Source organism: Pseudomonas sp. NPDC088368, assembly GCF_044753445.1.
GTDB classification, from domain to species: Bacteria; Pseudomonadota; Gammaproteobacteria; order Pseudomonadales; family Pseudomonadaceae; genus Aquipseudomonas; species Aquipseudomonas bambusae.
This window is the reverse complement of sequence record NZ_JBIVNG010000008.1, coordinates 86,679-143,596: the sequence shown is the minus strand read 5'-3', so window position 1 is coordinate 143,596 and position 56,918 is coordinate 86,679. Positions and strand designations below refer to the sequence as shown.

Below are 56,918 nucleotides of genomic sequence, written 5' to 3'. Positions count from 1 at the left end.
AGATCGCCTGCGCGGATCAGTACCACAGGCATGCCGAAGTCGATGCACGTGACCTCAATGCCGTCAATCACATCCCGCACCTGGCCAGTGGGCAACAAGGCGCCGCAACTTGACCCGGTGATGTCCTTGAACTCGATGGCCAGCGCCGCCCCTGTTCCCGGCACACCGTCAATGCGTTGATCGCCCGCGTAATCGACCTCGCCATTGGCCGTAGGGACGTGGATCACCGCCACCTGCCCGGTATTGACCAGGAACACCCGCACCGGCGTCACACCCGGAGAGGCTGCGATCAAACCCCGCTCAAGGGCGAACGGTCCGACACCGGCCAGGACGTTGCCGCAATTCTGGCCGTAATCCACACGAGGCTCGTCCACCAACACCTGGGCGAACAGGTAATCCACGTCGGCATCTTCCCGTTCGGAAGGGCTGATGATCGCCACCTTGCTGGTCAGTGAATCCCCGCCGCCCAGGCCATTGATCTGCCGTGTGTCCGGCGACCCCATTACGGCCAGCAACACCCGATCACGCACCTCCCCCGGCGCAGGCAAATCGCTCGCGAGAAAATACGCGCCCTTGGAGGTGCCGCCACGCATGAACAGACAGGGAATGCGGGTTTGACTCATCGTCAGTGTTCGATCTCTTCCAGTCGGTCGACATACGTCAGGCCTTTCTCCGCGAGACGGCCGCGCATGTCGTAGATGTCGAGGCCCAGTTCGCCATTGGCCAGCCTCACGCGTTTCTGCTCCTCAAGGTCTGCCCGCTTGCGCGTCGCGTCAAGCACCGGCGCCAGTTCAGCGTGTCGGACCACGACCACGCCGTCGTCGTCGGCGACGATGACATCCCCGGCATTGATCAACTGTCCCGCACAGATGATGGGCAAATTGACCGAGCCCAGCACCTCTTTCACCGTGCCTTGCGCGTGCACCGCGCTGGACCACACGGCAAATCCCATCTCGCGCAGGGTCTGTGTGTCGCGAACACCCGCATCGATCACCAACGCGCGTACACCCCGTGCCTTGAGCGACGTGGCCAACAGATCGCCGAAATAGCCATCCGTGCACGGCGACGTCGGCGCGACGACCAGAAAGTCGCCTTGCTGGCATTGCTCCACCGCCACGTGAAACATCCAGTTGTCACCCGGCGCCACCGACACGGTGACGGCAGTGCCGCTGACGCACACGCCCTGCTGGATAGGCCTTAACCGGCTGCTGAGCAAACCCTTGCGGCCTTGGGCCTCGTGCACGGTGGCGACGCCGAAACGGCTCAGATCATCTATGGACGACTGGTCGGCACGCGGAATCTGACGCACCACGAAACCTGATTTTCCAATCAAGTGACTCATGCCAGATTCTCCGTCACGCGAGGGAAGATGCTTTGATACCCCTCGCCATAGACGATGTCCCGCGCCGAGGTGATGCCCACGTTGCGCTTGGCCTGAACGCCTCGTTGCAGCGCGACCCGTGTGTAGTACTCCCACAGGTGTTCCTGACCGGCCATGCACTGGATGGCCGCGTATTTACGGTCCCACACGCTGGTGATGTCCAGCAGCACATCGGGCCGCCATTCGCATTGTTCGGGCTGGTGCGGCTCGAAGCTGTAGACCGGTGGCGCGCCGACGATTTTCTCCCCCGGACGATACCCTTCTGCCTGGGCAATGATGCGAGCCTCTTGCGTCAGGTTCATGGCCAGCGGGTGATCGTAGTTGTAGGGGTCTTTCAGCGAATGGCTGAGCACAAAGGACGGCTGCACGCGGCGAAACACGTCTGCCAGACGAAACAAGGTCTCCCGGTCGGCGCGCATCGGGTAATCGCCGATGTCGAAAAACTCGATGCTGGCGCCCAGAATCTCGGCGGCGGCCAGCGCTTCGGTGCGACGGGCGTCTTTGACCTTGTCCTCAGTCATCTCGCCCTTGCGCCACAGCTTGGCCGACTCGCCCCGTTCTCCAAATGACAGACAGACGATGTGCACGGCGTAGCCCTGACTCACGTGCAGCGCGATTGAACCGCCTGCGCGCCAGACGAAATCGGCGGAATGAGCGCTGACGACCAGTGCGGTTTTCTGTGGGGTGACCATGTGGGATGAACCTCCTGCTTTTTTCCAGAGCATGTCACCCGTCAGGGTCGACGAATAATGCGTTCAACCCATGCTGATATACGTTTTACTTATTGCGCGGCACGCTGATGCACCGCATATTCCCGTCATTCGTGCCTTTCGGAGCGCCCCGCCCTCTATGTTCAGTGATGATCTCGTCAACCTCATGCAGGTCCGCGCATTCGTCCGCGTTGCGCAGTTGGGCAGCGTGTCCAAGGCGTCGGAAGTCCTGTATCGGGCGCAGTCGGTGGTCACGCGGGCGATCTCCGAGCTGGAAATCGCACTGGATGTGTCGCTGTTCGAACGCCACGTCAACGGCATGCGCCTCAGTGAATCCGGCGAACGGATTCTGCCCCGGGCATTGCGCGTCCTCGACGAGTTGCAGACCGTGCCCCTCCTGCTCAACGCGGCGACCCCACTCGTTGAACCCCTGTACCTGTTTCAAGCGAGACGCCTGGAACTGTTCGTCAAACTCTGTGAAACCCGGCACATGCAGACGGTGGCCCGGCATTTCGGCCTGAGCCAGCCAGCGGTCAGTTCGGCACTCAAGGTCATGGAAGGCGGCTGCGGCCAATCATTGTTCGAGCGCACGCCCAAAGGGTTGCAGCCCACCCGCGTCAGCCTCGAAATCCTGTTCCCCATCCGCCGCGCCCTCAATGAGCTGCGGCATATGCGTTCGGACATCACCGCCATGCGCGGCGCGCTGGAAGGCGTCGTGCACATCGGCGCCCTGCCCTTGGGCCGTACGCGAATCCTGCCCGAAGCCATCGTCCGCCTGACTGCCGAGCACCCCGGCATCCGGGTCATCACCAACGAAAGCCCCTTTGATTTCCTGGCCACGGAACTGCGTGTGGGAGACATCGATTTTATTTTTGGGGCCTTGCGCTCGGCGGACTATGCCTCGGACATGACCGGAGAAGCCTTGCTCGTCGAGGAAATGGTGGTTCTGGCGCGCCATGATCACCCGCTGAGTACGGGGCCGGTCGCCGTGCACGCGTTGGCCAATGCCCGGTGGGTATTGCCCCGCGCCGGTTCGCCCGCTCGCCGTCTGCTGGAAGCCTGCTTCACTGAGGCGGGCGTGCAGGCGCCGTGGCCAGTGGTCGAAACCGCTGACATGGCGATTATTCGCGGTTTGTTGCTGCGCTCGGACATGCTAGCGGCGGTGTCCCGCCATCAATTGGAGCAGGAGATGGCCTCCGGTGAGCTCTGTCAGATCGACGTGCAACTGACCGGCACGGCGCGCCCCATCGGCCTGATCTACCGCAACGCCAGCCTGCATTCGGCGGCCGCCAATGCGGCGATGGGGGCGATCCGTCACGTCGTGAAAGAAATGGCCGATCACTGATCAGCACGATTCGCTGCTGACTACAGCGCTATCGCTTTTCTTTATTCGACAATTCACCGACACCTGGTAAGCCCCCGCAATCATTGGCGCAAAGGGTCCATAACCATAATCGCAGGCTCCATCAGCATTTCGCAGAGGCCGGCCTGCCCGTTCCGATTTAGCCTGCTGACGTCCTCCTATAAAAATAAAGGAACGCACCATGCGACTGGGTTGGTATTCGGACTTGAACAAACAGGAGAAGCGGACCTATTGGGCCTGCTTCGGTGGCTTCACCCTCGACTCGATGGATTCGACGATCTACGCGTTGATGATGCCCGTGCTCATGACCGTGCTGGCGTTGAGTAAATCCGACGCCGGTCTGCTCGGCTCGGTCTCGTTGATCGGCAGCGCCATCGGCGGTTGGGGCGCCGGCATGCTGGCCGACCGTTACGGCCGCATCAAAGTCATGCAGGCCACGGTCCTGTGGGTCGCGACCTTCACCTGCATGGCGGGGTTCTGCAACGGCTTCTGGTCGTTTCTGCCCGTACGCTTCCTGCAAGGCATTGGCTACGGAGGCGAAGCCGTCGTGGGCGCGGTGCTGATCAGCGAAGCCATCAAACCCGCCTTGCGCGGTCGGGTGGCCGCCTCGGTGCAAAGCGGCTACGCCGTGGGTTACGCCATCTCCCTGACCGTGATGCCCGTGGTCTTCGCGTTTCTACCGGAAGACATCGCCTGGCGCGCCTTTTTCGCCATCGGCTTGCTGCCTGCGCTGTTGATCTGGTTCATCCGTCGCCTGGTGCCGGAATCCGAGGCGTTCCAGCAGGTGAGCAAACAGTCGCGCAAGATCGACCTGCGGGTGATCTTCGGTGGCGAACACCGTCGCATCACGCTGATCAGCACAATCCTGGCCAGCGGAATCTTCGGCGCAGCGTACATCATGATCACCTGGCTGCCGACCTACATGCGCACGGTGCTTAACCTGCCCATTGCGTCTACGTCCGGCTACCTCGCGGTGAACATCATCGGCTCGCTGATCGGCCCGTTCGTTTATGGCCTGATCAGTGACTACATCAGCCGTGGCCGGGCCTTCATGCTGTTTCTGGTCTGTCAAACGCTGGTGGTCTCGGTCTACATGTTCGCGCCGGTCAACATGACCGTGGTGTTGGCGTTGGGCTTATTGCTCGGCGCGTTCCAGGGTGGCCTCGCGTCCGGTTTGCCACTGGCGTTTTCCGAGCTCTACCCCACCCAGATTCGCGCCAATGGCGCCGGTTTCTGCACCAGCTTCGGGCGCGGCTTCGGCTCGATCATGCCCGCCGCCGTGGGCTTCGCGTCGACAGAAATGAGCCTGCCCGTGGCCATGGGAATCTTCGCGGTAAGCTCGTACCTCATCGCCTTCATTGCTGCGATGTGCCTGCCGAACGCCACGGGCGTGGACCTCAGCGATCATCCGGCGAGTGTCGTGAATGAGCCGTCCCCCACGGAAGCCGCGCTCAAGAAAACCCCAGCCGTTTTTCGGTGACCGCAGGGTTATCAGCGCTTAAAGCTAAATCCTAGCTATATGGATAGCGCTCCAAAGTCTATGGGGTCTTGGATCGGGGCAGGTAGAGTGGATTTCTATCGATCTCTGAGAGTGGATTCCATGTCCTCGTCCATTGCGAAAGAAGTGGTCTGGATCACGGGTGTTGGCGCCGTCGAAGGCTTGGGCGCCGCCCTTGCCAGGCGTTTTGCCCAAGGTGGCTATAAGGTTGCCGTAAGTGGCCGCAGTCCTGAAAAACTCAACGCCGTGGTGCGCAGCATCGAAGCCGTCGGTGGCCGGGGCCTCGCCTTGCCGGGTGACGCGGGCAGTGAGGCGGACACGCTTGCCGCTGTCGAGCGCATCCGTGAATGGGGGTCGCTCAAGGTCGCGATCTTCAACGTCGGCAACTCCGTGGTCGCGCCGACGCTGGAGCTGAGCACCGAACTGTTTGAGCAGACCTGGCGCGCGTCCACCCTCGGCGGGTTTATCTTTGCCCGGGAAACGACCCGGCTGCTGCTGGAAAACGGCGGCGGCACGTTGCTGTTCACCGGTGCGACCTCCGCGTTGCGCGGCAAACCGCCCTTCGCCGCCTTTGCCGCCGCCAAGGCCGGGTTACGCTCGCTGAGTCAATCGTTCGCCCGGGAATTCGGCCCGCAAAACGTGCACGTCGCGCATGTGGTGATCGACGGTGCGATCAATGGCGAACGCATCCGCAGCCATGCTCCGCAGCGTTTTGAACAACTGGGCGACGACGGCACGCTGGCGCTGGACGACATCGCCGACGCCTATTGGTACCTGCATTCACAACCGCGCAGCGCCTGGACTCAGGAGCTCGATCTGCGGCCCTACAAAGAATCTTTCTGAAGCGCTTCGTCTCCACTGGAGGAACGTTCACATGGGCATTCATCAGCCAAACCTCGGCCCGGCGTCTGTCGTCGGCGAACTCAATTACCTGCTGGACGACGGCGTGCGGCCGGTCAATTACACCTGGCCGCAGCCCGACGGCCAGCCGCAACGCACCGGCACCCTGCAACCGACGCGCGTGGATATTCGCAACGCGCGCTTGCTCAAGACCGCGCCTTTGCTGGACGCCCAAGGGTTTCAGCGGGTCGAACAGGCCAGTGCCGTGGCTGATCTGGAAGACGAGGCGCAGGTCGTGCAGCAGTATTACGCCGAAGCGGATGCGCTATTGCGGGCACAGACCGGCGCGGTCAAAACGGTAATTTTTGACCACACGATTCGCGTCGATCAGCCAGGTCGTGAAGCGGCGGGCCTGCGCGAACCGGTGCGTTACGTGCACAACGACCAGACCGAGCGCTCGGCCATCCGCCGCGTGCGTGATCATCTGCCTGCCGAGGAAGCCGAACAGCGTCTGCAAAAACGTTTCGCGATCGTCAACCTGTGGCGCCCGATTGGCGGCCCGATCTTCACCACTCCGCTGGCTTTGTGCGACGCCAGCACGATGGACGCCGAGGACTTCATCCCCAGCGACCTGGTGTACCGCGACAAAGTGGGCGAGACATTTTCCATTCGGGCCAATCCAAACCACCGCTGGTATTACTACCCGCAACTGCGCCCCGAGGAAGCATTGCTGTTGAAGATCTACGATTCCAGAACCGACCTCATCGCCCGGGCCGGCGCCCACACCGCCTTCGACGACCCCACCACCCCACCCAACGCACCGCCGCGCCGCAGCATTGAGTTGCGGGCGTTGGTGTTTTTTGAGGAGTGAATCGCACACCCCATAGCCGAACGGCTTGCCGGCGATGGCGTCTGTGAAATTGATCCCCCAGTTTGATTCGGATCAGCCCTGAAATTCGGAGGCGACACTGGACTTCTGTGGGAGCGAATCCTTCGCAAAAGATGGGCCAGCCGATAGGGATGTACGGACTGTACCGCCGCCTTCGCGAATAAATTCGCTCCCACCGCTGCGCCGGAGCCAGACCCCGAGACTCGCGGCGACACAGACTTCTGTGGGAGCGAATTCATTCGCGAAAGATGGGCCAGGCGATAGAGATGTACGGGCTGTACCACCGCTTTCGCGAATGAATTCGCTCCCACCGTTGCGCCGGAGCCAGACCCCGAGACTCGCAGCGACACAGCCCCCTGTGGGAGCGAGCCTGTGACCTCAATGCACCCACCGCCGATGCAATCCACGGGCCAGGGCGTCGAGCATGAAGCCCAGCACGCCGATCAGCAGCACCATGGCCATCAATTCCGAGTACGCGAGGCGGTCGCGGGTGTCGAGGATGAAGTAGCCCAGGCCCGCGCTGACGCCAAGCATTTCGCACGGCACCAATACGATCCAGAGGATGCCGATCGACAACCGCACACCGGTCAACACATGCCCCAGCACGCCGGGCACGATGACCTTGGTCAGTGTTTCCCAGCGACTGGCGCTCAAGCTGCGGCTCAATTGCAGCCAGCGCGGGTCGAGCTGTTTCACCCCCGCCACGGTGTTCAACAGGATCGGCCACACCGCCGCGAAGGTCAGCAGAAAGTAGATCGGCTGGTCGCCCACGCCCATCAGCATCACCACCACCGGCATCCACGACAGCGGCGAGATCATGCGCAGGAACTGAAACGCCGGGGTGGTCGCCGCCTCCAGATTCCGCGAGCTGCCGATCAACAGGCCCAGCGGCACGCCGATCAGCAAGGCCAGCAGCAGCCCCACCAGAATCCGTTTCAGGCTCACCCACACGTGGCCGTACAGCTCGGCACTGCCCAGCAGCGTCCAGAGACTGGCGAGGGTTGCCTGCGGGGAAAACCGGGCCGACAGCCCCTTCGGATCGCCGAACAGGTGAATGCCCAGCCACCAGACGATCAGCAGGCACAGCAGCCCGCCGATCCCCAGCAGCCAAGGCCCGAGCGACGAGTGCTTGCGTGGCGTCAAGCGCTGTACTCCTCGTTCCGTTGAAAGCTCTCGGCGAGGCCGAAGGTTTTCAACCCGCCCACTGCCGCAATGCTGTTGCGCACGAAGCGGTCATCAACCAGATCCCCGGCGACGGTTTTCGGATCGAGGCTGGCGAGGAAACCCTTGTCACCTTCGATCAGCGTGTCTTTCAAGCGGCGCACCAGCTCCTCGGTGTAGCTCGGGAACGGGTAAGGCTGGAAATCGATGCGGTGCTCGTCCCATTGCGCGTGCTGAATGGCGCCGCTGGCGAGGTAGCCCTGGCGCTCACTGGCGGCTGGCGACAACACCCGATCGAGCACGGTCTGGGCGTGGGGCGTGTAACGGTTGGCGCCGTCCTTGGACAGCAGCTTCGCGGCCTCGGCGCGGTTGTCACGGGTCCAGACCTGCGCCTTGACGATGGCGTTGACCACCTTCTGCGACCACTCCGGCCGGTTGTTCAAATCGTGCTCGTGCATGAACACCACGCAGCACGCATGGTTGCGCCAGACGTCACCGGTGAAGCGCTGCACGCGACCGACTTTCAGGTCCTCCGCCAAGGCGTTGAACGGCTCGGCGACGATGTAACCGGCAATACGCTTGCTGGCCAGCGCGGGCGGCATGTCCGACGGCGGCAGCACCACCAGGTTCACCTCGTTGGCCGCCAGTGGCGTGCCGGCCGGTTTGCTCACCGGGGTCAGGCCGTTGTCACGCAGCAGCTGTTGCACCACGACGTTGTGCACCGAATACCAGAAGGGAATGGCGATGGACTGCCCGCCCAATTGCTTGACGTCGGTGATGTCCGGGCCGACGGTCAAACCCGAGCCGCCAACGTGGTTCCAGGCCACGACCTTCGCCGGGACTTTGCTGCCGTAGCGCGCCCAGACGGTCATCGGCGACAGCAGGTGAATCACGTTGACCTGCCCGGAAATGAACGCCTCGATGACCTGCGCCCAACTGCGCAACAGCACCGGACGCTCGGCCTGAATGCCTTCGGCTTCGAACAGGCCATTGTTATGGGCCACCAGCAACGGCGTGGCGTCAGTGATCGGCAAGTAGCCGATGCGCACCGGGGCATCCGGTTCGGCGGCGGCCCGGGCTTGCAGGCTGTTGAGCAGCGGCATCGCGCCTGCGGCGGTGAGCATCGCGCTCAGTTTCAAAAAGTCACGACGGGTGTGAGTGAAGTCGTCCAGGCACATGGCCAATCTCCGGCGATTCGAGCGATTCGGTTCGAGGGTGTGGGTTGCGGCTCGCCCGCCGAAGGGTTTTCAGAATGTCGACACGCAACGCGCCCATTTCCTCGACCAGCTCGGCCCGAGGCCGTGGCAGATCGATGTGCCACTCGCCCACCGTCCGCGCCGGGGTGTCGCCCAGTAGCAGGATGCGGTTGGAGAGCAGCAAGGCTTCGTCGATGTCGTGGGTGATCAGGATCGCGGCGGTGTCATGCCGCGCCGTCACGTCCAGCAGCAGCTGTTGCATGTCGGCGCGGGTCACCTCGTCCAGCGCCCCGAAGGGTTCGTCCAGCAGCAACACCAGCGGCTGACGCGCCAGACAACGGGCCAGCGCCGTACGCTGCGCCATGCCGCCCGACAACTGCGCCGGGTGATAGCCGCGCGCATGGCTCAGGCCGACTTCCGCGATGGCCTGATCGACTCGGTCTTGCCGTTCAGCCGCGCTCAAGGACGGCTGACTGGCGAAATCCAGCCCGAAGGCCACGTTCTTTTCCAGGGTCAACCATGGCAATAGGCTCGGGTCCTGAAACGCCACGGCTACCCGAGGATGCGGCCCGGTCAGCGGCTCACCCGCCACGTGGACGTCACCGGTGTGCGCAGTTTGCAGGCCCGCCAATACGCGCAAAAGGCTCGACTTGCCGACGCCGCTGGGACCGAGAATCGAGACCACCTCCCCGGCGCGTACGTCCAGGTCGAACTGCGCCAACACGTGCTGCCAGCCTTGCTCGCGGGCGTACCCCAGGCTGATGTTCCGGGCGCTCAACACGGGATTCGCGGACCCGTTCATGCCGCCGACTCTCGGGCCTGACGCTGCAACTCGCCTTGAAGTTGCACCAGGCTCGGCGTGACGATGGGGATGAACGCCGACTCGCGCCAGCGTCGGGCAAACGCGCTGCCGTGCTCATCGAGAAACGCCTTGCCGCCACTGGCTTGCAGCTCCAGTTGCACGGCGCTCGACACGGACTGGGCCAGGGCGATGCGCAAGCGGAACAGCGCGGCGGCCTGGGTCAGAAAACGGCCATCGAGCAACCCGGCCTTGAGTCCGCTGATCACGGACTCCAGACGCTCGACCTGTTCATGATGTTCGGCGCTCAGCACAGAACGCGTGCCGTCGAGGTGACGTTTGACTTCGTCCAGTGAACGCCGCGCCAGGCCGATCGACAAGCCGCATTGCAGGCCGAGAAAGCCGGGGCGAACCGCTGGCAGAAACTGCTTCGCATCGGGGTGCAACAGCCAGTCGCGGGACAGCTCGATGTCGCTGAACTCCAGCGCCGCCGTGTTGCTCGACTGCAAGCCCATGAGCTGCAAATCTTCTGAGCGACGCAGGCCGCTGGCGGTCGAAGGGATGGCCATGACGAAGGGCTTTTTCCCCGCCTCGCCCTCAATGGCCGCCGCGACCACGAAACTCTGCTTGCGCAGGTTGGTCACCCAGTGCAGGCGGCCTTCCAGTGACCAGCCGTCTGGGTTTTCAATGCCGCGCACTTGCAGGGTTTCGATGCCGGATAAAAACTTCATCGCGTTGGAGAGCCCTGTGGCCCCCGCCAGCGAACCGTCGAGCAACGCGGGCAGCAGGGTTTCCCTCAATCGCGCATTGGGGCTGTGCAGCAGGTATTCGATGAACGCCCGCTGGCCCCAGAATACGAAAGCAGCCGTCACTGAATGGGTCGCGATGGCCGCCACGGTCTCCACCGCGTCGGCCAGCGTGCCGCCCGAGCCGCCGTGCTCCTGGCCGATTCCGACTCGCATCACTCCGGCGTCGGCCAGTTGCGGCAGCACGGACTCCGGATCGCACTGGCCGAGATCCAGTGCCTGGGCGTGCGCATCCAGCCAGTGGCCAAGTACCGAATCCACCATGGGACCTCTCCTTATGTGTGGTTCATTCATGCATCGACGCCCGCACTCACTGCGCGGGACGTTGCCATTGGTATTTCTCAAGCTCCGGGTTGAGCTCGGTCTGGGCGAATACGTTGGCGAAGTTGCACAGGGTCGCCAGGCTGACGCCGAGGATCACTTCCAGCGCATTGCCTTCGCTGTAACCTGCCCCTTTGAAAGCGGCATAGGTGGTGTCGGACACGTTGCCACGGGTGGCAATCACTTCACGGGCGAAAGCGGCCAATGTTTCGAGCTTCGCCTCGGGCAGGGCGGAACCTGTACGCAGGGCTTCGACGACCTCCGGGGCCAGACGTGCCTTGTTCAACCCCACGGCGGTGTGGCCCGCGACACAGAACGAGCAGCCATGACGGGTCGCTGCGATCAGTTGCACCACTTCCCTTTCGGCCAGACTTAGCTCAGCCTTGCCATTGATCGCCGAGACGGTCAGGTAGGTTTCCAGCGCGGCCGGTGCATTAGCCAGTACGCCGAGCAGATTGGGCAAATAACCGTTGGCCTTGAGCGCGTTTTCCAGAAAGGGTTTGGCGGCTTCAGGCGCGCTTTGCAGGGTTTGCACGGTGACGCGGGACATGTTGGACTCCTGTGGTAGAGGGTCCGACCAGTGTGTTGGTTATAAAAATTTCACTCCATATTCTAAAGTAGCGATTACTTGCTCCTGAGTGTTTCCATTAGATGAATTTCGCCACCCCGCTGATCGATTGGTTATTAGAGAGTCTTGAGCTGGACGCCAGCATCTTCCACGTGGGCCGCTATTGCGGCGGCTGGCACGCCAGCACTCAGGGGCTGGCGCGCTCGAGCTTTCATGTGTTGGTGCAGGGGCAGTGCTGGCTGCACGTTGAGGGCCATGAGTATCCTCAGCACCTCGACACGGGGGATGCGGTGTTTCTGCTGCGGGATTTGCCGTATCGGCTGTCGAATGAGGCCGACGCTCAGGCCGCCCAGGGTCAACCGCGCATGGAAATGCTCGCCCTGGACGGTGCCGCTGCCGATGGCGTAGGGCTGGTGTGCGGCTTCTTTCATTTTCACGCCGGTTTGTCGTCGCTGATCGTGGAAGCGTTGCCCGATTTCATCATTCTCCGAGCGGGTGACCCGTCGTCTACGGCGGCGCGCAGTGTGTTCGAGTTGATCCTGCAGGAGTGTCAACGCGCATCGGGCCCTTCATCGACGCTCCTGGAGCGGTTGAGCCATTTGCTGTTTTTGTACGTGCTGCGCCAACACGTCGGCGGCAATCCGGCGCTGGGCGGGCTGGTGGCACTCGCCCGCCAGCCGCTGTTCGCCGCGCTGCTGCAACAGATGATCGAACGCCCCGAGCATGCCTGGACGCTGGAGGCCATGGCCGCGTGCACCGGCTTGTCGCGTTCGGCCTTCTTCAAACGCTTCAACGAAATCGCCGGGCAATCGCCGGGCAACGTCCTGCTCGCCCTGCGCATGCGCCACGCCGCCCACTTGCTCAAAGCCAACCAGACCGTCGAACACGTCGCCAGCGCCGTGGGCTACCAATCGGTGTCCGCCTTCACCCGCGCGTTCACCAAGGCCGAGGGTGTGCAGCCGGGGGCGTATCGCAAGCAGCATGATCGGCGGTGATCCGATGCCCCGGCTGATGCGCTGCCTGTACCGGCCTCTTCGCGAATGAATTCGCTCCCACAGGTTTAAAACCGCGCGCGGCTCATACTCGTGTGACTGGGTTTCATGTCCACGCGGCGTGTGGACACCCTCTGAAGCGCGCGCCGATCGTGATCACAACACCAGACCTGTGGGAGACGCCGGAGGTTACGACGGCAGCGAACGCGGCAGGTCAGCCACAGGGGGATTGGCTGACCTCACCCTTCACCCAAAAAACCGGTTCATCGGCCTTGGCAATCCCAGGTTCTCGCGCAACGTGGTGCCTTCGTATTCCTGGCGAAATATCCCGCGTGCCTGCAACTCGGGAATGACCTTTGCGACGAAGTCATCCAGCCCGCCCGGCAGCCACGGGAACATGATGTTGAAGCCGTCGCTGCCGTGGGTTTCCAGCCAGGTCTGCATTTCATCGGCGATGGTCTGCGCGGTGCCGACGAAGGACAGTCCGGCGTAACCGCCTAATCGCTGCGCCAGTTGCCGGACGGTGAGCTGTTCGCGATCGGCCAACGCCAGCACCCGCTCCTGCGTGCTGCGGCTGGCGTTGGTGGGCGGGATCGGGGGCAAAAAGCCGTCGAGGTCGAAACGGCTGGCGTCCACGCCGAGCGCCACTGACAGCGACGCAATCGCGCTCTGCTCGTGCACCAGACTGTCTAGGTGCGCCCGAATGCGTCGGGCCTCCTCCACCGTATCGCCGACCACGACAAACGCGCCCGGCAGGATTTTCAGGTGATCAGGATCACGCCCAATGCGCGCCATCCGGCCTTTCACGTCGGCGTAGAACTCGCGGCCTTCATCGAGCGTCCCCGGCGCCACAAAGATAACCTCGGCCGTTTCCGCCGCTAACTGGCGACCCGGCTCCGAGGCCCCTGCCTGCACAATCACTGGCCAGCCTTGGGGTGGACGCGCAATGTGCAATGGGCCGCGCACCGACAGGTATTCACCCTTGTGATCGAGGGTGTGCAGTTTCTCCGGATCAAAGTACACACCGCTGTCGGCATCACGGACAAACGCGTCGTCCGCCCAGCTGTCCCACAAGCCGGTCACCACGTCGTAAAACTCACGTGCACGGGCGTAGCGCTGGTCGTGGTCCAGGTGCTCTTCGAGGCCGAAGTTCAAGGCGGCGTCGGGGTTGGAGGTGGTGACAACGTTCCAGCCCGCCCGGCCGTTGCTCAGGTGATCGAGGGACGCGAAACGGCGGGCGATGTGAAAGGGTTCGTCAAAGGTCGTTGACGCCGTGGCCACCAGGCCGATGTGTTCCGTGGCCTGACTCAGCGCCGACAACAGTGTGAACGGCTCGAACGACGTGGCGGTGTGGCTGCGTTTCAACGCCTCGATGGGCATGTTGAGCATGGCCAGGTGATCGGCCATGAAGAAAGCATCGAAGCGGGCTTTTTCCAGGTTCTGGATCAGCCGTTTCAGGTGCGCGAAATTGAAATTCGCATCACGCCAGGCATTGGGGTAACGCCATGCGCCGGTGTGAATGCTGACCGGGCGCATGAACGCGCCGAGTTTGAGTTGGCGGGGTGTGGTCATGGAGGGTCCGACAGTCGATAAAACGCCAGCATCGAGTCTGGAGGGGCTGCGGTCCAATAACCTGATGGACTGGCTTATGCGATTTGATGCTGCTAGAGGGTGCGGTAACGCCGTGACGCATCAGGCATGACGCGATCTCTGCTGTAGGAGCGAATTTATTCGCGAGACGGTAGTACAGCCGACACTGATTCGCTGGATGTACCGGCCCCTCGCGAATGAATTCGCTCCCACAGAAAAACCGCGCCAGACTCAGCATTTGGTAACGCCCCCTACTCCCACTCTAAAACCGCGGCAGACTCAGCAGTTGGCAACGCCGCCGACTCCCTGTGGGAGCGAATTTATTCGCGAAAAGAAGTGCAGGCGCCGCCCATGGCAGCGCTGTCAAATGGGGTTTAGCCCAACACAATGTCATCCTTTAATGCCCAGGCCTTTTCCAGCGGCGCGGGGTCGATCCAGCTGTCGAAGTCGAAGTCCTTGTCGATGAAACCTTCGGCCAGCAGGAAATCCTTCTGCCGACGCAAACCTTCGATGTAGACCTCAGACAGTTTCGGCTCGAACGACAGGTGCAGCTCGGGGCCGAACGCGTAGCGCACGCTCTCGGCATCGGTCGCGGTTTCGGCGGCGATGGTGTCCACCACTTCCTGCGGATGGTCCTTGGCCCACTCGTAGGTCTTCAACAGCACGGCGAGGTAACGGGTGACGATCTCGGGGGAATCTTGCAGCGTCTGGCGATCCACGGTGATGGGACGCGGCGAACCGGCGCTCAACCGCAACAGCGGGTCTTCCTGCTCGTTGATGTTGAGGATCGGCCGCAGCCCCTGAGCCAGCGCACGGGCACTGCCCGCGCCCTTGATGAAGATCGCGTCCACGGTGCCGTTGAGCAACGCCAGTGTCGGAATCGCATGATGGTCTTCGCGGGTTTTCGAGACTTCCTTGAGGTCCCACTCCGGTGTCGCGATGTCAACGATTTCCACGCTGTCCCGTGGCACGCCGCCCAGCTGCAAGGCGGTCAACAGCCCGCGCAACCCCTCGGCCCGCCCCACGTCCACCAGATCGCTGGCGGCCTTGCGCACCACGCCGAGTTTACGGCCACGCAGGTCGGCGACGGTCTTGATGTCGCTGTCGCCTCGCACGAACACCAACTGTTCTTCGTCGACCCAGGTAATCCCTACCACCACGGTGTCCTGCCCCTGCGCCTTGGCCCAGATCGGCGGCACGTTGCCGCCTTCACGGAAGCTGCCCGCCAGGCTGTGGCGGAAGTGCGATTCACGCACCGCACGGTCTTGGGAAGCTCGGATCGAATCCAGCGTGATGCCGTGACGGGCGAATTCGTGTTGCAGCCAGTGTTTGTGCTGGGCGATGCCAGACGTGGTGGGCACCGGGCAGCGGGTGTACCAGATTGTGGTCGGTGCGGCGCTCTTGGCGGCTTGCGGTTCTTTTAGCAGTGCTTCGGACATGATCAGACTCCTGAATAAGTTCGCTTAACGCGGGACGCTTGACGTTGGATAAAGGCAATCCCGACAGGCAGTCAGGTGGTTGTTGAGGTCTTTCGATTCATGGCATGACGTCGGCGGCCACTTGCACCGCCTTGATCCGCTGGGGCTTCTCCCGCACCAGACTCAGCTCGACCACGGTGTCGTGCAGCGCCAGTTTCGGCTTGGCCGGTTCGATGCGAATCCCGTCGTGCAAAGGCACGGTGCACGCCAGCTTGACCTCGCCGTCGATGCGCATCGCGCAGAGCTTGCACAGCCCACGACGGCAGGACAGCGAATAACCGAGGTTGGGTTCGAACACACGTTGTGCGTATTGCAGCGCGGTACTGACCGACGCGCCCTCCCAGCGATCAATGCCCAACCCCAGACCGGCAGGTGGCGGCAGTTGAATGTCCAGCTGGCGAAGCTCGCCGTCACGAAACAGCGTCAGGTGCATGAGCATGCAAGGCTCCCGATAACGAAAAGGTTCATGGCCGCGCCAGAAACGGAAAGACCACGGGGCTGGTGTCACGCACGAGTGACTGACCGTCGTAACGGATGAGCGAGTGGCTCAGCGGCCCGGCATAAGCGCCTTTGTGGTCGTGACGCTGGTGTGCGCCGATGGAGTGGGTACGTCCGGCGGCACCGAGCAACGCGGCGTCCAGCACTGAAAACGCCGCCTGACATTCCAGCGCGTCGCTCCAGTCGCGGTTCCACATCGAATCCCGGGTGCGGCAGGCCAACTGCGGCAGGGCGTTGTCCTTCAGGTCTGCCAACGTGGCCTGGGCCTTGGCAATCGACTCGGCAGTGCGCACCGGCCCGAGCGCCGTTTCGGCCAGTTGCGACAATTGCTCCTTGAGTTCGAACGGCGTGACACCGCTGTCCCGTTCGAATGGCGCGAGCGTCGTGGCGTAAGCGCTGCCCACGTTTTCCGCGTGGCGGTCTCGGGCACGGCGATCCCGTGCATCACGGGCCGCCGCGACCCCGGCCACCCTGCCCTGCACCAACACTTGCGCGCCCGCGTTGCCAGACAGCCGATTGGCACCGTGCATCGCGCCGGTGGCTTCACCGCAGGCGAACAGCCCCGGCACGCCGGTGTTGGCGCCTTTGTCGACGCGCACGCCGCCGAGGGAAAAGTGCGCGGCGGGGGCGACTTCGATGGCGTAGCCCTGCTTGATCCGTTCCACCAACGGCGTCATGTCGAAGCCTTCCCACTGCCAATCGGCGCTGATGTTGCGGGCGTTCAACGGGAAGTTGTCGATGATGTCGTTGGGCAGGTGTTTCCATGACAAGTACACGCCACCGTTGGGACTGCCGCGCCCTTCGTAGACTTCCGTGGCGCAGGCGGCCGACACCATGTCGCGGGTCGCCAGCTCCATCCGGGCCGGGTCCCACCGGGCCATGAAGCGTTCGCCGAAGCGGTTCATCAACCAGGCATGGACGCCGCTTTGCGGGCCGAGAATCCACGGAAACTGCAAACCGCGCCAGATCGCCGGGGCGGCCAGGCAGCAGGGCAAGAACTGGGTCATTTCCATGTCGATCAGGGTCGCGCCCGCTTCCACCGCCATGCGCTGTCCTTCTCCGGACAGCTCTTCTGGCGCGGTGCGCAAGCTCCAGTTCGAAGTGGCGCCACCCGTGGCGATCACCGTGGCGTGGCCGAAAATGCTGTCCACCGAACCGGTGCGACGGTCCAGGCCCAGCACGCCGACCACCTCGCCCTGGCGTTGCAGCAGTTGCGTCGATTGAAAGTCCTCGCGAAAACTCACCCCCGCTTGAACCGCGATGCGCGTCAACGCGCGCTGCATGTCCACGCCGCTGATGTGAATCCCGCGCCCGCTGCTGTGACCGGGCGCACGCCGGTTGATGGTGAACTTGATGCCCCAATCCACCAGCCGGCCGACCTCCTCGCCCACGCCGGTGACCATACTTTCCACCAGCTGCTGGTCGTTGAGCCAGGACCCCGCCGTGATGGTGTCGTGCAGAAAGCGCTCTTCGGTGTCGCTGGCATCGGCGTCGAGGCCCAAGGCACGCAAGCTCTCCCCCGCAATGGACACGCCGCCGCCCGAGGTGATCGTCGCCCCGCTGCGACCGACCAGCCCCTTGTTCACCACCAGCACCGACGCCCCGGCCTGACGCGCATGAAACGCCGCGACCAGACCGGCTGCCCCGCCGCCCAACACGATGACGTCCCAGACAGAGGGCGACTCAGACATGCAGCCAGTCCTCAACCGAGAAGTCCTGTTCGATGAAGCCTTCGCGCAACAGGAAATGCTTGAACGACTGAATCGCTTCCACACCCGACGGGTCGAGGTGGGTGGTGAATTTAAGGTGCAGGTCCGGGCCAAATGCGCCTTGCACCGCTTCCTCGGACACGCCGATTTCCTGGGCCACGAAGCGCTGGGTCAGGTCGGGGTTCTGCGCTGCCCATTCACCCGCACGGTGCACAGATTGCAATAACGCTTCAACCAGATCCGGGCGCTCTTGAGCCAAGGTGCCGTCAACGGTCAGCAGCCGGGGCGTACCGTTATTGATGCGAATCGCCGCGTCGCGGTGGCTGCCGGTTTCACTGAGGATCACTGCGCCGAACTGATGGGCCACGCTCAGGCCTTCCGCGCCTTTGACGAAAAACGCGTCGATGTGGCCTTTGATCAGTTGTGTGAATTCCGCCGCGTACGGCAGGCGGCGTTTCAGCTCGGGCGGATAGCCCACGGTGGCCTGGCCGAATTGCGGGGTCTGCGTCGCGACGTCGACAAAAAGCACGTCCTTGCGCGGGATGCCTGCGACTTCGAGGGTCGAGAGCACGCCCTTGAGCGCAGTCGCCCGCTGAAAGTCGATGATCCCCGGTGGCTGGCGTGGCAGACCGACGCGTTTGCCCACCAGTTGCGAAGCGTCGGTGATGCCCGATGACGGCAGCGTGATGACCGCCTGAAATTCGTCGATCCAGGTGATGCCGACCAATCGGGTGTCTCGGCCACCGGCGCGGGCGTGAATCGGGGGAATGTTGCCGCCCTGGCGGAAGGACCATGGCTGGGAGTGATCGAAATGGCTGGCGCGGACTTTTTCATCCGTCGAGCTTTGCAGCGACTGGATGCCCACCGAATGCTGCGCCAGCGCGGATTCCAGATAGCCCAGTTTCACGGCAAGGCCGAGGGGCGTCGGGGTGGGGCAACGGGTGTACCACAGGTTCAGATCGGTCATGAGATCGGCCATTAACGGAATGGGTTTGGGCATTCGCAGGCGTTGTTCGCAATCCAACGACACTGCAACGGGAAACTTCATCAATGGCGGACGTGGTCGCACGACATTTAATAGAAACAACGCGGTTGTCTATAGTGGCCTCGTGCGAGGTGCAGCGAGTGTAATGCAAACTAAATAACAGCAGATAGACCGTTACGTTCTGAGTTTATGACCGGGGATTGATTGACAGTCATTGACACACTCATCAGTCTGTCGAGCATTTTTAAGTTGCTCACGTTAGTTCAGTGTTGCCTGAGCAACAGCACTGTTGAATCAACAACAGTCATTGAACAACCCACTTCCTTATTACTGACCGGATGGTTAATGCCGATGTCTGCCCTTTCGTTGTGGTTGAATAACTTCACGCCTTTGCGCACGGCGCATACACGGGTTTATCTGTCGGGCCAGTCTGTCTCAATGATCGGCATCTGGCTGCAACAGACGGCGATGGCGCTGTTGGTCTATCAGTTGTCCGGCGGACAGGCGTTTGCCCTTGGCGTCAGCGCGTTGTGTTCAAGCGTGCCGATTCTGGCGTTCAGCCTGTTCACCGGCGGCCTCGCCGACCGCTACGACCGGCGCAAACTGCTCATCGGTTGCCATCTGCTGGAGATCGCGCTGACGTTCGCCATCGCCGCGATGATTCAGGCCGAGCACGTGCAATTGGCGCATATCTACGTGTTCGCCTTTCTCATGGGCTGTGTGAACTCCGTGTATTTCCCGACCCAGCAGGCGTTTCTGTTTGACCTGGCGGGGATGGACAACATCCGCAAGCTGATCAGCATCAACTCGATGATTCTTAACGTGTGCCGGACGGTGGGCCCCACGCTGGCGGGGTATCTGGTGGCGCAGGTGGGGATGTCGGCAGCGTTCTGGGCCAACGGTTTGTCGTACTGGGTGGTGATTTTCTCGCTGATCTCGTTGCGCGGCGTGAATCAGGAGCGGCGTCACGGACAGGCGTCCGCTTCGCTGACCGAGGCACTGGCGCACATCCGCGACACACTGACCCTGCGCAACCTTTACATCTGCTGCGCGACGCTGACGATGTTCGGCCTGGGCACCCTGGCCCTGTTGCCCGCCGTGGCCCACGGCGATCCCCGGCGTACAGGCCTGTTGCTGGCAGCGGCGGCGTCCGGGTCGCTGGTGTATGCGTTCTTTCTGTCGCCGGTCATCAGCCATATCAAACGCATGGGGCTGACGTTGTCGCTCACGCTGGTGTGGATGGGCGGCTGGCTGGTCGTCAGCGCATTGGGTCAATGGCTGGCGTTGCAGTTGATCGCGTTGTTCATGTTCGGGTTGGCAACGTCACAGGCGATGGTGACCTGCACCAGCATGGTCCAGATCCTCTCTCCTCCGGCCATGCGCGGACGTCTGATGGGGTTGTTCAGCATCATCGGCTTCGGCCTGCAGCCCGTAGCGACGCTGATTGGCGGGTTTCTCGCGGATCGATGGGGCGTGACCACCACCATCGCCGTCTGGGGGCTGGTGGCCGTGACGCTGGCGGGTGTGTTGTTGGTGCAGCGGCCGTGGCGTGGGTGGGATTTGACGGCGCAATCGTAAAAATGATCAGCAGCCGTCAGCATCAGGGCTGTTATTTCAAGTTGCAGGGCGTGGCAGTGCCGGGGTGGCGTTCTACTGCGCTTACGATCTGCTTCTGCCCACGGCGTGGAGCTGGCTTGCCTGCGATCTGCCCGAGGTCGCGGCCGACCGCAGCGGCAGCAAACCCGGTGCACGCGTTTTGTCCGACGCCACCGAGGTGTCTGATTTCACTGCCGCTGCGCGGCAGATCGTAGGCAAGCCAACTCCCACGGCCTGCGGCCAGAATCAAAAGCGGCGTTTGTGTACATCGATCTGCTTCCGCCGAAAGGCGTAGGGACTGGCTGCGCTTACGATCTGCTTCTGCCCACGGCGTGGAGCTGGCTTGCCTGCGATCTGCCCGAGGTCGCGCCCGACCGCAGCGGCAGCAAAGTCAGCCAGCCCCTTATGTCAGGCACACCGCGTGCACAGGGATGGCTGTCGCTTCGCAACAGATCGCAGGCAAGCCAGCTCCCACGCGCTCGGCAGAAGCGTCAATGTTCGACGCCGCTCGCCTTTCGCGCAGGATGAAGACTCAAACCCGCGACTTACGCCCCGCAAACGGGTGGCTCGGGTCGTTGTAGCCCGGTGTCGACGAATGGCCGGTGATGACCAGGTCGTCGATGAACGCTTCGTCTTCCGCCGTGAACGCATAGTTCAGCGCGGGCACATAGTCGTTCCATTGCTCCTCGGTGCGCGGCCCGGCGATGGCGGACGTGATGAGCCGGTTGTTCAGCACCCAGGCCAAGGCGAACTGGCCCGGCGTGATGCCCCGCGACTGGGCGTGGTCCTTGACCCGTTGCGCCAGGTTCAGCGACTCCGGACGCCATTCGGTTTGTTGCAGGCGCTTGTCGTTGCGGCCTGCGCGGGTGCCTTCGGACGGCGGCTGCGTAGGATCGTACTTCGCGGTCAGTACGCCACGGGCCAGCGGGCTGTAGGACACCACGCCAATCCCGTAATACTCGGCCGCAGGCAAATGCTCGTTTTCAATCTGACGGTTGGCCAGGTTGTACAACGGCTGGCTCGCCGCCGGACGCTCGACCCCCAGCAGATCCGCCGCACGGCTGAACTCGGCGAGTTTCCAGCCCCGGTGGTTCGACAGCCCGTAAGAACGAATCTTGCCCGCACGAATCAGGTCGGACAGCGCCCGCACGGTCTCTTCCACCGGCGTCGTGTGGTCTTCGCGGTGCAGGTAGAACAGGTCGATGTAATCGGTGTTCAGGCGTTTGAGGCTGGCGTCCACCGACTGAATGACGTTGTGACGGGACGCGCCACGGTCGTTCGGGCCAATGGCGCCGGGGTTCGGGTTGACGAACTTGGTCGACAGCACCCACTGCGAGCGACGGTCGGCGATCAGGCGCCCGACCACTTCCTCGGATGCGCCACCGTTGTAGCCGTTGGCCGTGTCGATGAAGTTGATGCCCTGCTCATAGGCCTTGTCGACGATCCGCTTGGCCACGCTGTCGTCGGTCTGGCCGCCGAACATCATGGTGCCCAGGGTGATAGGCGACACCTTGATGCCGTTGCGACCCAGATTGCGGTATTCGATAGCGCTCATGTTTTCTCCCTCAATGGTCTTTCATCGTGTGTGTAGCAAATGCGTGGAAACGTCGCCGCTAGACCGCGAAGCGCGACAGCAGCATGGCCACCGGCAGTTCCTGCCAGGCCGAATCCGCATAGGGCACCGACTCATCGTCCGCCAGCGCGTAACGCGGTACAGGGACGGAGCCAATGAGCTTGCGGGTGTAATCATGGCGGGCGTTTTTCCAGATGCCGTCGTGGGCGCCCTCTTCGACGATCTTGCCGTCGTGCATCACCAGCACCCGGTCGGCCATGTACTTGACCACCGACAGATCATGGGAAATGAACAGGTAGGAAAGCCCGAATTCCTGTTTCAGGTCCGCCAGCAGGTTGAGGATCTGCGCCCGCACCGAGACGTCCAGCGACGACACCGCTTCGTCGAGGATCACCAGCGACGGCCGCAGGATCAGGGCCCGCGCCACGCCGATGCGCTGGCGCTGCCCGCCGGAAAATTCATGGGGATACTTCCACACCGCCGATTGAGGCAGGCCGACACGGTGGATGATCTCGAAGATCTGCTGGCTGCGGCTTTGCGCGCTCTTCACCCCGTGGTTTTTCAGCACGCCGTCGAGGATGCGGTAGACGCTGTGCTTGGGGTTCAGCGAGCCATAGGGGTCCTGAAACACCATTTGCACGAACGGGCGATGGCCACGCAGCTGTTTTTCGTCAAAACCGGCGATATCCGTCCCGTTCAGCAGGATCTCCCCCGAACGGGCCTTGATTAGCCCAAGAATCGTCTTGCTCAGGGTGGACTTCCCACAGCCGGATTCCCCCACCAGCCCCAAGGTTTCGCCGGGCCGAATCTGGAAACTCACATCATCCACCGCCGTGACCGTGCCCTGACTGGTCTTGTACTCGGTGCGCAAATGGCGAACGTCAAGGATCGGTTGTTCGAGGGCACCCGTGCTGGCATCCCGCGCTGTGAAATAGCGGGAATGGCTGTGCAAATCGAACTCGATGACCCCGCTGTTGTGCTTGCGCACGTTGATTTCCGGCAACGACGCGGTGGCGTAATGGGCATCCGTGTCCAGCCGCAACGACGCGCCCAGCAGCCCTTTCGTGTAGGCGTGTTGCGGCGCGGTGAAGATGGCCTCGGTGGTCCCGGACTCGACGATCAGCCCGTCGTACATCACCGCCACCCGGTCCGCCCACTGCCCGACCACGCCCAGGTCGTGGGTGATCAGCAGCAGTCCCATGGCGTATTCCTCGCTCAACTCCTTGAGCAATTGCAGGATGTGCGCCTGCACCGTGACGTCCAGCGCGGTGGTCGGCTCGTCCGCAATCAACAAACGCGGGTTGCAGGCTACGGCAATGGCGATCATCACCCGCTGCCGCTGACCGCCGGACAGGTTGTGCGGGAAATCGTCGAGCCGCGCTTCGGCGTTGGGGATGCGCACTTTTTTCAGCAGTTTCAGGGCTTCGTCGCGGGCGTCCTTGCGCGACAGGCCACGATGGCGCCGCAGCACCTCGCCGATCTGCTCCCCGACGCTCAGCACCGGGTTCAGCGACGTCATGGGGTCCTGAAACACCATGGAAATGTCGTTGCCCCGCAGGCTGCGCATCACCGGGTCGCTGACGGTGGACAGGTTCTGACCGTCGAAATCGACGTTGCCGGTGATCCCGGCACGCCCGCCCAGCAGGCGCATGATCGCCATGGCCGTGGTGGACTTGCCGCACCCGGATTCGCCCACCAGCGCCAGGGTTTCGCCCCGCGCCACCGTGAAGCTCACGCCTTTGACCGCCTGGTATTCGCCGTAATTGACCCGCAGATCGCTCACGCTGAGCAACGGCTGACCCGAGTCGTCGATATTGGCTACAGCGTTCATGCCGTTCTCCCACGCAGTCTTGGATTCAATGCGCTGATCAGGGCGTCACCCACCAGATTCAGGCTAAACACGGTGACCACCAGCACGGCGCCGGGGATCGCGGTCAGGTAAAGCGCGCTGCGCAGCATGTCGCGGCCACTGCCGATCATGCTGCCCCAGCTGATGAGGTTGGGGTCACCGACGCCGAGGAACGACAGCGACGACTCGGTGAGAATCGCCGACGCCACAATCACCGAGGCGGTGATGATGATCGGCGGCAAGGCATTGGGCAGGACTTCACGAAAGATGATCCACCGGGTGCTGTAGCCCACAGTCCGCGCCGCCAGCACGAAATCGGCGTTGAGCAGTGCACGAAATTCCGCACGCACCAGTCGGGCGACGGTGTCCCAGGACATCAGACCAATCACCACGGCGATCACGCCCACCGTGGACTGGGTGATCGAGACCACCACCACGACCAGCAGGAACGACGGCGTGGTCTGGAACAGCTCGATCAGCCAGGTCAGGGCCCGGTCAATACGCCCGCCGAAGTACCCGGCCAGCGCGCCGATCAGGGTGCCGATCACCACGCTGACCAGCGCCGCCGTGATGCCGACCAACAGTGAGACCCGTGCCCCGTGGGCGAGGCCCGCGGCGATGTCGCGCCCGAGGGCATCGGTGCCCAGTGGGAATGCCCAGTCTTCGCCCGGCGCCAACAGCGGTTGACCCGCCATGTCCAGCGGGTCGCCGGGGTACAAGTGCCCCGCTGCCAACGCCACGAGCACGATCAGCAGCAACACGCCGATGCCAACGACGGCGCCCGGTGAGCGCAACAGGGCACGGAGCACGGGCCAGCGGTCGTGGGCGTGAAACTCAGAGGAAGGGTCGTCCGGCTGATCCTCCAGGGTTTTTCCGGTGGCGGCGAAACGCCCGAGCAGCGAACTGCCCAGTTGCTGCCGCCAGGAACTGTCCGGCAGGTTGACCGGCGTGGGCCGTGGACGGCTGATGGGTGCAGAGGTTTCCAGGGTCATGCTCAACGCCCCCCTTTTCGCGGAGATATCCGGGGATCGAGCCGTTTGTGCAGCAGGTCCACCAGCAGGTTGGCGACGATGACGATAAACGACGACAGCAGCAGAATGCCGAGCAACACCTTGTATTCACGGGCCTGCACCGCTTCGAGGGTCAGGCGCCCGATGCCCGGCCAGCCGAACACGGTCTCTGCCACGGCGGCCCCGCCGAGCAAGCCGCCCAAATGCGTCCCGGCCACGGTAGTCAAGGGGAGCAAGGCGTTGCGCAGTACATGGCGCCAGGTGATGTGCCACGCCGTCAGGCCCTTGGCGTGGGCGGTGCGCACGTAATCGTGGGTCAGGACTTCCAGCACCGAGGCGCGGGTCAGCCGGGCATAAATCGCGATGAAGAAGCTGGACAGCGTCAGTGCGGGCAAGATCGCGTACTGCAATTTGTCGACGAATTTATCGACGCCGGTCAGTCCGGCGCCGATGGTCCCGTCGCCGCCACTGGGCAGCCATTCCAGCTTGACCGCGAACAGCACGATGGCCATCAGGCCGATCCAGAAACCGGGCGTCGAATACAGCACGAACGCCAGCGACGACAGCACGCGGTCCGGCCATTTGCCCTGCCACAGCGCCATGATCACCCCGAGGGTGACGCCGACCACCAAGGAAATCGCCAGCGCCAGCCCCATCAGCAACAGGGTGTTGGGCAGGCGTTGGCTGATCACGTCCAGCACCGGAATGCCGTACCGGGGCGAGTCGCCGAGGCTGAGGTGGGCCAGTTGATTCACGTAGTCGCCAAATTGCGCCAGCGAAGATTTGTCGAGGCCGTATTGCTGCCGCAGCAAGGCGCTGGTTTCAGCGGTTGCCGAGCCTGCTTCGGCGGTCAAGGCGTCGACGGCGTCGCCGGGCACCATCTGCAACAGAATGAAGTTGAGGACGATCACGCCAAGGGCGGTCGGCACGGCACGAAACAGTGAACTGCGAAAGCCTGAATGCAGCCGCTGGGTTAAACGCGAGTAGAAAGTTCGGAGCGACATCGAGTTCTCTATAAACAATCGAATTGAGCGAGGACTGTTTCAACGGCGAACACTAATACAGTAATTCGTCGGCGCGAACACCGCATAAAAAGTTCTAAACTTATAAAGCCACGCGGCATGAAGTCTGAATTTAAAGTTATAAGACCGGCACTTGTGTCCGCTGGAATAAGTCCGTTAGTCTCGCGGTTCGATTCTGACGCCCAACAGAATATCGCCTCCCTTACTTCTTAATTAGATCGCCGCGCAGGCCAGATCATGAGTGCGCGCGTTTCTCTCGTCCGCGTCATTGAAGGTGCAGCATGTCGTTGAGCAGAAGAACGTTCATCAAACATTCCACGATTCTGGCGGCCGCTGCCGGGCTGTCCAGTCACGCCTCGGGGCTGTTCGCCGCAACCGACGGCACGCAGACGCTGGTGGTCTCGCAATTCCCCGAGCCCACCGTCCTGACCAACGCGCTGACCACCGACGGCACCATTTATACGGTCACCAGCAAACTGTTCGATGGCCTGCTGTCCTACGACAACCAGCGTCAACCGGTACCGCGACTGGCCACCGACTGGCACGTCAGCGCCGACGGGTTGGTTTACACCTTCAACCTGCGGGCCGGAGTCACCTGGCATGACGGCCAGCCGTTCAGCGCCGATGACGTGGCGTTTTCCCTGCAGAACATCTGGCGCAAATTCAATTCCCGGGGCATCACCACCTTCGCGCCGGTGAGCAAGGTCGAAACGCCGACGCCGTTGCAGGTGGTGATCACCCTCTCCACCCCCGCGCCGTATCTGCTCAGCGCGCTGTCATCCACCGATGCGCAGGTGTTGCCCAAGCACCTGTACGCCACCGGCAATCCGCTGACCAACCCGTACAACATCAAGCCCATCGGCACCGGCCCGTTCAAGTTCGAGCGCTGGGACCGTGGCGTGTCGATCAACCTGGTGAAGAACGAACACTATTGGGACAGCGGCAAGCCGCATCTGGACAGCCTGATTTTCCGCATCATTCCCGACCTCACTGCCGCGTCCGCCGCGCTGGAAACCCAGGCCGTGCAGCTGGCGTCGGTGGCCCTGAGCAACGTCAAGCGCCTGCGCAACGTGCCGCAGTTGCAAGTCAGCGAGATCAGCGCGCCGTATTCGCCGGGGCTGGTGGGTTTCGAGTTCAACCTGGAAAAGCCGGTGTTTCAGGACGTCCGCGTGCGTCAGGCCTTCGCCCATGCGGTGGACCGGGATTTCATCGTCAAGAACATCTACTTCGGTTTTGCCAAGTCGGCGTACAGCGCGATTCCGTCGAGCATGAGCGATTTTTACGACGACACCGTGCCGCGTTACCCCTTCGACCTGGCCAAAGCCGAAGCCCTGCTCGAAGAGGCCGGGTTGAAGAAAGGCGCTGACGGCGTGCGACTGACCGTCTACAACGACCCCAACCCGGCCAATGAAACCCTGCAGATCGCCCATTACCTGCGCAGTAACCTGGCGAAGATCGGCGTCAAGCTGGTGATCCGCTCCCAAGACTTCCCCGAATACGTGAACCGCGTGTACACCCGCCGCGACTTCGACACCACGCTGATCAGCGCCACCGCCGGTCCCGATCCGGTGATGGGCACCCAGCGCTTTTATCAATCGTCGAACTTCAAGCCCGGCATCGCCTTCTCCAACGGCGCGCGTTACGCCAATCCCCGGGTCGATGAATTGCTTGCACAGGGCCAAGGCGAGGTCGATCCCGTTAAGCGCAAAGCGCTGTACGCCGAGTTTCAACAGATCGTGCTCACGGATTTGCCGAAGATTCCGCTGGTGTCGCCGACGGTGGTGGTGGTCACCCAAAAACAGCTCAAGGATTTCTTCAACTCTTCGGAAGCGCTGTACGGCAATTTCGCCGACGCCCGTTATCAGGCGTGATGCAGTCGCCAGATTCACCGACGCCCTTCAGGAACAGGACACCCCTCTCATGACCGACACATCGTTTGCCCGGCACGCCTCGTCGGACCCTTCAGCCTCAGCGCTTAAGGTCACCGCGCCTGCCCGCCCGGCCCATGTCATTCGCGGTGAACGCGAAGCGGTGGAGACGGCTGAACGGCTGGCCGCCGTGTTCCGGTTGAACGCTCAACGCCGTGACGTCGAGCGCCAGTTGCCGTGGCAGGAGCTTGACGATTTCGCCCACAGCGGGCTGTTGGCGATCCGCGTGCCCAAGGCATTTGGCGGTGCCGAGGTGTCGTACCGGACGCTGACCGAAGTGGTGGCGATCATCGGCGAGGCCGACGCCTCCATTGGCCAGTTGATGCTGAGCATTCTCCTGGCGTGCAGCGTGATCGAGGCGGTGGGCCGTCCGGAGCAGCAGGCGTTGTTCTTCGGCAAGATTCTGGAGGGCTATCGCTGGGGCAACGGCCATGCCGAGGGCGGCAGCCTGCCCGCGGGCACCACACGCACGCAGATCACCCGGGAAGGCGATCACTATCGGGTCAACGGGTCCAAGGCGTATTCCACCGGGGCGCTGTTTTCCCAGCTGATTTCCGTGGGCTGCGTGGACGAGAACGGCCAGTCGAAAACCGCCGTGCTGGACCGCTACGCACCGGGCCTGACCATCATTGACGACTGGGACGGCTTCGGCCAGCGCACCACCGCCAGCGGTACGTTGCTGCTCGATAACGTCCGCGTGGAACACAGCCACGTGCTCGACACCGAACAGGGCAAAGTCAGCGCCAACACCTACGGCATTCCCGACCTGTTTCACAGCGCGCTGGACCTGGGCATCGCGAGGGCAGCGTTTCGCGACACGCTGGATTACGTGCGTGAACACGCCCGACCTTATGCGCGCACCGGCGTCACCGCCGTCGCCGAAGACCCGTATGTGCTGGAAATCATCGGCGACCTGCACACGCGGATTCACGCCGGAGAAGCGGTGCTGGAGAAAGCGGCGGCGTTGTTCGACCGGGTGACAGCGGAGCAAGGGCCGGGGCCGTCGATTCAGGTCTCGTCGGCGCTGGCCACCGCGAAAATCCTCACCACCGAAGCGGCCTTGCTGGCCAGCAACAAACTGTTCCAGCTCGGCGGCGCCAGCTCCACCCGCCTCGAATACGGCTACGACCGCCACTGGCGCAACGCCCGCACCCACACCGTCCACGACCCGGTGGCGTGGAAATTCAATTTGATCGGGAAGTTTCAGTTGTTGGGGCGGTGAATAGGGATTTCATCCTGGCCGAAGGTTTGAATACACCCCGGTAGGCTTTTGATTCTGGCCGGCGGGTTGAATGCACCTCGGTCCGGCTTTTGATTCTGGCCGAAGGTTTGAATACACCCCGGTAGGCTTTTGATTCTGGCCGAAGGCCGTGGGAGCGTTGCTTGCTCGCGATCTGCCGGGCACCGGCAGCAAGACCTGCGACCTCGGTGTGTCAGGCACATCGAAGACCTAGGTTTTGCTGCCGGTGCCCGGCAGATCGTAGGCAAGGTGGGACGCCACCCCGGCACTCCCACGCCCTTAGGGCAGAAGCAGCATTGCGGCATCAGCAAAAATTTTGATCCTGATCGGAGGGTTGATGAGACACCCATCAGCTTTTGATTCTGGCGGGAAGCTTCAATACACCCGGTCTTGCTTTTGATTCTGAGCGAACACCGCTTCACCCCAAAAACCCTGCCAGGCCCAACCGGCCAGCGTCGACTCACTCCTGCACACACAGCGAAGAATGCAGAAGCAACACCAGGCACATACCCATGTCTTCACTCCCGTCCAGACGCCATACCCTTGGCGTGGTTCTTTCCGTCGGCGCCGCCAGTCTCGCGCCGTTCGATACCGCCAACGCTGAAACCGAATACGAAAAGGAACGCCTTGAAACCGTGGTCGTGACCGGCTCCAGGGTCGAGACCACGGCCCTCAAGGCCCTCGCTCCCGTGCAGCTGATCAAGGGCGATGCGTTGCGCGCCACCGGGGCCAGTGACCTGCGGCGGGCGCTGTCTCAGGTGGCGCCGTCCTATATCAACATCAACAGCAACGGCGGCGCCCTGTCGAAAAACGTGGGCGGCTCCTCTTTGCGCGGGCTGTCCGGGAATCAGGTGCTGGTGCTGGTCAACGGCAAACGGCGCCACGGCACGTCGATGATCAACAACAGCGGCGGCGCGACCTTGGGTTCGTCGGCGGCAGACCTCGGCCTGATCCCTATTTCGGCCGTGGAACGGGTCGAAGTGCTCACCGATGGCGCAGCGGCGCAATACGGTTCGGACGCGATTGCCGGGGTGATCAACGTCATCCTCAAATCCGCGTCATCCGGGGGCTCGGCGGACGTCTCCTATGGCGAGTACAACCACGAGGTGTCGAAAGTCGGCAACCTCGGCGACGCCGGCGCCACCTACACCGGTGGCCTGAACTCCGGGTTCGCACTGGGTGAAAACGGCGGTTTCGCCAACTTCAGCCTGTCGTACCTGAAAACCGGTGACAGCCACACCGTCGGCCCGTGGAAGCAGCCGAGCCAATCGATCTGGCAGATTTACGCCGCGCCCAACGACCCTCGCGAAGCCACGGCCAATCGCAACGTGCCGGAAAACTACGAGGTGGTGCCGATTCAGGAGAGCACCAGTTTCGCCTACAACCTCGGCCTGCCGCTGAACGACAACCTGGAGTTGTATTCCTTCGCCACCTACGCCCCGCGCACCTCCGAGGCCAAGGGCTCGTTCCGCTCCGAAACCAACGCCACCTCGAACGTCATCACCACACCGGGCGGCTACAGCTCGCGTTTGCAAACCAAGGAAGAAGACCTGCAACTCAACCTGGGCCTCAAGGCCGAGGACATCCTGGGCTGGCGCTGGGACGCGGGCGTGAGCTACGGCCAGAACCGCGCCGACATCAACATTCTCAACACCACCAACCCGTCGTTCGGCGCGCTGCTGCCCTTGCAGAACATGCACGCCGGAGACCTCACCTTCAGCGAGAGCATCTTGTCGCTGAGCGGCCAACGGGCTTTTGACACCGGACTGTTCGCGGCACCGCTGAACGTGACCATCGGCACCGAATACCGCTACGACCAACTGGAACTCGGCCCCGGCGAGTATTACTCCTACGCGGGCGGCGGTTACCGCTACCCCAACGATTACCCGGCGGTGAACCTGCGGGGCAAGCTGGCCGGCGCCGGTTCGGCGTTTCTCACCGGTTTCAGTCCGCAATTTGCCTTCAACGAAGCGCGGCACAACACCGCGTATTACGTCGACCTCGCGCAAAAGCTCACGGACAAATGGGACACCGGGCTGGCGGTGCGTTACGAGGATTACTCGGACTTCGGTTCGGCGGTCGCGGGCAAGTTTTCCAACCGCTACCAGTTCAATGACCAGGTCGCGGTGCGGGGCACTTTGAGCAACGGTTTCCGCGCGCCGTCACTCGCGGAGCAGAACTACCAGAGCGCGACGGTGCAGCCGGTCAACGACCCGATCACCAACACCTCGTACATTTCGTACTACTACGACACCCTGCGCCCGGACTCACCGGCCGCTCAGGCACTGGGTGCGAAGAAGCTCAAGCCGGAGAAATCCACCAACGTCAGTTTCGGTCTGGTCTTCACCCCGACCGATCGGCTGTCGGCGTCGGTGGACGTGTACCAGATCGACATCCGCGACCGCATCTTCCTCACGGGGGCCTTCAACGGGTTCAACAACGCAGCGGTGGCACAAGCGCTGACCAGTGCCGGGCTGACCAGCCAGCAGCAGGTGCGTTACTTCACCAACTTCGGCGACACCCAGACCCGGGGCATCGAGTTCAAGCTCGACTACGACGCCGACTACGAGCGTTACGGCCGGGCCCATTGGGCGTTGTCCTATGCGCGCAACAAGAACGAGGTGAAAAGCGTCGACGACCCTGCCGTGCTGAGTAACGCCGGACTGAGCCTGCTGGACCGCGAGCGCATCACCCTGCTCGAAGAAGCATTGCCGCAGAACATCGTGCGGGCGGCGCTGGACTGGCAACTGGGCAAGGTTCAGGTGCAATTGACCGAGCACTACTACTCGAAGACCCGCGCCGTGAACAACGTCCTGAACCGGTCGCAAGACTCGACCACCAGCGATTCGTTCATCACCGATGCCGCCATCAGCTACCTGGTGACCGACAACATCAAGGCCACGCTCGGCGCCAACAACCTGTTCAACAAACGCCCCCCGAACCAGCCCGACACCCTCGCCTCCACCATCAACCACGAAGACCCGTACGCCAACCGCAACACGCCGTACGGGATCGGCGGCGGGTTCTACTACGCGCGGGTGAGTTATGACTGGTAGGGGATCGCCGGATACCAAAATTGTGGCGCAGGTTTTGATTCCGGCTGCTGGCCTTCATGGCGCCTCGGTCGGCTTTTGATTCTGGCCGGGAGCTCCAATACACCCCGGCCGGCTTTTGATTCTGGCCGGAGGTTTGAATACACCCCGGTCAGGCTTCTGATTCTGGCCGGAGGCCGTGGGAGCCGGCTTGCCTGCGATCTGGCGCGAAGCGACAGCAAACCTGTGCACGCGGTGTGCCTGACACAACGAGCTGTGCGCCCTTGCTGCCGCTTCGCGCCAGATCGTAGGCAAGGTGGAACGCCACCCCGGCACTCCCACGCCTTCGGCAGAAACAGGATTGCGGCATCAGCAAAAATTTTGATCCTGATTCGAAGGTTGATGAGACACCCATCAGCTCTTGATTCTGGCCGGAGGTTTGAATACACCCCGGTCGGCTTTTGATTCTGGCCGGGAGCTTCAATACACCCCGGTCAGGCTTTTGATTCGGGCCGGGAGCTTCAATACACCCCGGTCAGGCTTTTGATTCTGGCCGGGAGCTTCAATACACCCCGGTCAGGCTTTTGATTCTGGCCGGAGGCCGTGGGAGCGCTGCTTGCTCGCGATCTGTTGCGAAGCGACAGCAAACCCTGTGCACGCGGTGTGCCTGACACAACGAGCTGTGCGCCCTTGCTGCCGCTTCGCGCCAGATCGTAGGCAAGGTGGGACGCCACCCCGGCACTCCTACACCTTCGGCAGAAGCAGGCATGTACTCACCTACTAATCAACCGAGAAAAAAGGAACATCCACATGGTCACCCGCCGCACCTTCCTCGGCTATTCCCTGGCCTCCACCGCCGCCTATGGCCTGCTCGGCCAGCGCTTCGCCTTCGGCAACAGCCCCGGCGGCACGCTGATCATTGCGCAAAACCCTGAGCCGACCTTACTCACGACCGGCCTGACCACCGCACCGGCCACGCAGCTCATCTCGCCGAAGATTTTCGACGGCCTGCTGTACCTCAGCCCCGACAACGGTCCGCAACCGCAACTCGCCGAAAGCTGGACATTCAGCCCGGATGGCTTGCAGGTCACGTTCAAGTTGCGCCCCGGTGTGCTGTGGCATGACGGCAAGCCATTCACGTCGGAAGACGTCGCGTTTTCCGTGCTGCAGGTCTGGAAGAAATACAGTTCCCGAGGCCGCTCGGCGTTCCCCAACGTGCAAAGCGTGGACAGCCCCGATCCGCTGACCTCGGTCTGGCACCTGTCGAAACCCACGCCTTATCTGCTCAGCGCCTTGAACGCCCGCGACTCGCAAGTGTTGCCCCGCCACCTCTATGAAGGCACCGACATCCTCAACAACCCGGCCAACACCGCGCCGATCGGCACCGGTCCGTTCAAGTTCAAGGAATGGGTGCGCGGCAACTACCTGACCCTTGAACGCAACCCCGCGTACTGGCAGTCCGGCAAGCCGCTGCTGGATCAGGTGGTCTATCGCTTCATGGCCGACCCGTCCTCGGTGTCGGCAGCGCTGGAAACCGGCGCGGTGCACGTGGCCTATGCCGACACCCTGTCGAACAGCGAAATCAAGCGCCTGAAAACCAACCCTGCCCTGACCATCGTTGATCGCCTGAACACGTATGGCGGCACCGGCATCATGGCCCTGGAGTTCAACCTGCAACGGCCGGAATTCCAGGACCTGCGGGTGCGTCAGGCCTTCGCCCACGCCATCGATAAGGAATTCATCCTCAAGAACATCCTGCTGGGCCAGGGCACCACCGCCGACTCGCCGATCCCGAAAAACTTCCCGCAGTTCTACAGCGCCGACGTGCCGCAGTACCCCTTCGACCTGAAGCGCGCCGAGGCCTTGCTCGAAGCCGCAGGTTTGAAGAAAGACAAAGACGGGGTGCGCCTGCGCATCAAGAACGACCCGAGCCCGTCCGCCGTGTATCAGCAGACGGCCAACTTCCTGCGCAGCACCTTCGCGAAAATCGGCGTGAAGCTGGAGATTCGCAATCAGGATTACGCCCAGTTCATCGATCGGGTGTATGGCCGATACGACTTCGACACCAACCTGTCCCCCGCGTCCACGGCCCCGGACCCGGCCATCGGCCTGCAACGGTTCTACTGGTCGAAGAACATTCAGTCCGGGGTGGCCTATTCCAACGCGACCCACTACGTGAACGCCGAAGTCGATGGCCTGCTGGAACAGGCCCAAGTGGACAACGACCCGACGCATCGCTGGGACTTGTACCACCAGGTGCAGAACAAGGTGCTGGAAGACTTGCCGAGGATTCCGATCATCTCCACCGAGGACGCCTTGCTCGCCCGCAGCAACGTGCAGAACCTTACCGATTCGACGGGTGGCGGGTTCATTGGCAATCTGTCCGAGGTGCGCCTGGGCTAGCGCGTGGGTTCAGCGCGGCACCAGTAGCCGCAGGGCATGGGCCTTGACCAGCAGCTCCAGCAATTGCCGCAGATCGCCCGGCGTGATCTTCGGCAACTGTTCGCTCAGTTGGCGCAGATTGAAGGCAGTTGGGCGTTGATTGATCCAAGCCAATACGGGGAGCAGCGCGACGGGGATTTCGGTGTCGAGGGTCACCCGTTCACGCCAGTCCTGATCCAGCGCCCGGACTTCAATGCGCGCTCTGTTCGATGCCGTGGTTTGCCATGAGATGCGCGAACTCGGGACATTCAACAGCTCGCTGTTCTCCACTGAAGGGCCTGCGTTCCAGCTGAGGATCGGGGTTTCGGCGCCCTCGCTGAGACGCTGGGCCAATTCGGCCAGCAGCGGCTTCAGTGCCGATTCATGGGCGGCCCGGTCACCGTAAACCGGAGCACGCCAGCGCGAGTCGCCCAGCAGCCACGGTTTAAGCCAGCCCAACAGTGCGTCGGCCAGCACCGGCGGGCGAATGACGATGCTCAGGGACAGCGACGGCTCCCGGGCTTCGGTTCTGTGCCAGGTGCCTCGCGGCAGGTACAGCACCGAGCCGGGGGCCATGTCGTGGGTGACGAACGCAGCGTCGTCGGGGGCTGGGAAACCTTCACGCGCCTGTTCGTAGAGGTTTTCCACGGCCACCATGTCCGGCCCGAATTGCGCGCCGTAAGGGTGTTCGATCTGGGTCATTGGCGCGACGTGAAAGGTCTTGTGGCCGAGCAACTGGATGGAGATCACCTCCTCCGCGTCGTAATGGCAAGACACGCCATCGTCGCCCGGTGAAGCGAACGCACTCAAGCGAGCGCTGCCGGGTGTGACGCCGAGTTCATTTTCAAGTTGACGCAGGAACGCGGCCGAACCTGGAACGCTGCCCGCCACGTCTTGAAAAAACACCGTCAGGCCCAGTTGCAGCAGGCTGCCGGCGTTGGCGTGGCTGTCGAAGGTTTTGGGCGAACGTAATCCGCGCCCGAATGACAGGCGCCCCCGGTAGCGGCCGGCCAGTTGTTCGACGTCGCGCAGGAAGGGTTGTTGGAATAGCTCGGGCAACCGCTGGAGATCACCATGACCGACTCGCACGGTGGAGGGGAAGCTGCGTCCATCGAAGTTCGCGGCTATCTCCCCGAACAGTTGGTCCAGCAAGCGGCGCTCAGCCATGACGGGCGACAGCAGCACGAACCAGCGGAATGACATCGCGTCCGAAAATCAAGGTATCCGGTACGGGGTCGAATCCCCGGATCAGGAATTTGCTGACGCCGATCTTGTGGTATTCCAACAGCGCGTCGGCGACCTGCTGTGGCGTCCCGACCAGCGCCGTGGAATTGCCATGGGCACCGGTCACGGCGGCAAATTCGGTCCACAGCCGCTGATCCAGTACCGCGCCTTGCGCCGCTGCATCGCGTAAACGTTGCGAACCGACGTTCTGGTGCAGGACCGGAGCGGCCGGATACTTGGCTTTGGCAGCGGCCAGCAACTCGCGACTGCGGGCCCACGCGGCCTCTTCGGTGTCGGCGACCAGCGGCCGGAACGCCAGCAGAAACTGGATCTGATCCTCACGGCCATAACGGGCCGCAGCCTTGCGCACGTTGGCGATGGTTTCGGCGGTCTGGGCCAAGGATTCGCCCCACAGCGCGTAGACCTCGGCGTGCTGGCCAGCGACGTCGAACGCGGCCTGGGACGAGCCGCCGAAGAAGATCGGCACCCCGCTGTCGCGCCAGGGTTTGACGGTCGACAGCGCGCCCTTGACCCGGTAATAGTCGCCCTGGTGGTCGAACGGCTGGTCGCTGTGCCAGACCTTTTTCACCACGCTCAGGTATTCGGCGGTGCGGGCGTAGCGTTCATCATGAGCAAGGAAATCACCGTCCCGCTGTTGATCGACGTCCGTGCCCCCGCTGATGACGTGCACGGCGAGACGGCCTTCGCTGAACTGATCCAGCGTTGCCAGTTGCCGTGCAGCCACCGTGGGCGCGACGAAACCGGGGCGGTGGGCCAGCATCACGCCCAACCGTTGGGTGTTGTGCAGCACGTAGGCGGCGATCTGGTTGTTGTCCGGCCAGGTGGCAAAACTGCCGATCAACAGACGGTCAAACCCGTTGGCCTCGGCGGTGTGGGCCATGTGTTTGATGTACGCCTTGTCGATGACCGGACCACTGGCCTCGATCACCTCCGCACCGCTGCGGCTGCTGGTATGCCCGATGAATTCGAGGCTCATGGTGTGCTCCTGATAATAGAAATGTGGCGTCTGTACGGGCCTCTTCGCGAATGAATTCGCTCCCACAGTGGGATCGAGGTTTGACGCATCAACCGGTGCGCCGCTGCACCCATGGGATCGAGTCTTGACGCTTGAATCGGCACGCTATCGAACCTGTGGGAGAAATGTGGCGTCTGTGCGGGCCTCTTCGCGAATGAATTCGCTCCTACAGGGGGATCGAGGTTTGACGCATCAACCGGTGCGCCGCTGCACCCATGGGATCGAGTCTTGACGCTTGAATCGGCACGCTATCGAACCTGTGGGAGCGAATTCATTCGCGAAGAGGCCAGTACAAGCACCACACCTCCAGTGGCCGAACCATTTTTCGCGAATGAATCGCTCCTACAGGGATCGAGGTTTGATCCGTCAATTAACGCGCCGTCAAAACCCGAAGCAGCCCGCGTTACACCCGCAACCCCGCCTCTTTCAACAACGGCAAAATCCGCTCGCCAAAGTGTTTTAGGTCCACGGCAAAGTCGTGGAAGTTCAGCTGCACGCCATCGATTCCCGCCGCTTTCAATGCCACCAATTGCTCGACCACCTGCTCCGGTGTGCCGACGATTTCGATGTTGCCGCCCAGCCCCAGGCCGGTGTTGCGAGAGCCGTCTGCACGACCGCGCCAGGCGTGGGCGTCGCTGGCGTAGGCTTTGTGGTTGCCGAACGCGCCGGGGACTTTGTTGCCGACGATGCCTTCCAGGTAGTCGCGGGTTTCTGCCTCGGTGTCACGGCTGACGATGATCGGGTTGATGATGGTCCTGACCTCACGCCCGAACTGCCGCGCACGGGCCTTGATCTTCTGCACATGGGCCGGGATGTCTTCCAGGGTTTCGCGAATGCCGGAGCCCGACGAATTGGTGATGAAAATCAGGTCCGACTGACTCGTCGCAAAATCGATCCCCGCCTCCGACCCCGTGGCTGTCACCAGCACCGGGCGCCCGTACAGCGGCTTCGGCGTGATGTAACCGTCCTTGATCTTCCAGCCGTGCGCGCCTTCGTAAGTGAAATTTTCGGTGCTGCTCCACAGCGTGTTCAGCACGTCGAACAGCTCACCCGCCAGTTGATAACGCTGGTCGTGCTCGATCTGTCGGCGGCCGAACATTTCATGCTCCACCGGACGGTGCCCAGTGACGATGTTGATGCCCCAGCGGCCCTTCGCGATGTGGTCCAGGGTCGCGCCGTATTTGGCGATGTGCAGCGGGTGCAACGGGCCGTACAACACGTGAATGGTCGAGACCAACAGGATGCTTTTGGTCACCGCCGCCATCGCACCGAGGGCAATGAACGAGTCCAGCGACGCCTCGCCGTCATACCCGCCTTTCGGCAACCACTGGGTCCGACTGAACGCCAGCTCGAAGCCCAGCGCTTCGGCCTGCTGGACGATTTGCGTGTTGTAGTCGAACGTCCAGGTGTTGGACGTCGGATGATTGGTCAGGCGAATGTCCTGCATGTTGAGGAACACGCCCAGCAGCAGTGGTTGTTTGAGCGCCTGGCTGAGGGGGCTGTCGGGGTAATCGGTCGGCGCGGGAAAGGCCGAGCGTTCGAATGTCGGGTTGTGCTGTGCTTGAGCCATTTCGGTTTCCTTTTTCCAGGTGATTGAAAGGCCGGGCCACGGGACCGGATGCGGTCTCGTGGCCCTGTCGGGTTACCAGAAATAATCGAGTCGGGCGTAGTAGTAGCCGCCGTCCACGCCGTACGGGGAGTACCAGCTGTAGGCCGGGTTATCGACCGGGAACAGGTAGAACTGCTTGGCCTGTTGCGAGAGCTGCTCGGGCCGTTTGTTGAAGATGTTCAAGCCGCCCACCGACACCTTGAAGCTGTCGCTGATGTTGTAGCCAACGTCCAGGTCGGTGATGAACGCGGGCTTGATCTTCTCGTCGCGGTTTTCGTTGTAGTAGCTCTTGCCGGTGACCGCCGAGTAGCGGGTTTCCTTGAGCGAGACCTCGAAATCATCGATGTACCAGGTGTGTTGCAGCGCGGTCTTGTTCTTCGGAAACGCGGTTTCCAGGTTGCCCTGCTTGTCGCGCCCGAGGACCGACACACCGGTGCCCGCCAGAGAGTCCGGCTCGTTGATGCCGCGAATCTGCTGCAATTGCTGGGTGCTGGTCAGCGTCCACTTGCCACGGCCCCAAGGCCCGTAATCGACGCGGTAGTCGCCGACCAGGTCGATGCCTCGGGTGCGGGTGTCGGCCAGGTTGCCGTAATACGAAACGGCCTGATTGGTGCTCAGCCCGGACGCGTTCAACAGGGCGGCGACGTTCGGATCGTTCAGGCCACTGAGGGAGCTGGTCTGCAGGATGCGGTCCTTGATGTCGATCTGGTAGAAGTCCACCGACAGGTCGAGGTCTTTCGACGGCGTGGCGACGAAACCAATGCTGTAGTTCTGAGACTTCTCAGGCTTGAGTTTCTTCGACCCCAAGGCCGCTGCCGTCGCCGAACCCGGCACCGCGTAGTTGGTGACCTGCTGCTGCAACTGGCCGGTGATCGGACTGACGCCCCAGGCCGAGGTGCTGGACGAGAAGTGTTGTTGCTGCAACGACGGCGCGCGGAAGCCGTTGTTCACCGTGCCGCGCACCGCGAACGTCGGCGTCAGTTGGTAGCGGGTGGAGAGCTTGCCGCTGGTGGTGTCGCCCACGTCGCTGTAATGCTCGTAACGACCGGCCAGGCTCAGCTCCCATTTGTCGGTGACCTTCTGGGTGAAGTCCACGTAGCCTGCGGTGTTGCTGCGATCCCAGCTGCCCTCTGCCGCCGGACTGAAACCGCCCCAGCCCGCCGAGCCGGAATTCGGGCGCTTGCCCGCGTTCGGCGAGCCGACCGGGTACACGTAGCCGCCGTCGGCGTAAGACTGGAACTCGCCTTTGCGAATCTGATAACTGTCGACGCGGTATTCGATACCGCTCGCGACCCTGAGCGGGTCCTTGAACAGCCCAGTGTCAAAGGCACGGGTGATGTCGAGGTTGTTGGTCCACTGACTGAAGATCGCTTCACCGTTGTCGAAGTCGGTCTTGCTCGCCGGGCCGAACGAAGCGTTGAGGGAATCGTCGTTGTGCAGGTGCAGATCGTTACGACCCCAACTGCTCGACAGGTCCCAATCCCAGCCCAACACGTCCTTGCCCTTGAGGCCGAACACGCTCTGCACGTCGTCTTCGACGGAGCGGAACTTGGGCTGGAAACCGTCCGGATAGATTTCCGGAACGTTCTGCGCCGACACCGCCGTACGGAAGGTGCCGAAGCCGGTGGAGTCGCGGTGGCTGAAGGTCGAGAACGAGTAGAAGTCGAGGTCGTCGTTCAGCGGCAGGTCGAGGTTGTACGAGGTGTTGTAGGTCTGCACCCGAGGCTGACCCATGGTCTGCCGGTAGCGGCTTTCGCCGTACTCGCGAGGGTCATTGCCGGCGTAGATCTTGGTACGATCCGGCACGGCGCCGGCAGCGTTGCTGGTTTCCTGAATCTTGATGTCGGCACTGAGGTTGAAGAAGCCGTCGTTCGGCAATTCAAAACCCTGGTTGGCGGAGGTCTGGCCGGTGGCGCCATAGAAACCCTTGTGGCCTTCCCGCTGTCCGTACTGCCCGTAAATCGCCGAGGCCTGGCCGCCGGATTTGTTGCTCTTCAGGATGATGTTGATCACCCCGGCGATGGCGTCCGACCCGTATTGCGCCGCGGCGCCGTCACGCAGCACTTCGATGTGGTCCACCGCGCTGATCGGGATCAGGTCCAGGTCTACCGGCGACTGACCGTTGGAGGTGGCGGATGACTGGTGGAAGATCTGTGCGGTGTTGTGACGGCGCTTGCCGTTGACCAGCACCAGCACGGCGTTACCGCCCAAGCCGCGAAGGGTCGCCGATTTGACGGCGATCCCGGTGGCGCCGGTGAAACCCGCGTCGTTGGTGTAGGACGGCACCTGCGCAGCCAGGGCATCGCGCAGGTTCTGCTTGCCGGAGCGCGCCAGGTCATCGGCGCTGATCACGTCGATGGGCGCCAGGCTTTGAGCGACCGTGCGTTTCTCGGCCCGCGAGCCGGTCACGACCACGGTTTCCAGTGCGTCCTCACCTTTACCCGATTGCGCGGAGTTTTTCGGAGCGGTGTCATCGGCGAACACGGCCGCGCTGCCACACAGCGTCATCACGCCAATGGACACCATCAACGCGAGCGGTGAGCGTGGGGTATTGATACGAGCATTCATGGGACTACCTGCAAAAAATCAATTTATTGCTGGCGTGGTGGACGTTCCTGGCCATCTAACAAGGATTGTGAAAAGCGGTACCTGGTGGGGTCTTGCGCGTGGAGGTTCTGATGAACTCTGATTGTATAAGGGGCGGACGAATCCCTGTCCTGTTGACACTAAAAGACCAATCCTTCCCGCAGGTGAGTGGTCGTTTCATTCACATAATAATCACCGACGACTCGGGCTTTGTGCAGCAACGGGTTGTGATTCAACACCGTGCGAATATTGCGCCAGTGGCGGTCGAAGTTGTACTTGCGTGACGTGGCTGAGCCACCGCCGACTTCAAACAGTATTTCCGCAGAGCGCAACGCTAGTTTGGCGACCACGACTTGCATCTGTGCATTACTGATCGATCCGTTGATTAATTGCTGATCCAGTGTTGCTACAGCAACAGCCACTGTTTCTGCCGACGCAAGTTGCAAGTCGGCGACTGTAAACAACCCCAGTGAACTGTCGTTGAGTACACGGGCGGTATGAGCGATGAGTGCATCCACCGCATAGGCGTTGGCGGCGATTTCACCCACCACTTGTTGCACGAATTGATCGTCACGGGCGGTGTCTGCCGGGCTGTGCATGGCGGCGCGGGCCTGTTTGCGCACGTACGCCACGGCGTCTTCACGAATGTTGCGCACCACCCCCGCTGCGCAGGCCGCCAAGTGCAGCTGGCGCAGGCTGGAGCAGTGACGACCGACGTCAGCGTTGTGGCTGCGGGTCTTGATTTCGTTGGGGAATACTTCGACGTTGTCCAGCAGCACCCCGCCGCTGGCGGTCAGGCGTTGGCCCATGCCATTCCAGTCATCGAGCACGTTGATGCCCGCGCGGTCGGCGGGCAACAGCACGCTGATCAGCTTGCCACTGTCATCGGTGGCGGAAAACGAGAGGAAGTCCGCGTAGGCCGAGCCCGTGGCGTACCACTTCTTGCCGTCGAGACGGTAGTGATCGCCCACCCGGGTGAGCCGCGTCAGGATGGTGCCCAGCGGCGCGCCGACCTCGGTGTGGGCCCCGGCGAACAGCTTGCCGTCGAGGATTTTGGCGATGTAATCACGCTTTTCAGCCGTGTCCGGGCTGTGAATGACCGCTTCGCTGAAATTGAAATGTGAGCGCAGCGCGTGAGCGACGTTGGGGTCGGCACTGGCCAGGGTGGTGATGAATTCGATGTAGTCCTGCACGCTGCCGCCCGGCCCGCCGAGGTCGCGAGGCACCCGCAGCGCGCCGAGTCCGGCTTCACGAATCAGCGCAAAGGCGGCGAATGGCAGTTCACGTTCCAGGTCTCGACGGGAAGCGTCTTTGGCCACTTCTTCCACCAGCGCCGGAATCCGACCCAGCAAACGCGACAGCGCATCAGCAGATGAAAGTTCATGCCGGACTTGACCCGACTCAATGGAATGATTGAGTGCCACACGTGCCTCATCTAAACAATTTAAAGTAAGTGCACTGCCTGCAGGGGCAGCCCTATAACGTAGTTCGCGCTGGGGCATGTATCCAAACTGACATCGCTGACAGGTGGCCGACAGTAATGTTCCCTCTTTCCTGCGTCAATCATCGACACGGAAAGTACGTATATCGTTTTTATCTATGCTTAGAGTGTCTGTTTGCATAACGTTATGCCCCTTTCGTGCATTGACAAAGGTTATAAGCAAACCGTTAATAGCGCCGCACGAAATGGAATCCTTTAATGAAGATATGGCTGACCTTGAGCCGCGCACTTTGGCGCGCGCTGCTGCATACCTTGCCTACGATGTTGGGCATTCTTTTGATCAACTTTCTTTTGTTGCAACTGGCTCCAGGCGACGCCGCCGATGTGATGGCGGGTGAATCCGGTTCAGCCACCCAAGAAAGCCTTGCGGCATTACGCAGCCAGTTCGGTCTGGATCAGTCGATCCCGGTCCAGCTCTGGCATTACCTGAGCAATCTGGCGCACTTGAACCTGGGCTACTCGCCTCGCTACGGCGCCACGGTGCAAGCGTTGATCAGCCAGCGTCTGGGCACCACCCTGACCCTGATGCTGCTGGCGCTGTTTTTCTCGCTGTTATTTGGCGTGGCCCTCGGCATGCTCATGGCCCGGTGGCAAGGGCGTTGGCCGGATCGGGTGCTGTCGGTGTGCTCGCAGTTCTTCTATTCGGTGCCGGGGTTCTGGATCGGCCTGATGCTGATCGTGGTGTTCTCGGTCAAACTCGGCTGGCTGCCCACCGGGGGGGCGGGTACTATCGGCGCCGACCTTCACGGCTGGGCGGCTGTCGGCGACACCCTGCGTTTCATGGCCTTGCCGGCCAGTTCGCTGGCGTTGATCTACATCGCCATCTACGCCCGGCTGACCCGCGCCTCGATGCTCGAAGCCGGTGCCCAGGATTACGTGCGCACGGCGCAAGCCAAGGGCCTGTCGCCGTGGGTGATCACCTTCAAACACGTGTTGCGCAATGCCCTGCTGCCGATCACCACGATGGCCGGCCTGCACTTCGGCGGCATGCTTGGGGGTGCCGTGGTCATCGAAACGGTGTTCAGCCTGCCAGGGTTGGGCCGATTGGCGTATGACGCGGTGATGGCCCGGGATTACAACGTGCTGCTGGGCATTCTGCTGATTTCCTCGCTGCTGGTGATCATCACCAACGTGCTGGTGGACCTGCTGCAAACCTGGCTTGACCCACGCATTCGGAGTCACCGATGAGCGCCCGCCGCAGCCCTGGGCTGCGCCGCTTTCTGCGCAATCCCACCGCGTTGGCCGGTCTGGCCTTTCTGATGGTGATCACCCTGCTGGCGGTGTTCGCGCCGCTGATTTATCCCGGCGACCCGCTGGGCATGGAAGCCGACGCCTTGCTCTGGCCGGGGCAGGATTGGCATTACCCGTTGGGCACCGATGCGCTGGGGCGCGACGTCATGGCCGGGGTGGTCCATGGCGGGCGGGTGTCGTTACAAGTGGGCATCCTGGCCAGCCTGTTCGGCGTGCTGCTCGGCCTGAGCATTGGCGCGGTGGCCGGTTACTTCGGCGGCAAGCTGGATTACGGCCTGCAACGGCTGATCGAGATCTTCCAGACCATGCCCAGCTTCGTGCTGCTCGTCGCGCTGGTGGCCATCGCGCAGCCCTCAGTGCCGACGCTGATTTTCGCCATCGGGGTGATTTCGTGGCCCACCGTCGCCCGACTGGTGCGCGCCGAAGTGCGCTCGATTCGGGAGCGCGAATACATCCTCGCCGCCCGCAGCGTGGGTTACAGCCACCTGCGCATCATCGCGCTGGAAGTGCTGCCCAACATCCTGCCGACGCTGATCGTCACCACGTCGATCATGGTCGCCTCGGCGGTGCTGATGGAGTCGGCGCTGTCGTTCATGGGCCTGGGCGATCCGAATCAGGTGAGCTGGGGCAGCATGATCGGCAGCGGCCGGGAGCAGATCCGCACCGCGTGGTACCTCACCGCGATTCCCGGTCTGGCGATCTTCCTGACCGTCCTCGCCTTCAACCTGATCGGCGACGGCCTCACCGACGCGTTCAACCCCTCCCGCGACCGGGCGTCCAAATGAGCCCGTCGCTGTCCTTAGTGCCCTTCTATGGAAACCCACCATGAGCCTGACTCGACGCCAGTTGCTGGTTTACGCCGGTGCCACCGCCACCCTGTTACAGCTGACACCCCGCTTCTCCTTCGCCGATGAACCGCCCGTGCGCGGCGGCACCCTGAGAATGCACATCGCCATCGAGCCGCCGATTCTGGTCAATCTGACGCACACCGCAGGCGCCACCGTGTACATCGCGGGCAAGATCACTGAGGGCTTGTTGACGTACGACCTGGACCTCAACCCGAAACCGCAGCTGGCCACGGCCTGGACGGCGAGCGACGACGGCCTCGAATACACCTTCACCCTGCGTCAGGGCGTGAAATGGCACGACGGCCAGGACTTCACCGCTGATGACGTGGTGTTCTCCCTGCAAACCCTCAAGGCCTCCAACCCGCGAGGCCGTGCGACCTTCGCCAACGTCGCCAGCGTTACGGCCGTCAACCCGCATCTGGTGCAGCTCAAACTCAGCAAACCTGCGCCGTACTTGCTCAAGGCCCTGGCCGCCTGCGAGTCGCCCATCGTGGCGAAACACGTGTACGGCGACGCCCGCCCGGAGACCCATGCCAACGCCACCGCACCCATCGGCACCGGGCCGTTCGTGTTCAAGGAGTGGGTGCGCGGCAGCCATGTGATCCTCGAACGCAACCCGAATTACTGGGACGCGCCGAAGCCGTATCTGGACCGGGTGATCGTGCGCTTCATCGCAGACTCGGCGGCGACGGTGGCCGCGCTGGAAGCGGGGGAAATCGACATCTCCACGGGTGGCGTGCCCCTCAGCGACATCGAGCGGATCAAGACCAATCCGCGCCTGAGCGTCGATGATCGCGGCGAGCCCTACGTCAACAGCATCACCCGCATCGAGTTCAACTTCGATAACCCGTACTTGCAGAAACACGCCGTGCGCACGGCCATTGCCCACGCGATCAACCTGGACTTCATCCGCAAGACCATCTTCCTCGGCTACGGCAAACCGCTGTACGGGCCGATCAGCCCGGACATGAAAAACTTCTACAGCCCGGACCTGCCCCGCTACGCCTTCGACGTGGCCAAGGCCAACGAATTGCTGGACCAGGCCGGATTGCCGAAAGACAGCAGCGGCGTGCGCTTCAAGCTGACGCTGGACCCATTGCCGGGCCCTGAAACCTACCGGCGCACGGCGGACTACATCAAACAGGCGCTGGCGAAAGTCGGCATCCAGGTGACCCTGCGTTCCCAGGATTTCGCGACCTACGTGAAGCGGGTGTACACGGATCGGGATTTCGACTTCACGCTGAACGGCATGAGCAACCTGTTCGACCCGACCGTGGGCGTGCAACGGTTGTATTGGTCGAAGAATTTCAAGCCAGGGGTGCCGTTTTCCAATGGCGCGCATTACAGCAACCCGAAGGTCGACCAGTTGCTGGAAGCGGCCGCGATAGAGACGGACGTGCAGAAGCGTTTCGGGTTGTTTGCGGAGTTCCAGAAGGTTGTCGTCGAAGACTTGCCGGATTTGGGCGTCATGACCTTGGCAAACCCGGTGGTCTACGACAAACGCGTGACCGATTTCTTCGTCGGCGCCGAAGGGTTGGGCGGGAACGGAGCGCAGATTTACCTTAAAGGTTGAGTGAATTCGCTCCCTCAGGGGATTCTGAGTCGCCACGCAATGTTTCATTTGGCGCGGACTGAACTGTGGGAGCGAATTTATTCTGGGCGGCATTCCGACGAAGGTGTTTCAGGCGACAGAGATGCAGCGGCTGTACTGACCTCTCGCGAATGAATTCGCTCCTACAGGGGGTTCGCGCTGCCGCACTGTTCGTAGCCTGGCGCGGACCCAACACCGTGGGAACGATCCATAAAAAAACAGGTTGCCCTCCGCCTGAGAAGCAACCTGTAAAAGCCTGAATCCTGATGTGCTGAGGCGACTAAATCGTCACTTGGCCGTGATCACCGACAGCTTGGTAATCCCCGCCTTTTCAATCGACGCCATGGCCCGGGCCACCTCGCCATAATTCACGCCGTTGTCCGCCTGCAACTGCACCCGCACGTCGGCATTTTTGTCCTTGGCCGAACGCAGGTTGGTCTCCAGCAGATCGGGCTGAATTTCATCCTTGTTGATGAACAGCTTGCCCTTGTCATCGATGCTCACCACCAGCGGGTCTTTCTGTTCCACCGGGGCGACGGCCTCGGTCTTGGGCAGGTTGATCGGGATGGAGTTGGTCAGCAGCGGCGCGGTGACGATGAACACCACCAGCAGCACCAGCATCACGTCCACCAGCGGCGTGACATTGATTTCACTCAGCACTTCATCGCTGTCTTGTGTGGAGAAAGCCATCTCAGGACGCCTCCTTCACTTTCTGGCCCGCACCGGTGGCGCCGGATTTCAGCACCGGGTGCAGCAGCACGCGGAACGCATTTTTCTGCGCCAGGCTGTAGAAATCGTGGGCAAAGTCATCCAGGTCCGCAGCGGTCAGTTTCAGACGACGCAGGTAATAGTTGTAAACCAGTACCGCTGGCACCGCGACAGCGATCCCGACACCGGTCGCCACCAACGCCGCACCAATCGGGCCCGCCACAGTTTCGAGGCTCGCCGAGCCCGCCGCGCTGATGCCCTTGAGTGCCGACATGATCCCCCAGACGGTCCCGAACAGGCCGATGAAGGGCGACGTGCTGCCGATGCTGGCGAGGATGGCAAGACCGGTTTCCAGCGAGCGGCGCTCGCGGACGATCTGCTGCCGCAAGGCACGTTCAAGGCGGTCCTGATGATTGATGGCCTGGCTCAAATCGGCGGCCTGCCCGCCTTCTGGCACCTGAATCGCGGCGTAGCCCGCCAAGGCGACACGGGCCGCAGCACCGGGTCGGGTCTGGGCCAGCTCAGCGGCGGAATCCAGGCTCGACGCCGCCCAGAATTGCTTGTGGAATTTCTTGTCCTGCCCCTTGAGACGGGCGAACTGCACACCTTTCAGCAGGGCCAGGCCCCACGTGGCGACGGAGAAGACGATCAGCAGCCAGATGACCGCGTGTTCGATGGAATCGAAGGGGGAAGCGATGAGGTTCATGTGAGGCTCTCCAACAAGGCAAGGGATCGTTGTAGCGATGCGCCTTTTGTCAGGTGGCCCGCGGTGTCACGAATAGGGGTTGAACGTTATTTGATCTTGAAATCGATGGGCACGCTGACCCAGCCGTCGATCGGGTCATTACCCTGTTTGGCCGGGACGAAACTCCAGCGTTTCACCGCCGCTTGCGCAGCGTCGTCGAGCTGCTCATGGCCGCTGCTTTTCTGGACCTGGATTTCGCTCGGCTTACCGGTGCCCAGCACATGCACACGCAGCAACACGGTGCCTTCCCAGCTACGCCGCATCGCCAGCGCCGGGTATTCCGGGGCCGGGTTATGCAGGTAACCGGCGCTGGCGGAGGCCGGGGTGATGGGCGCCGGGGCGGGTGGAGCCGGCGGTGCAGGCGCCGCAACCGGTTGTGGAGGTGTGGGCGGAGCAGGCGGTTGCTCGACCGGTTTGGCCACCGGTTTAGGCACGGGCTTCACCACAGGTTTTGGCTTGGGAATCGGTTTGGGCGGCGGCGGTTTCACGGCCAGTTCGTCTTCCACCGGAGGCGGCGGTTCGACCACGGGTTGAGGAATCGGCTCGGGCGGTGGTGGCGGTGTTTCGACCACAGGCGGCGCGGGCTGGGAGAACTCGATGGTCATCGGCGGGATTTCTGGCGGCACCACCGGCAAGGCTGGCGTCGGCGTGCTGTTGACCCAATAGATCACGGCGCCGTGCAAGACCAGCGCGAACGCACCGAGCAGCACGGCCTCTCGCCGACTCAGAATGCGCCGGGGCGTGGTGTGCAGCCGCGACAGCGCCAACGGCCCTCGATAGACCCGGCCCAGGTCGAGCAGCTCGCCGCCCGGCGCCTGACGCCAGAGCACGTCCAGTGCATTGGCGGTTTGGGCATTACTCATGTGTCACTCCTGCATGTCCACTTAAGGATGACAACGGCGTTCCAGAGCGTCTGACCTGCCGCAGTCACCTGCCGAATAATCCACGATTCGTTTTATCTCTTAAAAGAATATTTAGGTCGAAGACGCTTTGAATCAGGCATAAGCGACGCCCCGTGGCCTCGCTGATATTGCTGAATAAGCTAATAGCCAGAAGGTATTTAAAGATTATTTCTTAGAACTCTATGATTCAGCGCTTGGCGTTCGCCACCGTTTACGTCGACCCACATACTTCGAGCACGAATCCATCATGCCCAGCCCTTCCGACACCCGCCGTATTCTCCTTCGCCGTCCGCTGTTCGCGGGGCTGAGTCTCGCCCTCGCCCTTGCGTTCGTTTTGCCGTCAAGCGCTCAGGCACGGGAGACGGTGCGCATCGGCTATCAGAAATCGTCGACGCTGATCACATTGCTCAAGGCCCAGGGCACGTTGGAAAAAGCGCTGGGCAACGACAATATCGACATCAGCTGGCACGAGTTCCCGAGCGGGTTGCCACTGCTGGAAGCGTTGAACATCGGCAACGTCGACATCAGCGCGGATGTCGCCGACACCGTGCCCATTTTCGCCCAGGCCGCTCAGGCCAAACTCACCTATTTCGCTGAAGAGTCGGCCTCCCCCAGTGCGCAGGCCATCGTCGTCTCCAAGGATTCGCCGATCCAGCAACTGGCCGACCTGAAAGGCAAGAAAGTCGCCGTCACCAAAGCGGCGGGTACCCATTACCTGTTGATCGCGGCGCTGAACAAGGCAGGCCTGACCTTCTCCGACATTCAGCCCGCCTACCTCACACCGGCTGACGGTCGAGCGGCGTTCGAGAACGGCAAGGTCGATGCGTGGGTCACGTGGGAACCCTTCCTGACCAGCGTTCAGCGCCAACTGCCGACCCGCACCTTGACTGACGGCACCGGTCTGGCGAGCTACAAACGCTATTACCTGACCAGCACCGCGTACGCGGGCGCGCATCCGGAGGTGCTGAAGTTGGTGTATCAGCAGCTGCAGGAAGCGGGCAGCTGGATCAAGAAGAACCCTAAAGATGCCGCGAAAGTGCTGGGTCCGCTGTGGGGCAATCTGGACGTGGAAACCGTGGAATCCGCCAACGCCCATCGCAGCTATCAGGTCGAGCCGGTGAAGGCTGATCAGTTGGGCGAACAGCAAAAAATCGCCGATGCGTTTTTCGCCGCGGGTCTGCTGCCGAAGGCCGTGGATGCCAAGGACGTGGGCATCTGGACGCCCTGATTCGTCGCCACTGGCTCAATCTCACGCAACCGATTTTCGTTCACTTCCTATCGAGCACTGTTCATGAAAGGCCTGAAATCGCTGTCTGCTGCAATCGGCTCCGCCGTGCTGTTCAACGCACTGTTCGCCTCCTCCGCATTTGCCGGTCTGCTGGAAAAAGGCCGCACCCAAGGCCTGACCGCCGGGATCGCCAACGAGCAGCCTTACGCCTACATCGACACCACCGGCAAGACCGTCGGCGCCAACGTCGAGATTCTGCAAGCCATTCTCGGGCAATTGGGCATCAGCAAAATCGAAACCCCCATCACAGAATTCGGTTCGCTGGTGCCGGGGCTGGCGGCGGGACGTTTTGACCTGATCGGCGCGGGCCTGTTTATCAATCCGGCGCGCTGCAAGGTGATCGGCTATTCCAACCCGGTGACCCGCTCGGGCGGCGCGTTCATCGTCAAGGCCGGCAACCCGTTGAAGCTGCACAGCCTCAAGGATGTGGCCGCCAACGGTAAAGCGCGACTGGCGACGCAGCCGGGCAGCAACCAGGTGCAGGAAGCCAAAGACAGCGGCATCGCCACCAGCAACGTCGTACTGCTGGACAAGGACACCGACGCCCTCGCCGCGCTGCAAGCCGGTCGCGTGGACGTGGTGTATTTCCCGGACGCGGAGATCATCAACCTAGTCAAGAAAGCCAACGACCCAAGTATCGAGCGCGCCCTGCCGTTCGACCAGATCCCCGACACGGAAGGCAAGCCGACCTGGAATTACCACGCTTACGGTTTGCCGAAAAACGATCCTGAATTCACCCAGGCCTTCAACGGGGAACTGGCGAAACTGCGGGCGTCGGGTGAGCTGCTGAAGATATTGCAGAAGTACGGCTACACCGAAAATGAACTGGCTCCGGCGGATGTGACGGCGGAGCAGCGGTGTAACCGTTGAGGCTTCGTCTGACGCGGAATCAACTGTAGGAGCGAATTCAGTGTCGCCACGCAATGTTTCGTCTGACGCGGACTGAACTGTGGGAGCGAATTCATTCGCGAAGGTATTTCAGGCGCTGGAGATGTGTCGGCTGTACTGCCCTTTTCGCGAATAAATTCGCTCCCACAGGGATTCCGTGTCGCCACACAATGTTCCGTCTGACGCGGACTGAACTGTGGGAGCGAATTCATTCGCGAAGGTATTTCAGGCGCTGGAGATGTGTCGGCTGTACCGCCCTTTTCGCGAATAAATTCGCTCCCACAGGGATTCCGTGTCGCCACGCAATGCTTGGTCTGACGCGGACTGAATCTGTAGGAGCGAATTCATTCGCGAAGGTATTTCAGGCGCTGGAGATGTGTCGGTTACACCGCCCTCTTCGCGAATAAATTCGCTCCTACAGGGATTTCGTGTCGCCACGCAATGTTTGGTCTGACGCGGACTGAATCTGTAGGAGCGAATTCATTCGCGAAGGTATTTCAGGCGCTGGAGATGTGTCGGTTATACCGGCCTCTTCGCGAATAAATTCGCTCCTACAGGGATTTCGTGTCGCCACGCAATGTTTGGTCTGACGCGGACTGAATCTGTAAGGGATTCCGAGTCGCCATACAAAGCCGCGTCTGGCACAGGACGCTGCCTTTACCGGCCCCAACCCACACGAGTACGGCCATGTTCTTCGATTCTCCCGCCGTGGAAACGGCACGTTTCATTGCCCATCAGCTGGCCAACGGCGCATGGGTCACGCTCCAGCTCACGTTCTTCGCTCAGTTGATCGTCATCGTGATGTCGTTCGTCATCGCCCTGATGCGGCTCTCGCCCTGGCGAGTCCTGCGCTGGATCGCCACGGTCTACGTTGAAATCCTGCGGGGTATTTCGGCCCTTGTGCTGCTGTTTTACCTGTTCTTCATCCTGCCGCTGTTCGGCATCAGCCTGTCGCCGATGACCACCGGCATTCTCGGGCTGGGCCTTACCTTTTCCGCCTATGGCTCGGAGATCGTGCGCTCGGCCCTGAACAACGTCAGCCTCGGTCAGCGTGATGCCTTGCGCGCACTGGACTTCGACTCCATCACCGCCTTCCGCCGCATCGTGTTGCCGCAAGCCCTGCCCTTCATGCTGCCGCCCATGGGCAACCAACTGGTCGAACTGCTGAAAACCACCTCGCTGGTGTCATTGATCACCCTGAGCGACCTGACCTTTTCCGGCGGCCAGTTGATCACCACCCTCGGCCAACAAACGCTGATCTGGAGCATCGTGCTGGTCTGCTACTTCGCCATGGCCTGGCCGTTGAGCTGGCTGGTGAAACGCTACGAGCGCCACATCACGTCCTGGCGTCGCGGAGGTGCGAGATGATCTTCGACCCCGCATTCGCCTGGTCCATCATCCCGGACCTGTTCGACGGTTTGTTGGTGACCGTGCAGGTGGTGATTCTGGGCTTCCTCCTCGCGACGCTGATCGGCCTGCTGCTGGCGATTGCCCAACGTACACGGCACACCGTGATCAGGCGGCTGAGCAGCGCCTACCTGAGTTTTTTCCGCAACACCCCACTGATGGTGCAGCTGTACGTGCTGTTTTTCGCCCTGCCGTTGGCGGGGATCACGCTGCCAGCGATGTCCACGGGGGTGATCGGCCTGGGCCTGTATTACGGCTCGTACATCGCCGAAGGGTTTCGCGGCGCCATCGAAGGCGTACCGGCCGGTCAATGGGAAGCGGCCCGGGCACTGGACTTCCACGCCACGACGACCTGGCGCCGCATCGTCTTGCCTCAGGCGCTGAAACCAATGGTGCCGGTGCTCGGCAATTACCTGATCGGCATGTTCAAGGAAACACCTCTGTTGGCGGTCATCAGCATTCCCGAGCTGTTCCAGGCGGCCAAACAGATCGCGGGCATGAGCTACCGCTACAACGAGCCGTACACGGTCATGGCGCTGATGTTCCTCGCCATCAGCATCCCCACTTCCCTGCTGTTCAAATACTTCGAAAGGCGCAGTCATGTCTGATCTCACACACGGCCTCCCCCTCGGTTCGCCGCAGATCGTCCTCAACGGCGTGGTGAAGCAATTCGGTGAAAACCGGGTGATCGATCATCTGGATTTGAGCATTCCCCAAGGCCAGAAAGTCGCGCTGATCGGCCCCAGCGGTTCGGGGAAGTCCACGGTTTTGCGCCTGATCAAAGGGCTCGAAACCTACCAGCAAGGGCGTATCGAAGTGGCGGGCGCCAACGTGCCTGCGCGGTCCTCTGGCTGGCGCTGGCCAGGGTCGAAGAAGGCGCCGGTGGTGCATCGGGTGGGCATGGTGTTCCAACAGTTCAACCTGTTCCCGCACCTGACCGTGCAGGAGAACGTGACGGAGGCGCCGTTTCGGGTGCTGAAACTGAGTCGTGAAGAGGCATTGGCCCGCGCCCATGAATACCTGGGGTTGGTGGGCTTGAGCCACAAGGCCGACGCCTACCCGGCGCAGTTATCGGGCGGGCAGCAGCAGCGCGTGGCGATTGCCCGCGCGCTGGCGATGCGGCCGCAGGTGATGCTGTTCGATGAAGTGACCTCGGCCCTCGACCCGGAATTGGTCGGTGAGGTGTTGGCGGTCATTCGCGCCATTGCCCATGAGCAGCAGATGACCATGCTGCTGGTGACCCACGAAATGAAATTCGCCCAGGACATTGCCGACCGGGTGCTGTTCATGGAAGCCGGGAAAATCGTTGCGGACGGCACGCCCGATCAGATTCTCGTCAACCCGCAGAACGAACGGACGCGGCGGTTTTTGAATGTGGTGGAGCGGCGGTGAATCAGTGACGACGCCTTCGCTGCCGTCGTAACCTCCGGCGTCTCCCACAAGGATCTTTGGCGTATCGAGGCGCTGTGCCCGACGCAGATCCTGTAGGAGCTTCTGGAGGTTACGACAGTGGCGAAAGCGGTAGGTCAGACCCTCATCCATCACTGACTCACCGCCCACGCGCTGGAAACGACCTTACGGCTTCCAGTCCCCACCTTCGACGATCACCGCCGCAGGGTCGGTGCCATCGGCCAGTTGGCTGCGCACATACTGGTCGTAGAGCTTGAGCAGGTATTTTTCCTTGCCCAGAGTGGCGAGTTCGGTGTTCACCCAATCACGCAGCTCGACGTTGCCTTTCTTCACCGCCGGGGCAATCGGTGCTTCGTCGCCCAGTTTTTGGGTCAGCACGCGATAGCCGGGGTTTTGCTTGGCCCAGCTGAACAGCACCAGGTTGTCCTGCGCGTAGGCATCGCCGCGACCGTTGGCCAAGGCTTGCAGCGACTCGGAGTTCTTCTCGAATTTCAGCAGTTTCCAGTCCGGGTGGTTCTTGGTCAGCCAGATGTCCGCCGTGGTGCCAGTAGTGACGATGGTGGTCTTCTTGGCCAGGTCATCAAGGCTCTTCACGTCGCTCTTCTCCGGCACCAGCGCCTGCACCGCCACGCGCAGGTTCGGGTGGGTGAAGTCCACGACTTGGGCGCGCTCCGGGGTCACGGTCATGTTGGCCAGGATCAGGTCAACCTTGTCGCTTTGCAGGAACGGAATACGGCTGGCCGGCTCGACCACCACGAATTCGATTTTCTTTTCGTCACCCAGCAGATCCTTGGCGAAACGGCGGCCCAGGTCGGTATCGAAACCCACGTAGTCGCCCTTCTCGTTGACGAAGCCGAACGGCGGTTTGTCGCTGAACACGCCCACCACCAGCTTGTCGCGGGCCTTGATCTTGTCCAGATACCCTTCGGCATGGGCAGCGACGCTGCCCCACAATCCGAGGGCCAGTAGAGGGAAAACGAGGGCAGTTTTAAGATTCACGGTGCATTCCTTTTAGGCATATTTTCTACGTAGGAGAATTTCTCCAGAAACTGCTGCGCGCGTGCGGTCTGCGGGGAGCTGAAGAAGGTTTCGGGGTCGGCCTGTTCGACGATGCGGCCACCGTCCATGAACAGCACCCGGTCCGCCACCGCACGGGCAAAGGCCATTTCGTGGGTGACGATCAACAGGGTCATGCCGCTGCGCGCGAGGTCGAGAATCACCTCCAGCACTTCCTTGACCATTTCGGGGTCGAGGGCAGCAGTCACTTCGTCGAACAGCATGACGTTGGGGTTCATGCATAACGCACGGACGATGGCGATGCGTTGCTGCTGGCCACCGGACAACTCGCGGGGAAAGGCGTCGCGTTTGTCCAGCAGGCCGACCCGCGCCAACAGCGTTTCGGCTTGCTGCCGCGCCTCGGCCTTCGGGCGTTTCTGCACGTTGACCGGGCCCAGCAAAATGTTGTCCAGCACGCTCATGTGCGGAAACAGGTGATAGCTCTGGAACACCATGCCGATCTGCTGGCGAACGAGGCGCCAGTCGGTGTTGGCCGCCAGCTCGCGCCCCATGAAACGGTAGTGCCCGGCGTGGCCCGCTTCGAGCCCGTTCAGGCAACGCAGCAAGGTGCTTTTGCCACAGCCGCTGGGGCCGAGAATGACCAGCACCTCGCCCTCTTTGACCTGGAGATCGACGTCCTGCAACACCGGGACATCGCCAAAACGTTTACTGAAACCGGACAGCTCTATCAATGCACTCATGCGTGACTCCAGCGTCGCTCAAGCACACGAGATGCGGCTGACAACGGGTAGCAGACGAGAAAGAAAAACAGGAACAGGAAGCCGTAGATCAGCACCGATTCGTAGGTGCGCTCGATGATTTGCTGGCCGATCTTGATCACATCGACCACGCCGATCAGCACCGCCAGCGAGCTGGTTTTGATGATGCGGGTGAACACGTTGATCATCGGCGGCGTCATGCGCTGCAAGGCCTGGGGCAACAAGACCCGGCCATACAAACCGGGCAAACCCAGACCGATGGCCAGACCGGCCTCGCGCTGACCACGGGGGATCGAACGCAAGGCGCCGCGCACCACTTCGCCGGTTTCGCTGATGCCCCAGAGGGACAACACCAGCACCGCGCACCAGAAGCCCGGAATGCTCCAGCCGAAAAAGATCGGCAAGCCGAAGAAGAACAGGTACAGCCACACCAGCACCGGAATCGCCCGAAACGCTTCCAGGTAAATCAGCAGGATCGTGTCCAGCCAGCGAATGCCCAGGTTGCGCAGCACGCCATACGCCAGGCCGCCGACGCTGCTGAACACAATGGCCAGCGCGGAAATGCCCAGCGTGCGACCGATCCCCGTCAGCAATTGCGGTGCCGACACCCACAGCAACTCAAGACCCGAACTGGCCATGCTGGAGCCTCCTTTCAATCACGCGCAGCAACAGCGACAGCGGCACGAACAGCAGCACGCACAGACCGGTCATGACCGCGAGCATTTCGTAGGTCTTGTAGTACAACGCGATGTAGTTTTTGGTGGTGTACAGAATCTCGGGCACAGCCACCGCCGAGACCACGGTGGTTTCCTTGAGCAGGAACACGAAGTTGGCGAACAATGCAGGCAGGCTGAGGATGCCCGCTTGCGGCAGGATCACATGACGCAGCAACTGCCAGCGCGACAGGCCAATCGACAGCCCCGATTCGATCTGCGCCTTGGGCACCGCCGCGACACCGGCCCGGAGGATTTCCGTGAGGTACGCCCCGCCGAGAAAGGTCATGGCGATGATTGCCGAGGCAAATCCGGAGATGCGGATGCCGATGCTCGGCAGCGCGAAGTAGATGAAAAACAGTTGAATCAACAGCGGCGTGTTCCGCGCCAGTTCAACGTACCAGCGCACCAGGCGTTGCAGCACGGGCACTTCGAATACGGCGATGGCGGCGTTGATCAAGGCGACGCACAACGAGGTGGCGATGGCGATCAACCCGACTTGCAGGGTGACCCCCACCGCGACGAGAAACGCGGGCAAGGTGGACAGCGCAAAATCGACATCGAAATTCATGGCGATTCACGCGAGGGCAGGCAGCCCCAGGACGCAGGGAAAGACAACAACGGACACTCCTGAACGATCAGACACAACGCGCCGGGCAGCGCATCGCGGGATGGATTCTGGGGATTGCAGGCTTTGTGCCATGCGTCATTAGCGCCGTTTTCAAGGCCTGCAGACGTCGAATGATGGACGTAACTGTCTGTTTTAAAGCATTTTTGTTCGGGCGGTGTTGCTGGAGCAACAGCAGGCGAGCCGTCTTTCAAGTTTGAAAGGTCGATCGATAGCATTATGCGAACTTCGCGCCATCTATAGCCGCTGAACGTCATTAGCCGACCGCTTCGGCGGCGCCGTGAAAGGCGTATGATTCGGCCAGCAGACACGCCTAAGCTAATGCCAAAATGATATTTAAAACAAAATTAATA

47 protein-coding genes and 1 pseudogene (1 of these 48 only partly in view) are annotated in these 56,918 nt (G+C 62.0%); 18 read left to right on the top strand and 30 right to left on the bottom strand.

The window, feature by feature from the left end:
* The 3 genes in view from ACIQAL_RS18750 to galB are tightly spaced (at most 2 nt apart) and all read right to left on the bottom strand, a layout consistent with a single transcriptional unit that may run on beyond the window.
* Positions 1-623: the 5' portion of a 4-oxalomesaconate tautomerase gene (locus ACIQAL_RS18750; protein WP_401148146.1), read on the bottom strand. It extends 457 nt beyond the left edge of the window; the window shows 623 of its 1,080 coding nt (coding positions 1-623); the start codon lies at positions 621-623; the stop codon falls past the left edge of the window.
* Between the two features lie 2 nt (positions 624-625).
* Positions 626-1,342 carry a 4-carboxy-4-hydroxy-2-oxoadipate aldolase/oxaloacetate decarboxylase gene (locus ACIQAL_RS18745; protein WP_401148143.1) on the bottom strand — a complete coding sequence of 239 codons (717 nt, stop codon included), beginning with the start codon at positions 1,340-1,342 and terminating at the stop codon, positions 626-628.
* Positions 1,339-2,073 (bottom strand): 4-oxalmesaconate hydratase, encoded by a 735-nt coding sequence (galB, locus tag ACIQAL_RS18740; RefSeq protein ID WP_341957789.1) that lies wholly within the window; start codon positions 2,071-2,073, stop codon positions 1,339-1,341. The genes ACIQAL_RS18745 and galB overlap by 4 nt, the downstream gene beginning before the upstream one ends.
* Positions 2,074-2,230: 157 nt before the next feature.
* Between galB and ACIQAL_RS18735 the strand changes: the two genes are divergently transcribed.
* The 4 genes from ACIQAL_RS18735 to ACIQAL_RS18720 all read left to right on the top strand — a co-directional run bounded on the left by ACIQAL_RS18735 (position 2,231) and on the right by ACIQAL_RS18720 (position 6,663).
* The gene (locus ACIQAL_RS18735; RefSeq protein WP_401148141.1) at positions 2,231-3,436 is read left to right on the top strand and encodes a LysR family transcriptional regulator; all 1,206 of its coding nucleotides are present in this window, start codon (positions 2,231-2,233) and stop codon (positions 3,434-3,436) included.
* 199 nt (positions 3,437-3,635) lie between these two features.
* A complete protein-coding gene (locus tag ACIQAL_RS18730; RefSeq protein WP_401148139.1) occupies positions 3,636-4,934 on the top strand; it encodes an MFS transporter in 1,299 nt (432 codons plus the stop codon).
* A gap of 120 nt (positions 4,935-5,054) precedes the next feature.
* Positions 5,055-5,795: an SDR family NAD(P)-dependent oxidoreductase gene (locus ACIQAL_RS18725; protein WP_401148136.1), complete on the top strand. Its 741-nt coding sequence runs from the start codon at positions 5,055-5,057 to the stop codon at positions 5,793-5,795.
* Positions 5,796-5,826: 31 nt separating this feature from the next.
* On the top strand, positions 5,827-6,663 hold the full coding sequence (locus tag ACIQAL_RS18720; RefSeq protein ID WP_401148134.1) for a CmcJ/NvfI family oxidoreductase: 837 nt from the start codon (positions 5,827-5,829) through the stop codon (positions 6,661-6,663).
* Positions 6,664-7,059: 396 nt separating this feature from the next.
* Here ACIQAL_RS18720 and ACIQAL_RS18715 read toward each other — a convergent pair whose 3' ends face one another.
* Genes ACIQAL_RS18715 through ACIQAL_RS18695 form a run of 5 tightly spaced genes read right to left on the bottom strand, consistent with a single transcriptional unit; the run spans position 7,060 to position 11,514 of the window.
* Complete coding sequence (locus ACIQAL_RS18715) at positions 7,060-7,788, bottom strand: ABC transporter permease (protein ID WP_166594751.1); 729 nt, start codon at positions 7,786-7,788, stop codon at positions 7,060-7,062.
* A 32-nt stretch (positions 7,789-7,820) separates the two neighbouring features.
* A complete protein-coding gene (locus ACIQAL_RS18710; protein WP_401148131.1) occupies positions 7,821-9,020 on the bottom strand; it encodes an ABC transporter substrate-binding protein in 1,200 nt (399 codons plus the stop codon).
* Positions 8,986-9,840, bottom strand: coding sequence for an ABC transporter ATP-binding protein (locus ACIQAL_RS18705; RefSeq protein WP_401148129.1), 855 nt, complete (start codon positions 9,838-9,840; stop codon positions 8,986-8,988). Before ACIQAL_RS18705 ends, ACIQAL_RS18710 begins: the two co-directional genes overlap by 35 nt.
* A complete protein-coding gene (locus tag ACIQAL_RS18700; protein WP_401148127.1) occupies positions 9,837-10,907 on the bottom strand; it encodes an acyl-CoA dehydrogenase family protein in 1,071 nt (356 codons plus the stop codon). The genes ACIQAL_RS18705 and ACIQAL_RS18700 overlap by 4 nt, the downstream gene beginning before the upstream one ends.
* Before the next feature lie 46 nt (positions 10,908-10,953).
* Positions 10,954-11,514, bottom strand: a complete 561-nt coding sequence (locus ACIQAL_RS18695) for a carboxymuconolactone decarboxylase family protein (RefSeq protein WP_166594399.1) — start codon at positions 11,512-11,514, stop codon at positions 10,954-10,956.
* 101 nt (positions 11,515-11,615) lie between these two features.
* Between ACIQAL_RS18695 and ACIQAL_RS18690 the strand changes: the two genes are divergently transcribed.
* Positions 11,616-12,527, top strand: coding sequence for an AraC family transcriptional regulator (locus ACIQAL_RS18690; RefSeq protein WP_401148124.1), 912 nt, complete (start codon positions 11,616-11,618; stop codon positions 12,525-12,527).
* 243 nt (positions 12,528-12,770) lie between these two features.
* Here the strand turns inward: ACIQAL_RS18690 and ACIQAL_RS18685 are convergent, their stop codons facing one another.
* From ACIQAL_RS18685 to ACIQAL_RS18665, 5 genes are all read right to left on the bottom strand, one after another.
* On the bottom strand, positions 12,771-14,096 hold the full coding sequence (locus tag ACIQAL_RS18685) for an LLM class flavin-dependent oxidoreductase (RefSeq protein ID WP_401148121.1): 1,326 nt from the start codon (positions 14,094-14,096) through the stop codon (positions 12,771-12,773).
* A gap of 392 nt (positions 14,097-14,488) precedes the next feature.
* The gene (locus tag ACIQAL_RS18680; RefSeq protein ID WP_401148118.1) at positions 14,489-15,553 is read right to left on the bottom strand and encodes an ABC transporter substrate-binding protein; all 1,065 of its coding nucleotides are present in this window, start codon (positions 15,551-15,553) and stop codon (positions 14,489-14,491) included.
* 97 nt (positions 15,554-15,650) lie between these two features.
* Complete coding sequence (locus ACIQAL_RS18675; RefSeq protein WP_166594396.1) at positions 15,651-16,031, bottom strand: 2Fe-2S iron-sulfur cluster-binding protein; 381 nt, start codon at positions 16,029-16,031, stop codon at positions 15,651-15,653.
* 25 nt (positions 16,032-16,056) lie between these two features.
* Positions 16,057-17,781, bottom strand: coding sequence for an FAD-dependent oxidoreductase (locus ACIQAL_RS18670; RefSeq protein WP_401148115.1), 1,725 nt, complete (start codon positions 17,779-17,781; stop codon positions 16,057-16,059).
* Complete coding sequence (locus tag ACIQAL_RS18665; protein WP_401148112.1) at positions 17,774-18,766, bottom strand: ABC transporter substrate-binding protein; 993 nt, start codon at positions 18,764-18,766, stop codon at positions 17,774-17,776. The genes ACIQAL_RS18670 and ACIQAL_RS18665 overlap by 8 nt, the downstream gene beginning before the upstream one ends.
* Before the next feature lie 369 nt (positions 18,767-19,135).
* Here ACIQAL_RS18665 and ACIQAL_RS18660 point away from each other — a divergent pair, with 369 nt between their 5' ends.
* The gene (locus ACIQAL_RS18660; protein WP_401148110.1) at positions 19,136-20,362 is read left to right on the top strand and encodes an MFS transporter; all 1,227 of its coding nucleotides are present in this window, start codon (positions 19,136-19,138) and stop codon (positions 20,360-20,362) included.
* A 550-nt stretch (positions 20,363-20,912) separates the two neighbouring features.
* Here the strand turns inward: ACIQAL_RS18660 and ACIQAL_RS18655 are convergent.
* From ACIQAL_RS18655 to ACIQAL_RS18640, 4 genes are read right to left on the bottom strand one after another with little or no spacing between them, the layout of a single operon-like run.
* The gene (locus tag ACIQAL_RS18655; protein WP_401148108.1) at positions 20,913-21,935 is read right to left on the bottom strand and encodes an aldo/keto reductase; all 1,023 of its coding nucleotides are present in this window, start codon (positions 21,933-21,935) and stop codon (positions 20,913-20,915) included.
* A gap of 58 nt (positions 21,936-21,993) precedes the next feature.
* Positions 21,994-23,784 carry an ABC transporter ATP-binding protein gene (locus ACIQAL_RS18650; RefSeq protein ID WP_401148106.1) on the bottom strand — a complete coding sequence of 597 codons (1,791 nt, stop codon included), beginning with the start codon at positions 23,782-23,784 and terminating at the stop codon, positions 21,994-21,996.
* Positions 23,781-24,794 (bottom strand): ABC transporter permease, encoded by a 1,014-nt coding sequence (locus ACIQAL_RS18645; protein WP_401148102.1) that lies wholly within the window; start codon positions 24,792-24,794, stop codon positions 23,781-23,783. The genes ACIQAL_RS18650 and ACIQAL_RS18645 overlap by 4 nt, the downstream gene beginning before the upstream one ends.
* Positions 24,795-24,796: 2 nt before the next feature.
* On the bottom strand, positions 24,797-25,816 hold the full coding sequence (locus ACIQAL_RS18640; protein ID WP_401148099.1) for an ABC transporter permease: 1,020 nt from the start codon (positions 25,814-25,816) through the stop codon (positions 24,797-24,799).
* A gap of 299 nt (positions 25,817-26,115) precedes the next feature.
* Here ACIQAL_RS18640 and ACIQAL_RS18635 point away from each other — a divergent pair, with 299 nt between their 5' ends.
* The 4 genes from ACIQAL_RS18635 (at position 26,116) to ACIQAL_RS18620 (ending at position 34,437) form a co-directional block, all read left to right on the top strand.
* Complete coding sequence (locus ACIQAL_RS18635) at positions 26,116-27,705, top strand: ABC transporter substrate-binding protein (protein WP_401148097.1); 1,590 nt, start codon at positions 26,116-26,118, stop codon at positions 27,703-27,705.
* Positions 27,706-27,754: 49 nt separating this feature from the next.
* Positions 27,755-28,984, top strand: a complete 1,230-nt coding sequence (locus tag ACIQAL_RS18630) for an SfnB family sulfur acquisition oxidoreductase (protein WP_401148094.1) — start codon at positions 27,755-27,757, stop codon at positions 28,982-28,984.
* 530 nt (positions 28,985-29,514) lie between these two features.
* Positions 29,515-32,058 (top strand): TonB-dependent receptor plug domain-containing protein, encoded by a 2,544-nt coding sequence (locus tag ACIQAL_RS18625; RefSeq protein WP_401148092.1) that lies wholly within the window; start codon positions 29,515-29,517, stop codon positions 32,056-32,058.
* A 786-nt stretch (positions 32,059-32,844) separates the two neighbouring features.
* The gene (locus ACIQAL_RS18620) at positions 32,845-34,437 is read left to right on the top strand and encodes an ABC transporter substrate-binding protein (RefSeq protein ID WP_401148090.1); all 1,593 of its coding nucleotides are present in this window, start codon (positions 32,845-32,847) and stop codon (positions 34,435-34,437) included.
* Between the two features lie 9 nt (positions 34,438-34,446).
* On the opposite strand, the gene ACIQAL_RS18615 is transcribed toward ACIQAL_RS18620, so the two are convergent.
* The 5 genes from ACIQAL_RS18615 to ACIQAL_RS18595 form a co-directional block, all read right to left on the bottom strand.
* On the bottom strand, positions 34,447-35,658 hold the full coding sequence (locus ACIQAL_RS18615) for a JmjC domain-containing protein (protein ID WP_401148088.1): 1,212 nt from the start codon (positions 35,656-35,658) through the stop codon (positions 34,447-34,449).
* On the bottom strand, positions 35,615-36,676 hold the full coding sequence (locus ACIQAL_RS18610) for an LLM class flavin-dependent oxidoreductase (RefSeq protein WP_401148086.1): 1,062 nt from the start codon (positions 36,674-36,676) through the stop codon (positions 35,615-35,617). Before ACIQAL_RS18610 ends, ACIQAL_RS18615 begins: the two co-directional genes overlap by 44 nt.
* 442 nt (positions 36,677-37,118) lie before the next feature.
* Complete coding sequence (locus ACIQAL_RS18605) at positions 37,119-38,285, bottom strand: LLM class flavin-dependent oxidoreductase (protein WP_401148083.1); 1,167 nt, start codon at positions 38,283-38,285, stop codon at positions 37,119-37,121.
* A gap of 72 nt (positions 38,286-38,357) precedes the next feature.
* Complete coding sequence (locus ACIQAL_RS18600; protein WP_401148081.1) at positions 38,358-40,892, bottom strand: TonB-dependent receptor plug domain-containing protein; 2,535 nt, start codon at positions 40,890-40,892, stop codon at positions 38,358-38,360.
* A gap of 158 nt (positions 40,893-41,050) precedes the next feature.
* On the bottom strand, positions 41,051-42,334 hold the full coding sequence (locus ACIQAL_RS18595) for an acyl-CoA dehydrogenase family protein (RefSeq protein WP_401148078.1): 1,284 nt from the start codon (positions 42,332-42,334) through the stop codon (positions 41,051-41,053).
* 275 nt (positions 42,335-42,609) lie between these two features.
* Here ACIQAL_RS18595 and ACIQAL_RS18590 point away from each other — a divergent pair, with 275 nt between their 5' ends.
* From ACIQAL_RS18590 to ACIQAL_RS18580, 3 genes are read left to right on the top strand one after another with little or no spacing between them, the layout of a single operon-like run.
* Positions 42,610-43,599: an ABC transporter permease gene (locus ACIQAL_RS18590; protein ID WP_401148076.1), complete on the top strand. Its 990-nt coding sequence runs from the start codon at positions 42,610-42,612 to the stop codon at positions 43,597-43,599.
* Positions 43,596-44,447 carry an ABC transporter permease gene (locus tag ACIQAL_RS18585; protein ID WP_401148074.1) on the top strand — a complete coding sequence of 284 codons (852 nt, stop codon included), beginning with the start codon at positions 43,596-43,598 and terminating at the stop codon, positions 44,445-44,447. The genes ACIQAL_RS18590 and ACIQAL_RS18585 overlap by 4 nt, the downstream gene beginning before the upstream one ends.
* 40 nt (positions 44,448-44,487) lie before the next feature.
* Positions 44,488-46,083, top strand: a complete 1,596-nt coding sequence (locus tag ACIQAL_RS18580) for an ABC transporter substrate-binding protein (RefSeq protein ID WP_401148071.1) — start codon at positions 44,488-44,490, stop codon at positions 46,081-46,083.
* Between the two features lie 306 nt (positions 46,084-46,389).
* On the opposite strand, the gene ACIQAL_RS18575 is transcribed toward ACIQAL_RS18580, so the two are convergent.
* The 3 genes from ACIQAL_RS18575 to ACIQAL_RS18565 all read right to left on the bottom strand — a co-directional run bounded on the left by ACIQAL_RS18575 (position 46,390) and on the right by ACIQAL_RS18565 (position 48,417).
* The gene (locus ACIQAL_RS18575) at positions 46,390-46,791 is read right to left on the bottom strand and encodes a biopolymer transporter ExbD (RefSeq protein ID WP_166594380.1); all 402 of its coding nucleotides are present in this window, start codon (positions 46,789-46,791) and stop codon (positions 46,390-46,392) included.
* A 1-nt stretch (position 46,792) separates the two neighbouring features.
* Entirely contained in the window at positions 46,793-47,515 is a 723-nt protein-coding gene (locus ACIQAL_RS18570) for a MotA/TolQ/ExbB proton channel family protein (RefSeq protein WP_401148068.1), read from the bottom strand.
* 86 nt (positions 47,516-47,601) lie between these two features.
* Complete coding sequence (locus ACIQAL_RS18565; protein WP_401148065.1) at positions 47,602-48,417, bottom strand: energy transducer TonB; 816 nt, start codon at positions 48,415-48,417, stop codon at positions 47,602-47,604.
* 286 nt (positions 48,418-48,703) lie between these two features.
* Between ACIQAL_RS18565 and ACIQAL_RS18560 the strand changes: the two genes are divergently transcribed.
* The 5 genes from ACIQAL_RS18560 to ACIQAL_RS18540 all read left to right on the top strand — a co-directional run bounded on the left by ACIQAL_RS18560 (position 48,704) and on the right by ACIQAL_RS18540 (position 53,431).
* The gene (locus tag ACIQAL_RS18560; RefSeq protein WP_401148063.1) at positions 48,704-49,684 is read left to right on the top strand and encodes an aliphatic sulfonate ABC transporter substrate-binding protein; all 981 of its coding nucleotides are present in this window, start codon (positions 48,704-48,706) and stop codon (positions 49,682-49,684) included.
* A gap of 63 nt (positions 49,685-49,747) precedes the next feature.
* On the top strand, positions 49,748-50,614 hold the full coding sequence (ehuB, locus tag ACIQAL_RS18555; protein WP_401148061.1) for an ectoine/hydroxyectoine ABC transporter substrate-binding protein EhuB: 867 nt from the start codon (positions 49,748-49,750) through the stop codon (positions 50,612-50,614).
* 705 nt (positions 50,615-51,319) lie between these two features.
* The gene (ehuC, locus tag ACIQAL_RS18550) at positions 51,320-52,000 is read left to right on the top strand and encodes an ectoine/hydroxyectoine ABC transporter permease subunit EhuC (RefSeq protein WP_401148059.1); all 681 of its coding nucleotides are present in this window, start codon (positions 51,320-51,322) and stop codon (positions 51,998-52,000) included.
* Entirely contained in the window at positions 51,997-52,647 is a 651-nt protein-coding gene (gene ehuD / locus ACIQAL_RS18545; protein ID WP_401148056.1) for an ectoine/hydroxyectoine ABC transporter permease subunit EhuD, read from the top strand. The genes ehuC and ehuD overlap by 4 nt, the downstream gene beginning before the upstream one ends.
* Positions 52,640-53,431, top strand: coding sequence for an amino acid ABC transporter ATP-binding protein (locus ACIQAL_RS18540; RefSeq protein WP_401148055.1), 792 nt, complete (start codon positions 52,640-52,642; stop codon positions 53,429-53,431). Before ehuD ends, ACIQAL_RS18540 begins: the two co-directional genes overlap by 8 nt.
* A 183-nt stretch (positions 53,432-53,614) precedes the next feature.
* On the opposite strand, the pseudogene ACIQAL_RS18535 reads toward ACIQAL_RS18540, so the two are convergent.
* From ACIQAL_RS18535 to ACIQAL_RS18515, 5 genes and pseudogenes are all read right to left on the bottom strand, one after another.
* Positions 53,615-54,376, bottom strand: a pseudogene (locus ACIQAL_RS18535) (transporter substrate-binding domain-containing protein); the annotation flags it as partial.
* Between the two features lie 68 nt (positions 54,377-54,444).
* The gene (locus ACIQAL_RS18530; RefSeq protein ID WP_401148052.1) at positions 54,445-55,206 is read right to left on the bottom strand and encodes an amino acid ABC transporter ATP-binding protein; all 762 of its coding nucleotides are present in this window, start codon (positions 55,204-55,206) and stop codon (positions 54,445-54,447) included.
* Entirely contained in the window at positions 55,203-55,862 is a 660-nt protein-coding gene (locus ACIQAL_RS18525) for an amino acid ABC transporter permease (protein ID WP_401148050.1), read from the bottom strand. Before ACIQAL_RS18525 ends, ACIQAL_RS18530 begins: the two co-directional genes overlap by 4 nt.
* Positions 55,843-56,508: an amino acid ABC transporter permease gene (locus ACIQAL_RS18520; RefSeq protein WP_401148047.1), complete on the bottom strand. Its 666-nt coding sequence runs from the start codon at positions 56,506-56,508 to the stop codon at positions 55,843-55,845. Before ACIQAL_RS18520 ends, ACIQAL_RS18525 begins: the two co-directional genes overlap by 20 nt.
* Positions 56,505-56,783, bottom strand: a complete 279-nt coding sequence (locus tag ACIQAL_RS18515; protein WP_401148044.1) for a hypothetical protein — start codon at positions 56,781-56,783, stop codon at positions 56,505-56,507. Before ACIQAL_RS18515 ends, ACIQAL_RS18520 begins: the two co-directional genes overlap by 4 nt.
* Positions 56,784-56,918: the final 135 nt, after the last annotated feature.

What these genes read in the sequence shown, in the direction of transcription:
- ACIQAL_RS18745 (WP_401148143.1), bottom strand. Translation starts at nt 1,342, where the DNA reads ATGAGTCACTTGATTGGAAAATCAGGTTTCGTGGTGCGTCAGATTCCG.
- galB (WP_341957789.1), bottom strand. Translation starts at nt 2,073, where the DNA reads ATGGTCACCCCACAGAAAACCGCACTGGTCGTCAGCGCTCATTCCGCC.
- ACIQAL_RS18735 (WP_401148141.1), top strand. Translation starts at nt 2,231, where the DNA reads ATGTTCAGTGATGATCTCGTCAACCTCATGCAGGTCCGCGCATTCGTC.
- ACIQAL_RS18730 (WP_401148139.1), top strand. Translation starts at nt 3,636, where the DNA reads ATGCGACTGGGTTGGTATTCGGACTTGAACAAACAGGAGAAGCGGACC.
- ACIQAL_RS18725 (WP_401148136.1), top strand. Translation starts at nt 5,055, where the DNA reads ATGTCCTCGTCCATTGCGAAAGAAGTGGTCTGGATCACGGGTGTTGGC.
- ACIQAL_RS18720 (WP_401148134.1), top strand. Translation starts at nt 5,827, where the DNA reads ATGGGCATTCATCAGCCAAACCTCGGCCCGGCGTCTGTCGTCGGCGAA.
- ACIQAL_RS18710 (WP_401148131.1), bottom strand. Translation starts at nt 9,020, where the DNA reads ATGTGCCTGGACGACTTCACTCACACCCGTCGTGACTTTTTGAAACTG.
- ACIQAL_RS18705 (WP_401148129.1), bottom strand. Translation starts at nt 9,840, where the DNA reads ATGAACGGGTCCGCGAATCCCGTGTTGAGCGCCCGGAACATCAGCCTG.
- ACIQAL_RS18700 (WP_401148127.1), bottom strand. Translation starts at nt 10,907, where the DNA reads ATGGTGGATTCGGTACTTGGCCACTGGCTGGATGCGCACGCCCAGGCA.
- ACIQAL_RS18695 (WP_166594399.1), bottom strand. Translation starts at nt 11,514, where the DNA reads ATGTCCCGCGTCACCGTGCAAACCCTGCAAAGCGCGCCTGAAGCCGCC.
- ACIQAL_RS18690 (WP_401148124.1), top strand. Translation starts at nt 11,616, where the DNA reads ATGAATTTCGCCACCCCGCTGATCGATTGGTTATTAGAGAGTCTTGAG.
- ACIQAL_RS18685 (WP_401148121.1), bottom strand. Translation starts at nt 14,096, where the DNA reads ATGACCACACCCCGCCAACTCAAACTCGGCGCGTTCATGCGCCCGGTC.
- ACIQAL_RS18680 (WP_401148118.1), bottom strand. Translation starts at nt 15,553, where the DNA reads ATGTCCGAAGCACTGCTAAAAGAACCGCAAGCCGCCAAGAGCGCCGCA.
- ACIQAL_RS18675 (WP_166594396.1), bottom strand. Translation starts at nt 16,031, where the DNA reads ATGCTCATGCACCTGACGCTGTTTCGTGACGGCGAGCTTCGCCAGCTG.
- ACIQAL_RS18670 (WP_401148115.1), bottom strand. Translation starts at nt 17,781, where the DNA reads ATGTCTGAGTCGCCCTCTGTCTGGGACGTCATCGTGTTGGGCGGCGGG.
- ACIQAL_RS18665 (WP_401148112.1), bottom strand. Translation starts at nt 18,766, where the DNA reads ATGACCGATCTGAACCTGTGGTACACCCGTTGCCCCACCCCGACGCCC.
- ACIQAL_RS18660 (WP_401148110.1), top strand. Translation starts at nt 19,136, where the DNA reads ATGTCTGCCCTTTCGTTGTGGTTGAATAACTTCACGCCTTTGCGCACG.
- ACIQAL_RS18655 (WP_401148108.1), bottom strand. Translation starts at nt 21,935, where the DNA reads ATGAGCGCTATCGAATACCGCAATCTGGGTCGCAACGGCATCAAGGTG.
- ACIQAL_RS18650 (WP_401148106.1), bottom strand. Translation starts at nt 23,784, where the DNA reads ATGAACGCTGTAGCCAATATCGACGACTCGGGTCAGCCGTTGCTCAGC.
- ACIQAL_RS18645 (WP_401148102.1), bottom strand. Translation starts at nt 24,794, where the DNA reads ATGACCCTGGAAACCTCTGCACCCATCAGCCGTCCACGGCCCACGCCG.
- ACIQAL_RS18640 (WP_401148099.1), bottom strand. Translation starts at nt 25,816, where the DNA reads ATGTCGCTCCGAACTTTCTACTCGCGTTTAACCCAGCGGCTGCATTCA.
- ACIQAL_RS18635 (WP_401148097.1), top strand. Translation starts at nt 26,116, where the DNA reads ATGTCGTTGAGCAGAAGAACGTTCATCAAACATTCCACGATTCTGGCG.
- ACIQAL_RS18630 (WP_401148094.1), top strand. Translation starts at nt 27,755, where the DNA reads ATGACCGACACATCGTTTGCCCGGCACGCCTCGTCGGACCCTTCAGCC.
- ACIQAL_RS18625 (WP_401148092.1), top strand. Translation starts at nt 29,515, where the DNA reads ATGTCTTCACTCCCGTCCAGACGCCATACCCTTGGCGTGGTTCTTTCC.
- ACIQAL_RS18620 (WP_401148090.1), top strand. Translation starts at nt 32,845, where the DNA reads ATGGTCACCCGCCGCACCTTCCTCGGCTATTCCCTGGCCTCCACCGCC.
- ACIQAL_RS18615 (WP_401148088.1), bottom strand. Translation starts at nt 35,658, where the DNA reads ATGTCATTCCGCTGGTTCGTGCTGCTGTCGCCCGTCATGGCTGAGCGC.
- ACIQAL_RS18610 (WP_401148086.1), bottom strand. Translation starts at nt 36,676, where the DNA reads ATGAGCCTCGAATTCATCGGGCATACCAGCAGCCGCAGCGGTGCGGAG.
- ACIQAL_RS18605 (WP_401148083.1), bottom strand. Translation starts at nt 38,285, where the DNA reads ATGGCTCAAGCACAGCACAACCCGACATTCGAACGCTCGGCCTTTCCC.
- ACIQAL_RS18600 (WP_401148081.1), bottom strand. Translation starts at nt 40,892, where the DNA reads ATGAATGCTCGTATCAATACCCCACGCTCACCGCTCGCGTTGATGGTG.
- ACIQAL_RS18590 (WP_401148076.1), top strand. Translation starts at nt 42,610, where the DNA reads ATGAAGATATGGCTGACCTTGAGCCGCGCACTTTGGCGCGCGCTGCTG.
- ACIQAL_RS18585 (WP_401148074.1), top strand. Translation starts at nt 43,596, where the DNA reads ATGAGCGCCCGCCGCAGCCCTGGGCTGCGCCGCTTTCTGCGCAATCCC.
- ACIQAL_RS18580 (WP_401148071.1), top strand. Translation starts at nt 44,488, where the DNA reads ATGAGCCTGACTCGACGCCAGTTGCTGGTTTACGCCGGTGCCACCGCC.
- ACIQAL_RS18575 (WP_166594380.1), bottom strand. Translation starts at nt 46,791, where the DNA reads ATGGCTTTCTCCACACAAGACAGCGATGAAGTGCTGAGTGAAATCAAT.
- ACIQAL_RS18570 (WP_401148068.1), bottom strand. Translation starts at nt 47,515, where the DNA reads ATGAACCTCATCGCTTCCCCCTTCGATTCCATCGAACACGCGGTCATC.
- ACIQAL_RS18565 (WP_401148065.1), bottom strand. Translation starts at nt 48,417, where the DNA reads ATGAGTAATGCCCAAACCGCCAATGCACTGGACGTGCTCTGGCGTCAG.
- ACIQAL_RS18560 (WP_401148063.1), top strand. Translation starts at nt 48,704, where the DNA reads ATGCCCAGCCCTTCCGACACCCGCCGTATTCTCCTTCGCCGTCCGCTG.
- ehuB (WP_401148061.1), top strand. Translation starts at nt 49,748, where the DNA reads ATGAAAGGCCTGAAATCGCTGTCTGCTGCAATCGGCTCCGCCGTGCTG.
- ehuC (WP_401148059.1), top strand. Translation starts at nt 51,320, where the DNA reads ATGTTCTTCGATTCTCCCGCCGTGGAAACGGCACGTTTCATTGCCCAT.
- ehuD (WP_401148056.1), top strand. Translation starts at nt 51,997, where the DNA reads ATGATCTTCGACCCCGCATTCGCCTGGTCCATCATCCCGGACCTGTTC.
- ACIQAL_RS18540 (WP_401148055.1), top strand. Translation starts at nt 52,640, where the DNA reads ATGTCTGATCTCACACACGGCCTCCCCCTCGGTTCGCCGCAGATCGTC.
- ACIQAL_RS18530 (WP_401148052.1), bottom strand. Translation starts at nt 55,206, where the DNA reads ATGAGTGCATTGATAGAGCTGTCCGGTTTCAGTAAACGTTTTGGCGAT.
- ACIQAL_RS18525 (WP_401148050.1), bottom strand. Translation starts at nt 55,862, where the DNA reads ATGGCCAGTTCGGGTCTTGAGTTGCTGTGGGTGTCGGCACCGCAATTG.
- ACIQAL_RS18520 (WP_401148047.1), bottom strand. Translation starts at nt 56,508, where the DNA reads ATGAATTTCGATGTCGATTTTGCGCTGTCCACCTTGCCCGCGTTTCTC.
- ACIQAL_RS18515 (WP_401148044.1), bottom strand. Translation starts at nt 56,783, where the DNA reads ATGCTATCGATCGACCTTTCAAACTTGAAAGACGGCTCGCCTGCTGTT.